Below are 57,671 nucleotides of genomic sequence, written 5' to 3' on the forward strand. Positions count from 1 at the left end.
CAGTGCGCCGTTCGGAATCGGCAACGCCCTGCCGCTGCCGCCGGAAACATAATCCCAGTAATCGCCGGGATTTTTGGCCATGATGGCGATCGCCTTGGCCGAGTCGATGGAACTGCCGCCGCCGAGACCGATGACGAAATCGCAATTCTCCCGGCGGGCGAGCGCCGCCCCTTCCATGACGTGCGACAGAATCGGATTGGGCAGGATTTTGTCGAAGACGGCATGGCCGCAATGATTTTCGGTCAGCAGCGCCTGGACCCGTTCCAGGTAACCGTTGGCTTTCATCGATTTGCCGGCGGTGATGACGATCAGGGCCTTCCGGCCGGGCAGCGGCGTGGAGGCCAGCTCGTTGAGTTTGCCGGCGCCGAAAAGAACCTTGGTCGGGATGAAATAAGTAAACGAATCCATTTTTAACTTCTCCTTACTGTGAGATTGGTGTGTTGTTGCATGAATTGCAGCCAGCCTTCCACCGTTTCCGCTTCGGCGAATTCGGTGAGCGGCAGCCGGCTGGTTTTGCCCAGCCGGGCGTTCTTGCCGATGCCGAGCGGGTGATAGGGTTCGAGATGGATCTCCCGGACATTCCGCAGCGAATCGGCCAGCCGGGTGATTGCCAGCAGATGAGCCGCTTCATCGTTGACGCCGGGAATCAGCGGGCAGCGCAGAATGCTTTGTCCGCCGGCCGCGTCGATCTTTCGCAGGTTGTCGAGGATCAGCGTATTGGGCGCTCCGGTGAATTCCCGGTGCCGGTCGCTGTCGGTTGCCTTGATGTCATAGAGAAACAGGTCGATGTACGGCAGCATCCGTTCGAACTGTCGCCACGGCGCATAGCCGCAGGTTTCCAGGCAGATATGCAGTCCGGCCGTCTTGGCTTTCGGCAGCAGGTCGCAGAGAAAATCGAATTGCGCCAGCGGTTCGCCGCCCGACAGCGTCAGGCCGCCACCGGAATTGTCGTAAAAAATTTTGTCTTTCAACACCTCCTGCAATACCTCGTCGGCGGTCATCTCCCGGCCGACCAGCTCCAGCGCGCCGGCATGGCACTGCTCCGTGCATTTGCCGCAGCGGCTGCAGCCGGTCCGGTCGAATCGGTGACCGTCGGCCGTCAGTTGATGGCAATGATTCGGACAAGCCTGGAAACACCAGCCGCAGCCGATGCATTTTTCCGGTGTGAAAAAGATTTCCCTGGCCCGGTGTTGCGACTCCGGATTGTGACACCAGAGGCAGCGCAGCGGACAGCCTTTCAAAAAAACCGTGGTCCGGATGCCGGGACCATCGTGAATGGCGAATTTTTCAATGTCGAAAATCGTTCCGGTGATCATTGTTTCCCTCGATTCAGTCATAAACCGGCGTATTCGCTGCGCTGCAGCACTTCCTGCTGCATGCCGGGCGACAACCGGGTGAAGTAATCGGTATAGCCGCCGATCCGGACGACCAGGTCGGCGTACTCCTCCGGCCGTTCGATCGCCCGGCGCAGGGTAGCGTCGTCCACCGCGTTGATCTGGGTCTGGAAGCCGCCGCCTTCGAGAAAGACATCGATCAGCGCCAGCAGTTTGTTTCTTTCCGCCCTGCCGGCCAGCAGCGAACGGGGAAATTTCAGATTGAAGGCGGAACCGCCGAGCAGAAAACGGTGGTCCCAGCTGCAGACCGAATGCACTGCGGCGGTCGGCCCGGACTTCTCCCGCCCCTGGGCCGGACCGGCACCGTCGGCGAACGGGGCGCCGGTTGGCCGGCCATCCGGCGTGGCGCCGGTGACCGCGCCGAGCCGCTGGTGCATTTCCCAGCAGAACAGGCCGGGAAGATAAGGCGAATCGTCGGGCGACATGCGCTGACCGGCACATTCCCGGCGGAGAAAATCGATCAACGGCGGAATCAGCGCATCGGCCTCCGGATCATTCCAGCCGTATTTCGGATAATGGTTCAAAAATTTCAACCGCAGATTTTCCCGTCCGGCAAAATTCCGTTCCAGCAGCGCGGTCAGTTCGGACAGCGACAAGTTGCGGCGCCGGAATACCTCCTCCCGGATGACGACCATCGAATCCACCCAGTTGGCGAGTCCGACGAAGGAACACTCTACCCAGTTGTAGCGGGCCCCGCCGCATTCGATATCCAGGCCGCGCGTTAGGCAGTCGCGGGTGAAAACGCTTTGCAGGGGACGGCGCCAATGCTCCCGGCGATATTGCCGGAGACGGTTCTGTTCGGCGGCGCCGTCACGGATGGCCCGGCCGAGCAGGCGGTAGAATTGCCGCTCCAGCGCTTCGAAACTGTCGCAGGGGTGTTTCAGCGCTTCGAGCAGAATGCCGCAGAGGTTGTAATAAGGCGAGGCGACCCAGACATTCGACGCGCCGCACGGCGTGATTTCGACACAGGTGGAGTTGATGTATTCGCCGGTTTCGGCCTCCGGCACGCCGTAATACGCCATGCTTTCCCGGAGAAGCCGGTCGTTGAAAAACGCGGGATTGGGCAATCCTTCGGCGATGAGGTCGACGGCCAGTTGTTTGAGGTCTGGCGGGGTTGCGTCGGTGACGCAGAGCCCCACCGATGGATAGACCAGCCGGGAAAGCCGCAGCGCCTCCAGCGCCGCATACGAAAGCGGGTTGACCGTCCCGCCGTCGATCATCACCGCATAAGCCAGGCCGGCCGGACAGGTGGCGTTGATATAAAGATAGAGCAGGGCGAAATACTCGACGGCATGCGAATAAGTGAGAAGACCATTTTTCACGTCGTTTTCGTAAAATTGCGCCAGCCGCCGGTCGAGCCGGCCGGGACCGAGCAAACTGGCGCTGTCGCCGAGCTGAACGGCGAACATGACGAACCAGATCAGTTGGAGCGCCTCCTGAAAGGTTTCCGGCGGCTGGCGGGCGATTTTTCGGCAGAGGGCGGCAACCGGCCGGTTTCCGCCGGTTTCCGCGGTGTCGGCGGCGCGGGAGATCATCGCGCCGAACGCTTCCAGGACCAGGGTGAAACTGCCGCAGGTTTCCCGGACGGCGCCGTCCGACGCGGCGATTTTGCCCCGAAGCTCCGCCAGCAGCCCGGCGATGCCCTTTTGAAAAAGCCCGGTGTAATCCGGCTCGGCGTGTCCGGTTTGGCCGGCGCTGCGGCAATCGCGCAGCGGGCTGTGTTCTTTCAGGAAGGTTCGAGCCGCCTCCAGTTCGTCCGGCGAACGGTTCGGCCTGATCGGCCGGCCGATCAGCAATTCGTCCGGTTCGACCGTGAACCGGACGCTTTGCAGCCGGGCGGCGCACCGTTTGGCCCACAATGCCGCCGGCGGCTCGGACGCTTTGCACTCCTTCAGCGCTTCCATTTCGGCGCAGGGATCGAATTCATCCCAGAGACAGCAGAGCGTCCGCTGTTGCCGGGCGATAAGGCGGCGCAACGCTTCGAAATCCATTTTTATGATTCCTTTCCACTTTCCCGGGCGGCGAGCGGCAAGCTGGCTTCCGGCTCGTACCCGAGGCTGGCTGAAATGGCGGACGCGCACTCCAGCACCCAGTGTTTCATCGTTTCCTCCTCCTGCGGTTTCATCCGGCTGGAAAGAGCGGAAATGCCGATACCGGCGATTACCCGGCCGGTGGCGTCGAAGACTGGGCTGCCGATGCAGAAGGAGCCGTTGACGTATTCGTTGTGCTCGGTGGCGATCCGGGTCTTCCGGATGACGGCCAATTCCTCTCTGATCGCGCTCGGCGACGTGACGGTAAACGGCGTCAATTGCTTCAACGGCGCTTTCAGCAGTTTTTTCAGCGTCTCCTTGTCGAGGAAGGCCATGACGGCTTTGCCGAATGCATTGGCGTGGTAAAAGAGACGGGCGCCGGGATTGACCATCAAATAATAGTCGCTCGGCGGCGAAATGACATCGACCGACAGCATCCGGTTGCCGTCCGGAATCTGCAGTTGACAGGTTTCGCCGGTCTGTTCGGCGAGCCGGCGCAGGAACGGGCGGGCTTTGAAACGCAGTTCGAACCGGTTGTGCAGCTTCATTCCCAGCGAAAACAGTTTGGCGCCCAGTTCGTATTTGCCGGACTCGTTTTTTATCGCATAGCCGTTTTCGGCCAACACGTTCAGGACGCGGAAGACGATGTTTTTGCCGTCGCGGATAGCCGAACTCAATTCGGAAACCCCCCAACTGCCGGGGTGGTCCGCCATGAATTCGAGCAATTTCAACATCGTTTCCGCCGCCGGGGCCTGGTATTTCTTTTCTTGCTGCATATTGTGATTTTCTGTTTTTTATATAAATCTTTGTTTTATGCAAAATATCGTCAAAATGCCGGAAAAGCAAGAACGGATTCCAACAAAAATTACTTTTTCGGGGCGCGAACCATCCCTTGATTGAAGAATGTGACGGTGACGAATGGAAAAATCACGACGTCCGGGCGAAGCGGCCGTTCGCGATGAACCCGCCGGACAGAGCATAACCGGCGCCGATTTTGTTTTCAGCACTTTGGGGCGATTGTCACAAAACGGCCGCCATGAATTCAATGATATTGCCGTACGGCTGCCGCAGCCGGCTGTACACCTGGTATCCGGAGAAGCTGGAAGAACCGGTACCGTCCGTTGCGGGGAGCTGCCAGGAACCGCTCCGGTAGAAAAGCGGCCGGTCGTCCGCCGGGTCCAGCGGCACTTCCGGCAGGTAATCGGGCGACAGTTCTTCCAGCGTTGCCGGCAGCCGGCCCTGTTGCCGGCGGAACAACTCGGCCGCGAACGCGGCGCGGGCGGTCTGCAGCCAACCGCGGGCCGATAACCAGGTTTCCTGCAGGCGGAATCTCGACAGACCGAGCGGCTCCAGACCCTCCCGGGGACGGCGCAGCAGCGGCTGGCGGAATTGGCTCCAGTTCTCCTGTTCCGCCGCTTGCAGCAATTCGGCCAGGGTGTGGAACGCCTGGCCCCAGGCCGGCTTGCGCCCGGCGGCGAAGGGCGAATAGGGCGAGAAAGGCAACGTTTGCTGCGCCTGGAGCCCGGCCTGCTGCAATGCCGCGGCCAGCAGTCGCCGGCTGGCCTGTTCGCTGCGGGTCAGCCGGTCCAGGCAATCCGTCAGTTGTTCCTCCGTCCAGCCGTTGAATGCATGGGTCCGAATGTCGTCGGCGAGCAATGGCAAGGTATGATTCAACAGTTCCCAGCCGGCCAGCAGATTTTCCAGCGTCGGGTTGGCCTGCAAATGATCCAGCAGCCGCCAGCGTTCGTCCAGCAATTCCTGCCACTGCTGCCGGTTGCCGCCGGCGCCGGCCCGCAGCAGCAGAAAACGGTTCCAGCGTTCGAAGGTCCGGACCAGGTCGGCAATTTGTCCGGTCGCAAACGACCATTCCCCGCCGAGCAGGAAATGCTGCAATTCCGCCAGCTCGCCGGCATTCAACCGCCCGTATGTTTCATAATTCCGTACCGCTTCCGCCGTCAGCGACACATTGGCCAACAGGTAAGGCAGTTTGGCAGCGGCGGTCTGCCAGGCGGGATCTTCCTGTTGCCGCCGGATGGTTTCGAGTTCTTCGGCCGGAACTGTCGGCAGCGTTTGATAACGTTCCTGCCATTCCGCCAGGGAGAACGGCACGGCTTGCCGGAAACGGTTCAAGCCGGCATTCAACTGCCAGGTGCCGTAGCCGTAGACGGCCAGCAGCGCCAGCAGCGCGGGAACCAGCAGGATGCCGGCAATCCACCGCCAGGCCCGTTTCAGGCGGTGGCGGGAGTGGAAGCGCAACTGCCGCAGCAAGGCCGCATCGGCCTCCGGCAGGTTGCCGAGGCTTCTGGTGCTTTGGTTAAGGCTTTCCCGCAGTCTTTTGACGGCCAGCCGGGCCGGCAAATCGACCGCCAGCGGCCACAGGGCGGTCGCGACCGGCAGAAAGAGCAATGCCACCAGCCGGAGTCCGAGTTGATCGTGAAAACTCCAGTGGCGGTAGAATTCCAGGTACAACGATACATAAGCCGCGTAACAGCCGAGCAGGTCGCAGGCGCAATAGCACAGATTGGTCACCGCCGACACCTCGGGACCCAGGCTTTTGAGCGGACTGACCAGAATTTTAAAGTTCCAGAGGTTGCGCCAGACCGGAATCTGCCAGATGGCGATGCGCCAGAATGGCGACAGCCGCCAGCGTTCCGGAGGCAGCATCTGCCAGATGCGGTAGAACAGCATCGCGACGAAATACCAGCAGGCCAGCAGCGCTGCCGCCGCGCCGCCGCCGAGCAGAAACCGGGGGGCAAGCCAGGTGCTCAGAGCATTGATCGGAAGCGTTCTCACCGTCTGGAGCAACAACAGCGAAATCAACAGCAGGGCGAAGGCGATCAGGAAGCCCCAGCGGTTGATTTGGATCTGGCTGAACATGCGATATTGCCAACGGTTCAATTCCGGCAGCAGGGTGCCGCCGAGCCGGCTTTGCGTCAACGGGATGGCCCGGTCGGAACCTTCTTCGCGGAGCGACGCGTCCGGAGGCAATTCTCCGGTGCAGAGCCGTTCGAAAATTTCCGCTTCCGTCCAGGGACCGTTTCCATTGCAAAAATAGCGCATCGCTCAATTCTCCGTCGGCACGTTTACCGAGAAAGTGATTTCTCCGAAATTCCGGTTGCTGAAGTCGTCGTCGTCGCCGACGCTGGAGATTTCGAAGCCTTTGATTTTATTCAGTTCCGTCGTATAGTTGTAAGCCGCTTCGGCGTAACCCTGGCTGGTCGCGGTCGATTTGACGACCAGCCGTTCATATTCGGTCATTTCCTCGAACGGTTTGTCGATGACCGGAGGCGCTTCCCGCCGGGCGATGACCGGTATTTCGATTTCCAGCACGCCGGTCTTGTACCGCAGCGGCCGGCCGTTGAAAGGATCCAGCGGGACGGACTCGAGATAGTTCGGCACCAGCTTGTTCAGCCCGGAAGGCAGGTTGCCGTTTTGCCGCCGGAACAGTTCCACCGCCAGCGCCGTCTGGGCGCAACGCTCCAGCGCCGTCGCCTTGGCCGCCTGTTTGATCACTTTGATCAACCGGGTGTAGAGCTGCGAATTGCTGTGGGAACGGTATTTGAGCATGATTTCATCGAGCAGCGGTTTCGCCTGGTAATATTCCAGTCCGGATGCTTCGACCAGCTTGATCATCATATTGATTTCTTCGGCCTGTTTCAATTTGCCCAGCGGGGTGCCGAAGAACAGCACGTATTGGACGATGTCGTAGCGGAACATCCGGTATAAGTCCTGAAACGGCATATCCGGCAGCAGGATGAGGTTGAGCAGTTCCGTTTCCATCACTTTGCCGATCTCCCGGCGCTGGGCGTTTTCATTGGCGGCGATCGTCTTGCTCCAATTGCGCAGCATTTCATCGGGGAAGGCGGCCAATCCCTGGTTGGCCTGAAGTTCCAGCAAGCCGACGCCAGCCGAATCGAGTTCGATTCCCGCTTGAAAACGCGTCGCCACCGGTTCGGCATAACACCAACTGCTCAGCCACATTGCCGTCTGCCAGACATTGGACGCCAGTTCCGGCATTTGATTGTTGAAGGCGATCGCCGCCCAACTGAAATAAAAATAGACCAGCGTCTGGAAGCCCGGCAGATCTTTGGAAGCCATGAAGCGCCCGTGTTCCCAGGCCCGTTCCGCCGGATAACCTTCCGTCGTGAGCAACTGCTTGGGATCGAGCCAATATTGTTGGAATTCATTGAAGAAATTATTCCATTCCTGGGCGATTTCCGCCGGATAGACGGCGGCGTTGTAAATCCGGTAACGGGGGATTGCGCCCGGCAATTGCTGCAGGCGGTTGCAGACATAATTGACATCCGCCTGGTTGAAGGCCGGATAGCGGTTGTACATCTCTTCGCTGGTAACCGCGTAACCCGCCGAACGGGCATTTTCAAGTGCACGCTGATATTGCCGGGAGGCGTGCAGCCAGAAGAGGCTCAGGATGGCCAGCGGCAGAACCACCCCGAACAGGATACAGTAGGTCAATTGGTGGCGCAACCGTTTTTGCAGCCGCTTCTGGCAGTCGAATACCGAGAACAGCCCGTGGCGCGGCACCGAAGCCAGCGCCCCGATCAGTTGGAGATTGCGGTTGCACAAGGCATCCATCGCCAGTTCGTAGAGCAGGAACATCACCAGCCACCAGCTCAGCAGAACGCCGATGCCCAGCAACAGCAGTACCAGCAAATAGGCATTGGCGGTAAAGTTGTCGAGAAAACCGAACGCTTTGAGCACGATCCAACCGATAAACGCCAGGTGCCAGAGACAATAGCCCCATGCCGTGATCCGTGAAGTGTGCGGCGAAAGCGCTTTGATCGGTTTGATCATCACTTTGAAATTCCAGAGTGCTCCCCAGATGGGAATGTACCAGATGATCATATTCCAGAATGGCGAAAGTCTGGAATTGCGCCGCGGCACCAGTTGCCAGATTCTGCCCAGCATCATCGGCTGGAAATACAGCGCGCCGACCGCATAGGCCAGCGTCACCGCCAGCAGAAAGATTTCGCCCGGCGACAGTGCCTGGAAGGAATAATAGCTCCACAGGCCCGACTCGATTACCGGCACGGTCAGAAAGACCGCCAGAATCATCGTGCTGATCGCCCAGCCGACGAAGTTGAAATGAATTTTCTGTTTCAACTGGTTTTGCGCCAGATTGACTTCAAATAACAAAGTGCCCAGTTCACAGCTGTGCAGCGGCACGGCATTTTGGCTGTTTTCCCGGCGCACCATGGATTGAGCGGAAAGGTCGCCGGCCAGCAGCCGGTCAAAGATTTCCAGTTCCGTCCAGGGGCCGCGCTCATCGCAATAATAATGCATAGATCATCTACTCCGCAATCGTAAAAGTTATCACAATATCGAGCCGCCGTTTCGGGCGGCCGTCGATTGTCGTTCTGTTTTCTGGTCGCTTGTGGTCCCGGCCGTGGTCGCCACGGCGAAAACCCGGTAATCTTCTATTTTGACCGGCGACAGGCCGCCGGTGTTGCCGCCTGAACCGCCGCTGAACAAATAAAATCCATCGATCGGCTTGATTTGGTCGTCCAGTTGCCATCGTGACGGCGGCAGCCGTCTGGCCGGCGCCTTGCCGTTTTCGGCAAAACGACGGAAGCGCCGGTGTAAATTGGCCCGCTGCAAGACGACTTTGAATTGACCGGCATAATATTGCAGCGGCTGGCCGCTGAACGGGTCGAGCGGGACGGCCGGCAGAAATTCCGGGACCAGAACATCCAGCGTTGCCGGCAAGCGATGGACTTTCCGCCGGTAACGTTCGACGGCCAGCGACGTGGCGGCCAGCCGGAGGCGGGTGCTCTCCTGGGCGCGTTCCGCCAGCAGGCGCATCATCGATTTTCCCAGGTACTGGGAATGAGGGAAATATATTTTTTCGATCATTGCGGTGTAATTCTGCCGGGCGGCAGTACCGGCGAAATAATCCGCTTCGGCATAAGGGGCCAACTGCAAATGGGCTTCCAGCAGATTGGCGAAGTCGAAATCGGTCCAGCAAATCAGCCGGTCGGCGGGGTAATGCAGCCGCATCCAGCGCGGCAGCTGTTCGCGGTTCATCGCCGTCGGCGAAGTGTTGCATTGGATCGCGTAAAAAATTTCTCCCTGTTGGGCCAGGCCGCAACCGCGCTGCCGTTGCCGGTCCCGCGTTTCCAGGAGTTGCTGCCAGGCGAACAGCGTGGAATCGGAAAAGCGGGCCAGCCAGCCGCCGGCGCCCAGCGCGTGCAGTTGGTTCAACGTTATATTTTCGATTTCCATGCCGATCAACTGAGGCGCCATCCACCAGTCCTCCGTGCCGAAATTGCCCGCCTGCAAAACGGCGGTGAAATCTTGCGCCGCCGACTCGCTGTCACCCTGTTCCAGGGCCAGTCTGGCACGATGATTCAGAATTCCGATCCAGGATTTCAAAATATTTCCATATTCCGTCGCCGAATCGTTGTCGGCCGCCAGCCAGTCACGCCGCACCGGCAGCGGTTCTTCGGCGATCCGGCGGGATACCTGCTGCAGCAAAGTTTCGTGGTCCGCCAGGTAAGTTTCCCATTGTTTTTGCAGTTCCCCGGGAATTTCCGACAGCTTCAGCAGCGGCAGCGGTTGCTGCGACAGCGCCTGGCTGTTCGGCGGCAACTGCCGATACGCTTCCGCGTAAGAGGGATGCTGGCCGGAAGCCTCATAAATCATCTGTTCCAATTCCGGTTCGGTCACCGGACAGGGCAGCGCCCGGCAACGGCGTACCGCCTCCGAAAAATGATGCCGGGAATAGCCCCAACTGCCGGCCAGCAGCAACAGCGGCAGCAGCAGAGCCAGCGCCAGGGCGCCGTAACCTCTTCCGCGCTTGTTCCGGCGCTGCCACGCTTCCCATTGGCGGCATATCTGTCCGCCGGCGGACAGAGGTTTCAGGCCTTCCGGTGCCAGGCGGTTATTGCGCTGCAGCAATGTCCGGCGGGCGAATTGCGAGGTCCGGCCCATCAGCCACAGCAGCAGCAGTTGCTGCAGCGTCGGCAGGCTCAGCAGGATCAGCAATCGGCTGTCCTGCCACTTGAAGCAGGACAGGATGATCAGCGCATACTGCCCGAGTTGCAGCAGCGCGCCGAAACAGTAGCTCCAACTTAAGACGAGCGCCCAACGGCGTGCTTTGGCATCCTGCGGCGGCGCCAGAATCCGCACCGGCTTGATGACTACCCGGAAATTCCAGAAGAAGTTCCAGCCGGGGATGCACCACAGCGCCAGGCGCCAGAACGGCGGAAGAACGCCGGCATCCGGCGGCAGCATTTGCCAGATAATCTGGTAGAAAGCCAGCTTGAAGTACCACCAGCCGATGAAAACCCCGCCTTCGACCAGAACGAACAGCAGCCACCAGCTGCCCGGGTGGAACATGACGGCGATGCCGCGGGCGAAATGGAACAGGATATAGAAATTGAGCGGCCAGAGAATCAGGAAGGCCAGGCCGAATGCCCAGCTCCAGAAATAAGTGCCGAGCCTGCGGAACCAAACCCACTGCAATTGATTGACTGCCGGCAGCAATTCGGCGAGCGCGCCGTCGGCGAGCGGCCGCTCCTCCGGGGCATTTTCGGCCCGGAGCAAACTACGACCGTTCAGGACGCCGCTTTGCAGCAGTCGAAAGATGTCGTGCAATTTCAAATACTGTCGATTCCAGTAATAGCCCATCTGTTACCTGTCGTGCTGTCCGTTCCTGATCATATTAGTATCATGCCGCCGTCAGTTGTCAATCCCTTTTTCCGGTATGACGCTAAAATAAGACGGATTCTTGGTGAAAATTAGGGAGAAGAGCGCCGTTGAAACCCGAATTTATTGCCGATTTCGCCGAATGGCTTCCTCCAGTGCGGCGCGCATCGCCTCAACCGGCGCCGGCTTCCCGGTCCACAGTTCAAATGATCTGGCTCCCTGGTGCAGCAGCATGCCGCGGCCGTCGGCGACCGGAATGCCCCGCCCGGCGGCCGCCCGCTGAAAGGCGGTCGGATGATAAATCGTATCGAAGCAGCGTTTGGCTTCGGCCAGAACCGTTTCGGATAACGGCGGCGGATCGTCCGGCCGCAACCCCAGGCTGGTGGCCTGGATGACCACCTCGGCGGCCGCAACGGCCCGGCGGACCGCCGGCAGATCCGATGCGGCGACGGCATGACAGCGGCAGGAGGGACAGAGGCCGTTCAGGCGTTCGGCCAGATCGGCCGCTCTGGCGATGGAACGGTTGACGATGAAGAGCTCTTTTGCCCGGTGCGTGGCGAAGTAACCGGCCGCCGCCTGGGCCGCTCCGCCGGCGCCGAGAAAGCAGAAGGCATGGCCGGCCACCGGCAACGCAAAGGCGTCCTGCAGCGCCATCGCCAAACCGTATCCGTCGGTGCTGTCGCCGTACAACCGTCCGGAGCGCACGCTGACGGTGTTGACGCTCTGCACTGTTTCCGCCTCCGGCGTGATTTCATCCAGGGCGGCGATGATTTGCCGTTTGTGCGGCACGGTGACGTTGAAGCCGGCCAGGCGGGTTCTGGCATTGGCGGCAAAGTCATTCAATTCTTCCGGCGGGACCGCGCATTTGCCGTACGGCGCGCCAAGTCGGTAATATTCGAACGCGGCATTCTGGAGCTGCGGCGACAACGAGTGCGCCACCGGCCAGCCGATGACCGCATAGTGACATTGCCAAAGGGATGGATCGGGAATCATCTGAACTACCTGTATTTTTTTCGTTAATATATCGTTAAAAAGAGCGGTTGCCAAAAAAAAATGTAAAAAAGTCGTCAAAATTGACGGCTAAATGCCGCCTGTCGGAGACTGTAACATGGAAAAAACTTTGCCGGATGAATCCCGGCCGCTTTCACGCGGCGGAAACGGGTGGAATCAGGCCTGGCTGGAGTTCATATCGACGGCACGCGGATAACTGCCGAGAATTTTGAACACGGAACAGCGCTGCTCCAGTTCCCGGCAGGCCGCCTGAATGGTGCGTTCTGCCCGGTGACCCAGCAGATCGATAAAGAAGCAGTACTCCCAGTTGTTGCTTTTGGCCGGCCGGCTTTCGATCATCGTCAGGGTCAGGCCGGCGGTTTTGAACGGCGCCAGCGAGTCGTATAACGCGCCCGGCCGGTCTTTGACGATGAAACAGAGCGAGGTTTTGTCGTTGCCGGTCGGAGCCGGCTGCTGGCGGCCGAGCATGAGGAAACGGGTCGTGTTGTTGCTGATGTCCTCGATGTTCTCATCCAGAATGCCGACATTGAAAAGCGCCGCCGCCATCGCGCTGGCCAGCGCTGCGGTTCCCGGCGTTTCGGCGACCAGTCGGGCGGAAGCGGTCGTACTGCTCAACGCCATCTGTTCGGCCTGTGGAAAATGCTGCAGCAGATACTGACGGCATTGCCCCAGCACCTGCGGATGGCTGTAGATGGTCTTGATTTCCGAGGGGGCCGAATTGCTCAGGAGGCAGTGATGGATCGGCAGATTGCTTTCGCCGCAGATGTTCAGGTTGGTGCGCATCAGCGTATCGAGGGTATAGTTGACCGCGCCTTCGGTGGAGTTTTCCACCGGTACGCAGCCGTAGTCGGCCCGTTCGCATTCGATGGCATGGAACACTTCGGCGATGCTGCCGGTGACGCAATATTTGACCCCGTGGCCGAACTGATTGATGGCCGCCTGATGGGAAAATGTGCCTTCCGGGCCGAGAAAGGCGACCCGCAACGGCTGTTCCAGCGCCCGGGCGCCGGAAATGATTTCGCGATAAATGGCGTGCAGCGTCGCCGCCGGCAGCGGCCCCGCATTGCATTCGTCGAGTTTGGCCAACAGGGCTTTTTCCCGTTCCGGCACATAAATCGGCAGATTGTGTTCCTGTTTAAGCCGGCCGACCGCTTTGACGAAAGTGTAGCGTTCGTTCAGCAATTCGAGAATCCGGCGGTCAACCCGGTCGATTTCGTTGCGCAACTGACCGAGCGCCTGATCGAGGTTGTCGTTCATAAATTTTATCATCCGTAAAAAAAAAGTTCCTTAAAAATAGACCGGAAGGCGTGGATAATCAAGCGCCGAATTGTGGAAAAAACCGGTCCGTTTCGGTTGAGGGGGTTGAAATTGAGCATTTTTAAGGTAATTTTAAATACGATAAATTCATGGAAAGTCGAAGGGAGACGAACCGGTATGAAGTTGAAGTGGGTTCGGCATCTGGGTATGGTCGGCGCGGTGGCTCTGGGCATCGGCGGTTGCCGGAGTGCGGCGGTGGCCGACCGTCAGGGCCTGTTGCGTCCGCTGGAACAGGTGGATTTCGATCGGGCCAGGCAGTTGAAAGACATACTGGAAGTCTGTTTGGAGCGCGGTTGTTTTATCGACCGGGAGACATTTGAGTTTTATGGCGGGATGCCGGACGAATTGATGGTCAGGGCGTCCCGGCTGGGATTGACGCGGCTGCATCTGCGGTTGGATATGGCGCGGCTCGGCAGTGATTCTTATTTTGCCGAACTGGCGGCGATGGCGGCGGCGGCCCACCGGCATGACCTGAAAATCAATCTGCTGCTGCGGGAAAGCGCTTTTGATTACCGCCGCAGCGGCAATTGGGCCTGGCGGGAATGGTTCGACTCGCCGGAACAGCAGACCGCCCGGCAGTTGGACCGGCTGCTGGCCTGGCTGCCGGATGGCCGGAGCGGGGAGCGCCTGCCGCTTGACGGACTGACGCTGGAGTTGAGCGCCCACGAATCCGGCCGGCCGGGGGCTTTGTTCAACTGGTATCCGAATGGTTACGGCATCGGCCGGGATAACGACGAACTGATGAAGGCCTCTTTCCAATTTGCCGAACGTCTCCACGATTTGAGCGGCGGCGCTTTGCCGATGACCGTGGTAGTGCCGTACGATTATCACCTGCAGGCCGCATCCGGCAATTTGAGCTGCGGTTCGATTAACGATTTCTGGAAATTCGCCGACCAGGTCATCGTTCTGGCTTTTGCCAACACCAGCACTCAGGTTGAAGCGCAGACGGCGGCGGTTTTGGCCGCGGCGGACAAGCCGGAAGCGGTATTGATCGGGTTGCAGGTGGCCCGGCATCCGGTGGGCGACCGCGACAGCGTGCGCCGCCGGACATTCGGGCAATTTCTCAATGTGCTGGCCGGCGTCACCGATGAGGCGAAAATGCGGCAGTCGTTCGGCGGTGTCAATTTCAGTGACTTTTACAGTCTTGAAAATATCTGGGAATGGTAAAAACGGGGGTTTTATGCGGTGTCCGGAATGCGGATGTCAGGATGATAAAGTGGTGGATTCCCGGGCGGTCAAGGAAGGCGCCGGGGTGCGCCGCCGCCGGGAGTGTCTGAAGTGCGGCCATCGTTTCACTACTTACGAAGGAATTATCCAGGCCGAATTGAAGGTGGTCAAGAAGAATAATATTCTGGAGGATTTCGACCGCGACAAATTGCGGCGCGGCATCGAGAATGCCTGCTACAAACGGGCGGTGCGCATTGAGGACATCGACCGGCTGGTCGATGAGATTTCGACCGGGCTGCAGCGGGATTTCGACAAGGAAGTGACCAGCGCGGAAGTCGGACGCCGGGTAATGGCGGCGTTGAAGGCGCTGGACCAGGTTGCCTATGTGCGGTTCGCTTCCGTCTATCGTAAATTCAAGGACGTCGAGGAGTTCATCGATGAGATTCGCTCCCTGTCCGATCAACCGAAAAGCTGAAAAGTGATCAAACCGGCCGACAATTCCATCATGCTGCTCGGTGTCAACGGCATCGGCACGGTGTTCGAAGTGGATAAGCTGCAGGCGCAGATCATCCATTGTTTTCTGACCGCCGGCTTGCGGGAGAGCTATCTGGCTGAAGATATCGCTCTGGCGGTGGAGCATGCGTTGTCCGCCAGTTCGCGGCCGGAGAAGGTCTTTGCCGAAACCGAGATCAATGCGGCGGTGGTGAAAATTCTTGAGGATGTCGGTTTCCCCGAGGTGGCGGCCATCTTCCGCAGCCTGAACAGTTGTATCGGCGTGACGTTGAGCAGCGAAGGGCAGACGATTGCCGAGCTGATCCGGCGGCATCTGGATGTCGATGAAATGCATCTGAATTATTTGACCGGCCAGGTGCTCAACGCGGCCAAAACGTTGAAAATTTCCACCGCGCCGCCGGCGCTTTATCTCGAACTGGCCAAGTATTACAAATCGCTGATGACTACGGTGCCGTTGGAACTGCATGTCAATGTGACGCGCAGCGGCGGCCGCCGGATGAGCGGCAGTTCGTCGTTGTTGCTGACGCCGGAAATGGTGTACGGCGCTTTGGGACCGCAGGGCAGGCGGCTGATCGACGAGGGAATCGTCCGGCTGCTCGGCGTCGGCAAATTGTTTCCGAGCATCCGGCTGTTTTTCATGATGACCGATTATGTGCGCCATTGCAACTTGGCGGTGCCGGTGGCGGAAATGCTGTTGATTCCGCATTTGTATGAAGCGGCGGAGGTCCTGCGCGACTGCTGCCGGGCGGCCAATACGCTGTACGGGGCCGAGGTGAAGGAACATGCCGGTTCGCTGCCGGTTTATTTGACGGTGCCGGATCTGTCGCGGTTCGCCATCGAGCAGTTGCAGGGAAGCTGGCCGGAGTCGAAGGGAACTTGCCTGGAATTGCTGGAGCCGTTGCGGCAGAGCATCGGCGGGGCGGTTTTTAAGCTGAAAGTGAATTGAAAAACCGCCGACGGCGATCCGGCGGGCGGGGGGGTTCGTGTGAAAACGGCGGAGCTGGTGGGGGGCAACTTTTGAGGAGCTCGATATGATAATTGGATTGATCGACTACAGCATCGGCAATTTGCTCAGTGTGTTCAAGGCGGTGGAGCAGGTCGCCGGGGCCGGCGCGGTCCGGATTTTCGACCGGGCGGCGGAACTGGAACGGTTCGACGCGTTGATCCTGCCGGGAGTCGGCAATTTCGGCGACGGCATGGAGCAGTTGAACCGGAGCGGTTTTGCCGGGCCGTTGCGGGAATGGGCGCGCCGCCGGAAGCCGCTGCTGGGAATTTGCCTCGGGATGCAGTTGCTGCTGGAAAGCAGCGAAGAAGCGCCCGGCGTAGTCGGGCTGGGAGTAGTGCCGGGCAAAGTGGTACGTTTCCCGGAAGGCGGCGAGAAGGTGCCGCACATGGGCTGGAATCAATTGCGGATCCGGCGGCATCATCCGTTGCTGGCCGGTTTGTCCGATTTGAGTTATTTCTATTTCGTCCACTCGTATTATGTGGCGCCGGCCGATCCGGAGTGGACGCTGGGCAGTTGTGAATATATTCTGGATTTCCCGGCGGTCATCGGCCGGGGCAGAGTCGGCGCGACGCAGTTTCATCCCGAAAAAAGTCAGACGGCCGGTTTGACGCTGCTGAAGAATTTTGTCCGTCTGGCCGGACAGGACGGCGAAGCATGACTGGCGCGCAGCGAAAACGGTTGTTGCAGGTTCGGGAGCGGCTGGAAGCGCAATACGGAGTGCGGGAGTGCCCGCTGGAGCACCGTTCGCCGTTTCAACTGCTGGTCGCGGTGGTGTTGTCGGCGCAATGCAAGGATGACCGGGTGAATCTGGTCACCAAAGAGTTGTTCCGGGTGGCGCCGGATGCCGAACGGTTTGCCGAACTGCCGGTCGAAGAACTGGAGCGGCTGATCCATTCGGTCGGCCTGTACCGGGCCAAAGCGGCCAACCTGCATGCCGCCAGCGTAAAATTGGTGCGGGAGTTCCATGGCGAAGTGCCGCGGACGATGGCGGAATTGACAGCTTTGCCGGGTGTCGGGCGCAAAAGCGCCAATGTTATCCTGGGCAACGCTTTCGGGCTGCCCGGTTTTCCGGTGGATACCCATGTGAAACGGGTGTTGAACCGGTTGGGCGTGGTTGCCTGCGACGTGCCGGAAAAGATCGAGGCGGAGGTCAATGCGGTGGTGCCGCCGGAATACTGGAAAGATTTTTCCCATCAATTGATTACCCTGGGACGGCAGATCTGCGATGCGCGCAAACCGAAGTGCGCCGACTGTTTTCTGAATGATCTGTGTCCGGCGCGGAGAACCGGAGCTTGATTGCCGGACAGGCAACGCGTATCGCCCTGGGGTGGGACCGGCCGTGGCTGGAATCCGCGGTCGACCGGCTGGCGGAGCTGAACCGTTGCCGGTTTCCGGCCGACCTGGGGGATTGCTGGGTGGTGATGCCGACGGCGGAAGCCGGCCGGTTGCTGCGGGAGGCGCTGGCGCTCCGTTTTGCCGATCTCGGCGGGGTGACTTCCCTGCGTGTGACGCTGCCGGAAATGCTGTTGCAGCCGGAAGGAGCAGTGGCCGACTCGGCTACGGTGCTGATCCGCTGGGTGGAGCTTTTGCGCTCCCTGCCGTCGGGGGCCTGCCCGAATCTTTTCAAGAACGATTTACTGCGCCGCTATGGCCGGGAAGATGGCTGGCTGCTCGGCATCGCCCGGCAATTTCAACAGTGCCGGCTGGAGTTGGCCGGCGAAGCGCTGAATCTGGAAGAGGTCTGTCGCCGTTTTGACCGCTATTGCCGGGAGCGTCCTTCCGAAGGCAGTTTGGATTGCCTGGCCCGGTTTCAGGAGCTGTGGGAGCTGGAGCGGCAATTGCTCGCCGGTTTCGAGCGGGTGGCGGAGCCGGCGGCGGCCCGCCTGGAAGCGATCCGGCGGCCGGTAGTGCCGGAAGGCGTTCGAAAAGTGATTTTCATCGGTTGTCCGGATTTGCCGGCCGGCGTTTTGCAGGCGGCGGCGCATTTGCCGGTGCCGGTGGAGGTTTGGATCGGGGCGCCGGCGGCGGAGCTGAGTCGTTTCGACGACTGGGGGCGGCCGCGGCAGGAGTGGCTGGCGCAGCCGCTCGAATTGGATTGCCGGACGCGGGTGCGCCGTTTCGGCCGGCCGGAAGAACAGGCGGCCAAGCTGGCCGATCTGCTGGCCAATCCGGAATACCGGCCGTCGGCCATTGGCGTGCTGGATGAGGAAGTGGCCGAGTCACTGGTGGAAAAATTGCAGTACCAGCAGCCGGAGCTGCCGGTTTATGCGCCGCAAAGCCGCAAGTTGTCGGCATTGCCGTGGACCCGGCTGCTGCTGGATTTGCTGGCATTGGCGGAGGACCCGGTGCGTTTCGAGTTGATCGCCCGGCTGGCGCGCAACGCGCTGGTGCAGGATTTCGCGCTGACCGTCGGGTTGGTCGATGATTGGCCGGGCGTGTTGATCAGGCTGGATCAATTGGAGAGCGAACACCTCCTGGCCGACTGGGCGGAATTGCGGGACATTGTGCAGTATGAAACCGCCCGGACGGCGCCGCCGCCGGCCCTGGCGGAGCTGGCCGATTGGCTGGAGCGGTTGGCCGTCTGGCGGCGGCGGTTGCGTCAAACGCCGGACTTGTTGCGCAACGCCTTTGAAATTCTGGCTGAAATCGGCCGCAACAACTCTTATGCGGAACTGGATCTGGAATTGAGCGCCGTCGAATTGGCGCAGTTGCAGCGTTTGGTGGTGGAAGCGGCCAATGCCGCCAGGGAGCGGCCGCAAATGGCGAAAACACTGTTGACTGACGAATGCAATCACACTGAAATTTCCATTCGGGCGGATGTCGAAGCGGCGATTGATCTGGTGGGCTTTCTGGAGCTGCCGTGGCGGCCGGACCGGGAACTGGTGGTTGCCGGCTTCAATGAGGAAAACTTTCATTACCGCCGGGCGTCGGACGCTTTGCTGCCGGAACGGACCCGGGAACTGCTGGGGATGACGACGGATAAAATGCGTTATGCGGCCGACGTGTTCCGGCTGAAAGCGCTGCTGGAAAGCCGCCGGCTGACGATCCTGTATGGCAAGGCGTCGTTGAACGGCGATGTCCTGCGGCCCGGCCGGCTGCTGATGCAGTGCGGTCCCGCTTTGCTGCCGGACCGGATCCGGCTGTTGTTTTCCGGTGCGCTGGACGAATCACCGGTCCAGCCGGTGCGGTTGGCCGGCGCCGGCGGTTTTCCGCCCTATATGCCGCGGCGGGTCGGCTTGTTGAACCGGCATTTGAGCGTCACGGCGTTTCAGTCGTATTTGAATTGTCCGTTCCAGTTTTATTTGAACAATGTGTTGCGCATCCGTGAGTTGAACGACCGCAGCATCGAACTGGACCACATGCAGTTCGGCAACCTGCTGCATGAAGTGCTGCGGCGGCTGGGCGACGGTCTGGAACCGAGCGGCGATCCGGCGGTGGTGGATGCCTTTTGCCAGCGGGAGCTGGAGAAGGTGGTCCGGCACCGGCTCAACGGCGGCCGGCGGGGCATCGTTCGCCTGCAATGCGGCATCATGGCACAGAATCTGCACTATTTTGCCGCCGTTCAAGCGCAGGAATATGACGCCGGCTGGCGGATTCGGGCGGTGGAGCTGCCGTTCAGTTTCCGTTGGGATCAACTGTACAGCCGGGTCTTTCCGGCGGCCGGGAAATCGGCATGGCGGTCGGCGATCACGCTGGATGGCCGGCTGGACCGGTTGGACTGGCGGCGGTCGGAGCAGGGAATCGAGGAATGGCGGCTCATCGATTACAAGACCGGCAGCGCCGGCAGCAGTCCGGCTGAGAAGCATGTGATTTCAGCGGCGGCCGCCTGGGGAGACGAGGAGAAGGAAGCGCGTTACGCTTTCGAGAAAAGCAGCGGCAGCCGGAGCGCGGCCGGTTATTGGGCCGATCTGCAACTGCCGCTCTATCTGCTGATCGCCAAATACATTCTGGCCGATGAGTTTGCCATGGCGCCGGATGCGGTCTTTTCGGCCGCTTATTTCAATTTGCCGCTGGCTTTTACCGATACCCGGCTGGCGGTTTTCGATGAGCTGGAACGACCGGAGGTGTTGCAGAATGCGGTACGGTGCGCCGATTGGGTGTTGCGGCGGATTTTCGTCGAAGCGGTATTCTGGCCGCCGCGGCAGCTCAACGGCCGTTTTGACCGGCGTTGCGAATTGATCGGCAGCACGTCGGAAGCCGATTACATCGCTTTGGAACAAATTCCGTGGCATCCGGAGGAGGCGGCCGATGAACCAGCCCTTTAAAGAATTCCGTTCGCTGGCGATCGACGCTTCGGCCGGTTGCGGCAAGACGGAGATGCTCGGTGTCCGGTTGGTCGGCATGCTGCTGGCCGATCCGGAACAGTTGCCGTCGATCGTGACGATGACCTTCACCCGGGCGGCGGCGGCGGAAATTCTCGAACGTCTGCTGGAACTGCTGTACGGCGCGGCGTTGGACGAAAAGCGGTTGTTGCAGTTGAAGCGGCAACTGGCGGCGATGGATGGCGGCGCTTCCCGGGATGAGCTGACTGCGGAAATGGCCCGCTTGCTGCTGCAGAAGGTGGTCGGCGCCCTGAATGAATTGAAAATCAGCACCCTGGACAGCTTTATGGCCGGTATCGTTCAGGTGTTTCCGATGGAATTGGGCTTGCCCGGCGAAGTCTCGATGCTCAGTGAAGCCGAAAGCCGGAGCATTCAGGAGCAGTTGTTGCGGCGGCTGTTCAACGACGAAGTGGACCTGGACAGCGATGACGACTTCATCGAATTGTGCAAAGAGGCTTCGTTCGGCAACGAGGACAAGGTGATTTTCGCCAGCTGCAATGAACTGGTCGGTCGCACGATGAAATTCTTCGGCCGGCGCGACGAGGATTCGGTCTGGCGTCATTGGAGCCGTTTCGAGCCGACTTCGGCTGAAGCGTTGGAGCAGGCCTGGCGGACTTGCCGGGATTTTGCCGACTGGCCGCCGCGTTATTTTGGCGGCCCGCTGGAAGCGGCTTTGCTGGCCTGCCGCCGGGCCGGCCGGGAAACCAAATTTTCCCGGGAAACCAAAACTGTCATGCGCGCTTTTTTCCGGGTCTGGGACGATTTTTTAACCGGCGGGGCCAAGCCGGAAGGCTTCGCCCAGAAATATCTCTATCCGCCGGAATTGCGCCAGGCGATTGAAGCGTTGTTCGGACATGGCCGTGACATTCTGCTCTATCAGGCCGGCCGGCGGACGGAGGGCATGCAGAAGTTGCTGCAGCGCTATACCCGGCTTTATCGCCGGGAGGTGCTGGAAAAAGGCCGGATGGCTTTCGAGGACCTGCCGCGGCTGCTGACCGACGACGGCAACGAATGGCGTTATGATATCGATTACCGTCTGAACGCCCGTTTGAAACACTATCTGGTCGATGAATTTCAGGATACCAGCCGGGAACAGTGGCAGGTGTTGCAGTCGATCATCGACGATGTTCACGACGGGGAACACAGCCTGTTTCTGGTTGGCGATGTCAAGCAGGCCATCTACGGTTGGCGCTCCGGAGACAGCAGGTTGATGAATGAGGTGATCGCCGCATTGCAGTTGGAACAGGATGAGTTGCGTCGCTCCTTCCGTTACGGTCCGGAAATTTGCCGGGCGTTGAATCTGTTGTTCGGCCCGGAGAGCATCGGCCGATCGGCGTTGCCGCCGGAGACGGCGGAGCGCTGGCGACGCGGCTGGAAAATGCATGAGGCGGCCAATCCGGACCGGGCGGGGGAGTTTCAGGCCATTCTGGTTTGTGAAGGCGCCGCCAACGCTTCACCGGTCGGGAATTACGCGGCGGTCATCCTGGCCAAATTGCGGGAGATCGGCTGGTCGGCCGGCGAATTTTCCTGCGGCATCCTGGTTCGCAGCAAGGCCGACGGCATCGAGCTGAAAGAGGCGCTTGTCGAGCGGGAGCCGGCCATGAAGGAACAGGTGATCTGGGAAGGCGATGAGAGCATCGGCAGCGACCGGCTGGTAACGGCCCTGCTGGCTTTGCTGGTCTATCTGCAGCATCCCGGCGACCGTTTGAGCCGGGAGGTGGTGGCGATGAGCCAGCCGGTCCGGCATCTGCTGCCGTCGGGCCCGGAAGCGCTGCAGCGGCTGGCGGCCCGGCTGCACCACAATGGCTTCCAGCCGGTCCTGCGGGAGTGGCTGCAGCAATTGGAGTTGAAAAGCCTGGTCTGGAACGAACCGGAAATCGAGCGTTACGATTACCGGAGCAACGGCAATGTCGAAACGCTGCTGACTGCCGCCGCCGCCTTCGACGGCAGCGGCCAGCCGCCGGACAGTCTGGATTTCCGCGATTTCGTTTCACGCTACAAAATAAGCGACACCGCCCTCGGCAACAAGATTCGGATCATGACCATCCACAACAGCAAGGGACTCGGTTTCGATGTGGTGTTTTACCCGATGGTCAACGGCCGGCATGACAATTTGCGGTCGGTGCCGCTGGACGGTTTCGCGGCCGCGGCGGACGGCCGCTGGCTGCTCTATCAGCCGAGGGAAGAGGGGGGGACGGTGCCGGAAATCCGCCGGGCGCTGGAGCGGCGTCACGCCGATGAATCGTTCGAGGATTTGTGCGTCATGTATGTGGCGATGACCAGGGCGAAGTACGGCATGTACGTGTTGCTGCCGCCGCGTTCCGGCGAAAAAGCCGCCAATTTCCACCCCGGGCTGACGCCGGAAAAAGAGACGAAAAACGGCAAAGCGAAAAAATTTGTCCGGAAGTGGAGCGCCGAATTGAAAAAAGGCTCCTATTATCCGTCGGATTATGTTTTCGAGAGTTTGTTCTTCCCGCAGTATCCGGTGGAAATTCCTCTGTCCTTTCAACCGCTGGGCGGGGTCAGGACGCTGCTTTATGTTTCCGGCCGTCCGTGGTCCCGGCCGGCTGCCGGGACGGAACTGCGGCAGTTGCCGCCGCCGTTGATGGTCGCCGGGGAGAAGCGGCTGCCGCGGCTGCGTCGGACGACGCCGTCGCGGTTGGAGGATTCCGGCACGGAACGGCTCTATTTCGCCTTGCCGGAACCGGGGAAGGGGACCGATTTCGGCAACCGGATCCATCGCTTCTTTGAAAAGATCGAATATCTGGAGGATTTTGTCGTGCCGGCCGATACGCCGCCGGAAGTGCTGGCGCATTTCGATTCCTGCCGCCGCAATCCGGAGGTGGTTGAACTGCTGAGCCGGCAATGGGGCGAGCCCTGGCGGGAACGGACGTTCGAGACGGTCGTTGAAGGCCGCTGGGTCAGCGGCTGCTTTGACCGGGTCGGTTTTCAGTACGACGAACACGGCGCTCTTTGCCGGGCGGTCATCGTCGATTACAAAAGCAACGACTTCCAGTTGGAGGAGTTGCCGGAACTGGCCGCCCATTATCACGGTCAAATGAGCATTTATTGCAGGGTGCTGGCCAAATTGCTGAATTTGCCGGCCGCCGCGATCGGCTGCCGGCTGCTCTTCACCAAATGGGGGCTCGTCCAGCCGGTCCGGTGAGTTTCGTTGCCGGCGGTTTCGACGCTTTCAACGCTGGTCCGGCAAGGCGATCTTCAATGTTTCCCGGCAGGCGGAAGCGGCGATGTCTTTCCAGTTGATCAACTCGAACTGCAGGATGACCGCTTCGGCCGGCCGCAGGCATTCGACCGGCTGGCAGCTCAGAAAATTGATCAGATCAAGCAGCGCCGGATTGTGGCCGACGAGAAACACGGTTTCGGCGCTGGCCGGCAGTGTTTGGAGCAGCATCAGCAGGTCGTTGCCGCTGCCGTTGTAGATCGCGGCTTCCCGGACGATCAATTCCTTGTTAAATTGAAAAGTCTTGGCGACGATTTTTGCCGTCTTTTTCGCCCGCTTGGCCGGGCTGGCGAGGATCAGGTCCGGGTGCAGCGATCTGGCGTGCAGCAAATTGGCGACGATGGCGGCTTCGTCTTTGCCGCCGTCGGTCAGTTTGCGGTCGAAGTCCGAACGGGCGCTTTTTTCGGCGCGGGCGTGACGCTGGATTACCAGGGTTTTCATCATCTGTCTCCTCTTTGAAACTTTTCTTGCGGCATTCTTCAATAAATATAATATGGATTCCGGGGTTGACAAATGAAGAATTTTTAATATTGTGTAAGATTTTCAGGATCGGAAATCACAATATTGAAATTCGGTGGCAATTCGATGGCAGACGCCGAAACGGCAAGCTGCCGGAACCTGGCCGGCCTGATTTGCTTTTCGATTGCCGGGCCGGTATATTAAGCGGATTGACTGTCGGGAAGAATGGAAAGGGATGGCGATGGGATTGCAGACTCGTTTTCAAGCTATTTTTCTGCCGCGCTCCGGCGCTTTGGCTTTTTTTGTCAGTATCCTGATCTGGGGAATCGGCATCGGCTGCTTTGCCGCGACCTTGAACAATTATCTGGTGGAAATCCATTCGGTCGATGAATTTCAGCGCGGCCTGATCGAATTTTTTCGGGAAATTCCCGGTCTGCTGCTGGTGATATTGCTGGCGTTCATGCACCGGATCAGCGACTGGCGAATCATGCGGATCGGCACGCTGATTTCGATGGTCGGCATCAGCGCGCTGCTGATTCCGGTCGACAAAGTGGTCGTGACCCTGCTGATCATGATCTGGAGCACCGGCGAACATCTGGTCATGCCGGTACGCAGTTCGATTGCCATGCAGGTGGCGGCGCCCGGCAAAGCCGGCCAGTCGCTCGGATTCGTCACCGGGGCGATGAACGGCGGCACCGTCGCCGGCAGCATCCTGGTGGCGTTGATCTTCTGGATTGGCGTGCATTGGCTGCATTGGGAACGGGCGGAGCTGTACAACATCGTCTGGGGAATGATTTTTGTTTTGATGCTGATCAGTTTGATCTGTACCTTCACCAGAAACGCCCCCAATTATCCGTCGCACCGGCCCCGGCTCTATTTCAATTGGAAATTCAAAAAATTTTACATGCTGGAACTGTTCTACGGCGCCCGCAAACAGATTTTCCTGACTTTCGCTCCGTATGTGCTGATCATCAATTATCACTTGACGACCGCCGATATGGCGCTGCTGCTGGGCATCTGTGCGGCGATCAATATCTTCGGCAGTCCGTTGATCGGCCGGCTGACCGACCGGATCGGCTACCGCAATGTGATGATTTACGATACGGTCATTTTGTTTTTCGTCTGTTTGGCTTACGGCTATGCCGGCGAGCTCTTCCGTGCCGAAGTGGCCTTCTGGGTGGTGTGCGTCAACTTCATCTTCGATGCGGTGATCAGTACGACGTCGCTGGCGACCAATCTGTACGTGCGGGAAATTGCCGGCAGCCAGGATGAACTCACGTCGACATTGTCGACCGGGATTTCGATCAACCATTTGATTTCGATACTGTCCGCTCCGCTGGGCGGCTGGATCTGGCAGCGTTACGGCGTCGGCGTGCTGTTCAGCTTCGCCGCAGTGATGGCGGTGGCCAATTCGCTGTTTGCCTGGACGCTGCCGAAGCCGGGAACCGCCGAATAATTGCCGGAAAAGTATCCGGTGCGGTTGACAGTCCGGCGTCGGCGTGCTATACTGGAAACATGGTGTCTTCAGGGCCGGGTGCAATTCCCGACCGGCGGTGACAGTCCGCGAACCCGGAGTTTTTCCGGGCCGAACCGGTGAAAGTCCGGTACCGACAGTAAAGTCTGGATGGAAGAAGATCATCGGAATGGCGACGATGGAAGCACGCGGAAGGCTTCCGGGGTCGCCGCACCGTTTTTATGAATTTGCCGACTTGGCCCTGAATACGTTGGTTTTCAAGGTTTGGGTTGAGGTAAAGTTCGAGGTGCGGAAATGTGTTTTGATCCATTGGAAGCGGTGATTGCGGCGTTCGGCGGTGGCGAAGTGGTGATTTTGACCGATGATGCCGGGCGCGAAAACGAAGGGGATTTGATCGTTGCCGGTTGTCATGCGACGCCGGAAGCGGTCAATTGCCTGATTACCCACGGCCGCGGCCTGCTCTGTGTGCCGATGGCGGCTGCCTGGGCGGCCAGGTTGAATTTGGTTGAGCCGGTATCGAAGCACGATCTTTTCAATACGGCGTTTACCCAGAGTGTCGATGTGATCGCCGGCAATACCACCGGCATCTCCGCTTTCGACCGGGCAAGAACGATCAAAGCATTGAGTGATCCGGCCAGTACGCTGGAAGATTTTTACTCGCCGGGTCATGTTTTTCCGTTGATTGCCAGGCCCGGCGGCGTGTTGGAGCGCGACGGTCATACCGAGGGGGTCGTCGAACTGGCGACGCTGGCCGGTTTGCCGCCGGTGGGGGTGCTCTGTGAAATTCTCAATCCGGACGGCTCGATGGCCAGGTTGCCGGATTTGGAACTGCTGAAGCAACGGCTCGGCCTGAAGATGACTTCCATCGCCGATTTGATCGCCTGCCGCCGCCGGCATTCGGAATCGGCTTGAGCGGATAAAAGAACATTTTTTGATAAAAAATCGGGAATTTTTCAGGACAGCTATTGACTTTTTGCCCGGAATATAGTATAACTTAATATTGTAAATACGTATTAGCAGGAGCGATGGCAGGAAGTGATAGGAAGTAAACAAATTACCCAGAAAGAATTGGCCAAGCTGGCGAATGTCTCGCAGAGTGTCATTTCGCTGGTATTGAATAATTCGCCGTTGAAAGCGCGCATTCCGCAGCAGACCAGAAACCGGGTGCTTGAGATTGCCCGGCAGCACAATTACCGGGTGAATCCGGTCGCCCGACAGCTGCGTTCCGGCCAGAGCAGGTTGATCAACGTCGTTTCACCGGTGGTCTTTTCCCATCAACTGGTCAATATGATTCCGTTGATCGAGACGGAACTGTCCCGGGCCGGTTACCATATTATGATTTCCCGGTTAGATTCCGAAGTGAAAAATATCGTGGAGACGCTCCGGACCATCATGACCTTCGGATTTGCCGGAACAATTGCGCTGGATTTGTTCGAAGAGTACGTCCCGCCGAAAGGCCAGCCTTCCGTCTGTCAGGTGCTCAGTGAATATAACAATGTCATTTTTCTGCAATGTCCGGCCGATGTGGAGGATTTCACCGCCGTGGAGGTGGATTACGCTGCCGGGGTGACCGAGGCAGTCCGTGAATTGGTGGCCCGCGGCCGGCGCCGGATCGCGCTGGCGTTGAACGATGACTACCGGCCGTCGATGATCGGCCGTTTGCAGGGGTACCGGCGCGGTTTGGAATCCTGCGGACTGCCTTACGACCCGCAATTGTGCTGGGTGGCCGAATCGGCTGGCATGATCGGGCTGGATGGTTCCCGCCCGGAGCATATTGCCGAACAAATCGACCGGCAGTTGCTGATCGGCCGGAATGCCGATGCGATCATCACCTCCAACGACGAATGGGCGGTGGCGGTCATTCATGTCGTGCGGCGCCGCGGGGTCAGCGTGCCGGAGGAGTTGTCGGTGGTCGGCTATGGCGACAATCCGGATTTATGCTGGGCGTGCGAGCCGGAATTGACCAGCATCAGCCACGGCAATATCGAGCTGGCCGTGAAGCTGGCCGGCCGCCTTTTGTCCTCGCTGGCCGGAGAAACGGTAGTCGGCAGTGAAGTGGTGAAATCCTATCTGGTGGTCCGCAATTCGCTCTGAATTAGGGAGCGCCAGAAGAACAATCGCCGGGAGTAGCCGGCGAACAGAGTTGGAATTTATTCGCACTGATTGAGTTGCTTTGTGTTGTGCAGAATAGTTGCATATAAATATAATTTTATTTTATGGTGAAAGGATCGATGATGAGAAAACTCCTGGTTGCTTTCTTGATTTTAACCGTCCTGGTGACTGCCGGGTTTGCCGCCGGCAACGAGCGGTCATTGCAGGGGGCGTTGCAGCATTGGACCGGCGTGGCCGGCGACAATATGCCGATTGAGGTGACTGCAGCGCCGGACCGGACATTGGTGGTGAAAGCGCAGCCGGATGGCGGCAGTGAAAGTTTCCCGCATCTGAATCTGGCGCTGAAGCAGCCGGAAGACTGGCGGCGCTATCACAAGCTGGTGGGAGAGGTGAAGCTGACCAGCGGCAATCCGGATATTGCCGCCAACGGCAAGGAGATCAATTTCTGCTTGTACGATGAAAACTTGCGGCATGAGAATCTGGCCGGCAACCCGGCGGTACAGCAGTCGTTCGGAAAGCCGAAAATTGCCGCCGGCGACTGGCAACCCCTGGAACTGGATCTTTCCACGGCGGAGCGCGGCAAAGTGCGCGGGCTGGATATTTATTTGTATGAGATGCCCTATTCCTATCCGCACGAATACCAGTTCGAATTCCGCAATCTCCGGCTGGTCGGGGAGGATTTGTCCAAAGTGGTGTTTGACGGCGTCAGCTTCGATCCGGCGATTTTGAAAGGCGAAGCCGGCAGGGCGGTCGGAGAACTCGCTACCGCCGGAGAGGGGCTCCGGCTGGCGCTGGGCGACCGTGGCGGCATCGTCCGGTTGACCGAACCGGCCGGCACGCTCGGCCGGCGGGAGAATGGCGTTTCCGGCATTTTGCTGCGGGATGCGGCGCAGAACGGCGTGCCGGTGATGGCCGGCGGCGAAATTACCGCTCAGGATGGCGTTATCCGGCAGGCTGCGGTTTTGCCGGAATTGAAACTGTCGCTGGAGGCGGAATACCTGACCAGGGGAGAATCGCTGATCATTCGCGGCGCGGTGGAAACGCTGGAGGCGGCGGACCGGGCGGTGACGGTTTATGTGACTTTGCCGGTCGACAGCGGGTCTTATGAATTTTTTCAGAGCTTGAGCCGCAGCGCCGAACCGTTCCGGGAATTCCGGTCGCTGCCGCACTATGAAGTGAAACTGACCGGCTATCCGTTTACCGCGCTGGCGGACTCCGGGGCCGACCTGGCGCTGGGGATCGGTGTCGATCTGGGCAAACCCTGTACCTATCGGCTGGGATTCAATCCGGCTTTGAAGGTGTTGTACGTCGCTTTCGACCTGGCGCTGACCGATATTGAAACGGTGCATGGCGAGTCGTTGAAGGTCGGTAATTTCGAGGCGGTCGTCTACCCGACTGACGCCGCTTGGGGGATGCGTTCGGCGGCAGAACGGTATTATCAATTGTATCCGGAATATTTCGTCGACCGGGTGCAGTGCGGCGGCGGCTGGGAAGTGCCGTGGCATCGCCGCCAGTCCGGCCAGACGCCGGAGGAGATCGTCGCTGGCGGTTATCGGTTTGTCTGGGGGGCGGATGAGTTGTCGGCGGAAGAATGGAACTGGAACGCCGACCACGATATTCTGAATCTGATTTATATCGAACCGGAATTCTTCCAGTTCAGCATGGGGGATTATCAATCGCCGACCACCGAAGAGACGATGGCCCGCTTGAAGCGGCTCAGCGAAAACGACGAGACGGAATGGCGGAAATTTCTGCCGTTGCACTATTCCACTGCCTACAACTGCAATCCGCATGCCAAATCGGCCGACCGGCGGGCATTTCTGCACTCGTTGATGAAGGCGACGCTGGCCAGCGGCATGCAGGACAAAAATGGCGAGCTGGTGCTGGGACTCGGCAACCGGGTCGCCTGGATCGGCGACAGCGGTTTCGGCGCCATGGTGCCGTGCAATTTGAATCCGGCCATTCCGGACGGCCGCGGGATGGCGGCATTCGAAACGATGCTGGAACCGATGATGGCGGAGTTTGCCGCCGAACAGCGCCGCGCGCCGCGGGGCTTCGGCTTGGACTGCTTCATGGATGTGCCGCCGGATTACCGCCGGGAGAACTTCCGTTATGCCGCTTTGCCGCTGGCGTTCGACCCGGAGACCAAGCAGCCGATGGTGCAGCGCGGTTTCGGTTCGCTGGAGTGGCTGAAAGCGTTGACCGAACGCTGCCGGCCGCGGAATATGGTGGTGATGGCCAATGCCTTCGGTCCGATGACCTTCGCTTCGCCCTATCTGGATATTTTCGGCATTGAAGGCACGATGGTTTCCGACCCGGAATTTCTGCGGACGATCGCCGGTCCGAAACGGCCGATTACCTATCTGCCCTATGATCCGCAACCGAAGCCGGGGATCGAATATCATCTGTTCTGGGGAATTTATCCGGGCCGCAACGTGACGGTCGACATTCTGCGGCCGATGATTCCGGTGCTGGATGCACTCTACGAAGCGTCCTGGCAGCCGGTGACCCGCCTGGAGGCCGACCAGGGGGTCCGGGTGGAACGCTATGGCGTTTCCGGCGCCGGAAAAATCTATTTTACCGTCCACAATCCCGGCCGTTCGGCGGTGAAAACGACGCTGCGCCCGGCGTTGTCGGAACTTGGCCTGGTCGACGGCGACCGTTTCCGGCAGATTTATCCGGAGGAACGCGAGTTGTCCGGAACGCGCCGCGTCAATTTGACGCTGAAAGCCGGTGAAACCGTTGTTCTGGCAGTGGAACCTTCCGGCCGGCCGGCTGCGGCGGCTGCCGAAACATCAAACAACAGCAAGGAGGAGCCGATGCTGAAAGTGGTTCGCGATAAGGATTCATTGACGTTGTATCATGGCGCCGATCGGGTGGAGGTCGGTCTTGACCGCGCGCGGTTGACGTTCACGACGCCGGCCGGCCGCCGGGTGCTGCAGGCATACACTTCCAATTATCTGGACTGGGGGGTCTACTGGCCGCAGCCGGCCGCTTCACAGAAGGAGCCGGAAATCGTTGAAACCGGCGACCGTATCGAGGTGAAATTGTGTTATCCGGTTGAATTGCAGCGGGAATTTCAATTGAAGTTGACTGTCGACCGGCAGTTGCCGGGCATTCAGGTGGAAGCGGACTTGATCAACCGTTCGGCGGCGTTGCGCTGTGAATTGTGGAATTGGGGCTGGGAGGAGGAGGCGACCGAATACGCCACCCGGGATGAAATTGACGGCATCTGGCGCGGCAAAGCTTCCAGCAACGCGGCTTATCTGCCGGCGGTCGAAGGCGATTTCGACGTCTACGGCTGGGCGGCCTGGCCGGGCAACGGCAATTGGCAGTGGGCGATCGTCGCCCAGTGCAACATGTCGTTGTGCCGGACCCATGCCGATTATATCCAGTCCAATGCGATGCTGCACGCCTCGCCGCGCGAACAGTTGCTCGGTCCCGGCGACGGCATGAACATCTCCTTTTTGTTGACGGCGGTCGACAGTCTGGCGCAACTGGAGGCGTTGTATCAACAGGCCCAGGCCGCCGGCTGCCCGGCGGCGCTGGGGGTGGAGGCCGGCTGTCCGTTCGAACTCATCGAGTACGGCCAACCGGCGCCGGAATGGCTGCGGCACGGTGACAAATACAGCAATTGCCCGGCGGTGACTTCCGTGAATTTGCCGGATCTGCGTTACCTGACGCCGGAACAGCGTAAAGAATATTGGTTCAATACGTTGTTTTTCACCCATGCGGTCGGCGACAAGGCAGTGCGGCAGGCGTTGCGCGAAGCGGGAATGCCCTGCACCCTGTATTACAACTGGATGGAAATTTATCCGAAGGAGTCGGACGATTACCCGGCCGGTTATCATCTGCTCGAACATCCGGAATGGATCAATATCGATGAAAAGGGTGAAAAACGCATTTCCGGTTGGGGGCAGGCACACAATCTGGAGCTGTATTCGACCTGTATGCATCAATTGTCGCTGCACGAGCGGGCGGCGGCCCAGATGCGTGAATTGTTTACCGGGGACGGTCAGGTCAACGGCATTTTCATCGACAACTGCTCGAACCTGCCGGAATGCTTCGGCGATAAATTCGGCGTCCATAGCCACCAGCCCGGCAAAGACAACCACGCGATGTATATGGAACTGCTGAAAGCGGTCTATGCGGCGGTCAAAGCGTGCGGTAAAGACAATATCGTCATGCAGAACAACAACAACAATCCGGCTCACTGGAGCTTCTGCGACACATCGATGGCCGAGGAGACGGTGATCTTCACCGATTGGGAAACGCTGGAATACAAAGGCCGTCTGGCGGCCGAAGCGTACCGGCACGGCAAGGTGCCGTCCATCTTGAATTACCTGCAGTTCAGCTATAACCGCGATACCCGCGAATACTATTCGACCGACGAATTCGAGGCGATCGAATACAATTGTACGTTCAGTTACGTTTATGCCAGATTGTTCGATATGCTGTGGAGCGCCTGGAATTACCTCTACGAGCAGGAGCATCTGATGCCGCTGGCGCAACGTTACTTCCGGTTGGATTTGTCGAATCCGACGTCGCCGCTGCAGCAGACCGGGAAGGTGTTTCACCGCGATTTCGGCCGCTATAAGCTGTTGCTTAACTCCGACCGCCGCCATCCGGCCGCCCTGACCGTCGATGGTAAATGGCGTAATATCAATGACGATCAAGTCTATGCCGGGGAGATTGAATTGGAACCGTACGGGGCAATAATTCTGGAAAAAGTGGATTGACAAAAGCTTTTCGGCGTGTTATTTATCTTTGGTGGTTAAAATTTGAGGCGTTTGCTTCCGGCCGGTTCCGTCTCGCCGGGAGCAAAAATCAATGGCGCAGAAAAAGGAGCTGAAGATGAATGGTGCGGAAAAGAGGAGACGTTGGAGCCGGCTGGCCGGGATGGTGTTGACGGCTTTGGCTTTGGTGCATGGTTTGGACGCACAGGCGAAGCCGTTGCCGGGCAATGCCGAATTGTCGCGCCGGATTGCCGCCGACGGCATGGTGCTGTTGAAAAATGACCGGGCGGCATTGCCGTTGCCGAACGGGGCGAAGGTCGCCGTATTCGGTCCCGGTCAGATTGAATTTATCAAAGGCGGCTGGGGGTCGGGAGATGTGACCGTCGACCATGTCGTCAACCTGCTGCAGGGGCTGGAAGCCAAGCAGGAAGCCGGGATGATTTCGCTGGCCGGCGGGCTGGCGGCGGCCTATCGTCAGAATCCGCAATTGACGTTGACGCCGGCGCTGGTGGCGGATGCCCGCCGGGCGGCCGACCGGGCGGTTATGGTGATCAGCCGCAATTCCGGCGAGGGGAGCGACCGTTCTCCGGGGGCCGGAGATTATTGCCTGAGCGAAGCTGAAGAGCAGATGCTGAAAATGGTGACAGACGCCGGTTTCGAGCGGGTGATCGTCGTTTTGAATGTCGGCGGCATCGTCGATACCGCCTGGCTGGAACGCTATCCGGTCGATGCGCTGCTGGTCGCCTGGCAGCCGGGAATGGAGGGCGGACTGGCGGTGGCGGATGTGCTGACCGGCGAGGTCAATCCTTCCGGTAAATTGACCGACAGTTGGGCGAAGTCTTTTGACGATTATCCGTCGAGCCGCCACTTTTTCGAATCGGATGCCTATGTGTTGTACGAGGAGGATATCTTTGTCGGCTACCGTTATTTCGAGACGTTCGACCCGGCCGGCGAACGGGTGAATTTTCCGTTCGGCTTCGGGCTTTCTTATACGACTTTTGCGATTTCGGATGTGCAGAGCGCCATTCGGGACGGGGTCATTGAAGTGACCGCCGAAGTGACCAACACCGGCAAGGCCGCCGGCCGGGAGGTAGTCCAGCTTTATTACAGTGCGCCGCAGGGAAAATTGGGCCGGCCGGCCAAAGAATTGGGCGCGTTTGCCAAAACGGAACGATTGGAGCCGGGGGCTTCGGAGACGGTTTCGCTGCGTCTGCCCGTCGCGGCGATGGCGGCCTACGACGATACCGGCAAAACCGGGAAACGCTCCTGCTGGGTGCTTGAGCCCGGCGAATACCGGCTGTTGATCGGCAATTCGGTGCGGAACCTGCTGCCGGAGCCGGCGGCGGTTTATCCGGTCGATGTCTTGACGGTGACTGAAAAAGCGGCGGCGCATATGGTGCCGAAGCAGTTGCCGCGCCGGTTGCTGGCTGACGGGACTTACGAGAAACTCAGCGATTGGACTGCCGGGGCGGATACGCCGGCTGGTCAACGCGAGCATGAGGTCGAACCGGGCCGGGTGACCAGAATTGAAGCGGAAGATTTTGCTGCGTCCGGCGGCAGCATTGCGGTGGAAAGGTTTCAGGAAGCCGCCGGGCTGGGAAAATGTACGGCAGTCATGGACGGCGGCAGTTGGGCGGCCTACCGGCTCCGGGTGGAGGAACCGGGCAAATACGCGTTGCGTTTCCGGATGTCCAACGGCCGGGAGGAGATCGACGATTTGATGGAGTTGTATGTCAACGGACAACCGGCCGGCGTCCAAGTCGGCGTGCCGCAGACCGGTAAAGGTTTTGAACGGGGAGAGTGGTATAATTTTGTCGATCTGAAGCCGGTAATCGTTGAATTGCCGGCCGGTGAAGTGCAGTTGAAAATCGCCCCGAAAGGTGTTTTCGGCAATGTCGATTATTTCCTGGTTGCTCCGGAGGCGGAGAGTGCGGAGTTATTCGCCGCAGTCGACCGCGCGCAGCAAAAGCAGTACGAGCAGCACGTACATATGAGACAGGCGCGGGAAAAACGTCGGGTCCGTCCTGAGTCCGCCGAACGGCTGATGTTGGCGGACGTGGCGGCCGAACCGGCGTTGCTGGATCAATTTATCGACCAGCTTTCTGACGCCGAGTTGGCGGTGTTGTCCAGCGGATTTTTGTCTACCAAGGGCGGCGCGACCGGCCGGATCGGCGTGCTGGAGGAGTTCGGCAGCCCCGGGGTCGAAACCTTTGATGGACCGGCCGGCGTCCGCTTGAGCGAACCGACGACCGCCTGGCCCTGTTCGACGTTGTTGGCTTCGACCTGGGATCCCGCCCTGGCCGGACAGCTTGGCGCGGCGGTAGCTGAGGAAGCGAAACTCAACGGCGTGGATATCTGGCTGGCGCCCGGCATGAACATTCACCGCAACCCGATGTGCGGCCGGAATTTTGAATATTATTCTGAAGATCCGCTGGTCAGTGGCAAAATAGCGGCCGGATTGACCAGAGGGACTCAGGACAATGGGGTCGGCGTTACGCTCAAGCATTTTGTCCTGAACAACAAGGAAGGGAATCGCAGTCTCAGCGACAGCCGGGTTTCCGAGCGGGCGTTGCGCGAAATTTATCTCAAAGGATTTGAAATCGCGATCAAGGAGGCGGCGCCGTGGTGCGTGATGTCGTCCTACAATCTGGCCAACGGCGTCGAAACGGCCGAGAGCGGCGAACTGCTGACCGACATCCTGCGGGGTGAATGGGGCTTTGAGGGACTGGTGATGACCGACTGGGGCAACAACAGTGTCCATTTTCTGGAAGCGAAAGCCGGCAATGATGTCAAAATGCCGAGCGGCCTGCCCGACAGTCTGCTGTTGGCGCTGGAACACGGCGATTTGACGCGCGCCGAACTGGAACGCAATGTCAAGCGCGTTTTTGAACTGATACTGAAATCCGGGGTGTTGGACCGGAAAAATAACAACTAACCGCAGGCAGTCCAGCGGTGGCGGCCTCCGGAAAAACAAGGAATCGTTGAGGCATTATGAACAGTTATGAGAATTACCGTCGTGCGGTACATTGGGAAGAACCGGATTATATTCCGATGACCTTCGCGATCAATCCGGCCTGCTACCGGTTTTATGAACCGGCGGCGCTGTTCGATTTGCAGGAAGCGCATCCGCGGCTTTTCCCGAATTTCCGGCGGCCCGCTCTGCCGTTTCAACCGGAATATGCCTTGAATGCCCGCGCCGCGGCGCCTTACACCGATCCGTGGGGGTGCGTCTGGGAGACCGACACCGACGGCATCATCGGCGTGGTGCGCAGCCATCCGCTGGCCGATTGGCGGAATCTGGCGGATTTTCATCAGCCGGATCCGGACGTGTGCGACGGCACTTATCCGCTGGACTGGGATCGATTGCGGGACGAGCTGGAAGGGTGCCGGCAGCGCGGCGAAGTGGCCGCCGTCGGACTGCCGCACGGCCATACTTTCCTGCGGCTGCTGGATATCCGCGGTTATGAAGACACGCTGTGCGACCTGATGGAGGCGGAACCGAATATTTTGAAGGTGCTCGGCATGGTCGAGGATTTCAATTGCCGCGTGCTGGCTAAAATGCTGGCATTGCGTCCCGAACTGGTCGCCCTGGCCGAGGACCTGGGGATGCAGCATGGGCCGATGCTCAGTCCGGCGCTGTTCCGGCAGTACATCAAACCGGTTTATCGGCGGATGATGACGATGTGTCGCGAAGCCGGCTGCATGATCCATATGCACTCCGACGGCGACTTGCATGAATTGGTCGACGATCTGATCGACAGCGGCGTTGAAATTCTCAATTTACAGGATCAGGTCAATGGTATCGATTGGATTGCCGGCCGGTTGCGCGGCCGGGTCTGTATCGAACTGGATATCGACCGGCAGGGCGTGACGCGTTTCGGCACACCGCGGGAAGTGGATGAACTGATCCGCCATGAAGTGGAAACGCTCGGCAGTCGCCGGGGCGGCTTGATGATGATTTTCGGGCTTTATCCGGGCATGCCGCTGGAAAATGTCGGCGCTTTGATGGATGCGATGGAGCGTTACAGCACTTATTTCAATTGAGCGGTTGAAAAAAAGATTGCCGGCCGCTCTCTGCCGAATCGGCGGAGAGCGGCCGACCGGAATGGCTCAGTGTCGGTAAAGCGGCGAATTCAAGCCGAACATCTTCTGTTTCAAGTCGAGGTAATAGAGGTAATCGTCCGGAGAAACGTTCGGCGGGCAGCGATGGTCGCAGAACGGGATGTAGCCGCCGCGTTCCACATAGGGCACCAGTGTTTCAAGGTATTGCCGGATTGCTTGCCGGCCGGCGGAGAGCTGCAGCTTGTCGACGCCGCCGAAGATGCGCAATTCGCCCGGATACTGATCCAGCAATTCGCCCGGATGCGAGCAGCCCTGCACTTCAAACGGAAAGAGCGCGTTGATGCCGCCTTCGAGGAAGTAAGGCAGAATCGGCCGGACGTCGCCGTCGCAGTCGGTATACCAGACGTCGATGCCGTACTGCTGCAGCTTGGCATGAATCCGCTGATAACGCGGCATGACCACCGAACGGAAAAAATCGACGGTGACGATCGGGCCGTTCTTGAAGCAGATGTCTTCCCAGCCGGCGGCGTAGTCGAATTGAAAATGCGGCAGCACCGCATCGAGAAAATCCTCGACCAGCACGCAGCAGGTTTCCACCATGTCCTCCAGCATTTCCGGATAATCGTACATCGTATAAGCCAGTCCTTCGAAGGTCAGCAGGTCGCGGATTTTGCCGATCATCGAACCGGTGTTGACGCCGAGCGGGTATTGGCGATCGGCCGGATGCCGCGCTTTCAATGCGGCGATGTCCGGCCGGCGGGAAGGATCATCGCGCCGGAAACGTTCCTCTTTACAGCGTTTCCAGTCATCCGGCGTGACGATCGACGATTTCAAGTAATGCGGGATGGTGTCGTGGCCGTCCAGCGGCACCTCGGCGAGCAGTCCGTCCGCATTGATGACGATGCGGACGTTGTCGCGTTCTTCGAGGACTTGGGCTTCGAACGGCGGCGAGAGCCAGACGTTGCCGCCGATCTGCTGGATGACGTCGAAACTGAAGAAGAGGTCCGCTTCGTCATTATTGGTGATGCCGTGGTCACGGAACAACGGCCACTGGGTGAAATTTTCGTCCCAGTAGCCGAACTCCATGTTGAAGCAGCGGTCGACGTGCTGGAAGTGCATCTGGCGGCGGAAACGTTCCCGGCCGGTCATCGTGCCGGGCCAGGGGGGCAGAAAAGGTTGAATTTCCATCATTCCCTCGATTGGATTTTTATTGTTGCATGATACAATATTATACGACAAGTTGCCGGGAATCGGAATATGCAATTATCACTTTTTCATATACAATTGTAAGATGTCACACGATTATTCCAGTTGTGAAGTGCAGCCGCAGGTCAATTTCATCAATTATCAGTCATTGGCCGGCATGCTGCCGGTATGGAGCCGGCGGCGGCTGAATGATTTCGAACTCATTCTGGTCCGCCGCGGCCGTTTTCGCTTCCGCAACCATGAAACGCAGGAAGAAGTCATTCAGCGGGAGAATCAGGTATTGACCATCCTGCCGGGCGAGTTGCATACGTATGAGTTGTTGTCCGGCAGGGAGGAAGCCTTTTTCAGTTGCATCCATTTGGAGTTGATGCCGGGCGGCTCCTGGTTGAATGGCGATTACGGTTTGACGGAATTGCCGGCCAGGTTGACCGCTTTTGAGCGGGAGGAGGAGATCGGTTCGCTGTTTTTGCGGGCCAGCCGGCTGAAACGGCGTTACGGCCGTTATTCCCGGGAGCTGCTGTGCTGTGTGGTCAAGGAAATCTGGCTGTGCCTGGTCGAGCGCCGCATTGCAGTGCCGCAGCGGACGGAACGGTTCAAAGCGATGCTGCAATTCCTGCATGAAAATTTGTTGTCGCACCCGGGCCGGGAAGAACTGGCCCGGCACTTCCGGCTGTCGCCGCAGCAGGTCAACATGTTGTTCAAGCGGGAACTTGGCCTTTCGCCGGGGGAATATGTGCGCCGGGAGTTGATGGAGCAGGGCTACCAACTGCTCCATTATGAACAGTTGAGCGTCAAGGAGACGGCGGAGCGGCTGAACTTCGGCAACCAGTTCTATTTTTCCAAGGTGTTCAAAAAGATCTTCGGCGTGCCGCCGTCGAAATCCTGATGCCGGTCAGCAGTAACGCCGCATTGCCTCGGTGAAATCGGCCGGCGGGGGGGCGGCCAGGTCCAGGCGACAGCCGGTGTGCGGATGGAAAAAGGACAGCGCGGCGGCATGCAGCGCCTGGCGGGACATTTTCAAACGTTCGTAATCGTTTGGGGTCAATTGATCGCCTTTGATTTTCAGGTAAAAGCGTTCATCCGGACCGTAAAGTTTGTCGCCGAGCAGCGGATAGCCGAGCGACTGGCAGCTTGCCCGGATTTGATGCAGCCGGCCGGTACGGGGTTCCGCTTGGATCAGTGAAACTTCCGCGCCGTGCCGCAGCGCGGTAAAAAGGGTGGCGGCCGGTTGATATTTGCCGCCGCCGGCCGGCGGTTCGGCATAAAAGCGTTGCTTTTTGCGGATGGGGCTGGCTGGATCATGGCCCAGGAAACCGGTCGCCTCCAGCCGTTCCGGGAAACGGCCGAACACCAGCGCCAGATAGCGCTTCCGCATCTGCGGCAGCTGCCGGGACAATTGGGCGGCGGCGGCGGCGTTTTTGGCCGCCAGCAGCAGGCCGCTGGTTTCGCGGTCCAGCCGGTTTACCGGGTAAATGTCACCGTAACGCTCTTTCAGCAGATACCATAAGGTATGTTTGAAAAATGGCCCGGCCGGGTGGCACGGCAGGTCGCCGGATTTGTCGATCGCCAGCAGCCAATCGTCTTCGTAAGCGATCCGGTAGCTCGGGTCCACCGGCGGTTCCGGCAACTCGCCGGGCAAATAAGCCAGCCGGTCGCCGGCTTGCAGGAGGCAACCGGCGGCCGCCGGCTGTCCGTTGACGTGCAGTTGACCGGCGGCAATCAGCTCCAGCCAACGCGTCGGGGAGTGGTAAGTGAAACGGCCGGCCAGAAATTCCGCCAGCGGTTTTCCGGCATCGGCCGTTCGGATGGTGCACTCGATGATGCGCTGCATGGTTCAGTCGTCGCTTTTCAGCATCACCGCCAGTTCGTCGCAGCACTCTTTTTTGGGACAATTCAGGCAGTCGCTCCAGATTTTTTCCGGAAACAGCTCTTTGCCGACGACCCGGAAACCGAGACGGACGAAAAAGTCCGCTTTCAGCGTCAGCGCGAACAGGCGGAAGCGCTGGCGGCTATTCCGCAGTTTTCGAATGCAGTATTCCACCAGGGCACGGCCGACGCCGGTATTCTGCAGCTCCGGCGCGACCACCAGCGAACGGATTTCCAGCAAATCGTTGCCGAAGTCGCGCATCGCGACGCAGCCGACCAGTTCGCCCTCCCGTTCCGCCACCGAAAAATTGGCCAAATAATAGCGGATATCCGCTTCACTGCGCTGCAGGACGATTTTTTTGGCTGCATAGAGTTCCAGCAATGCGAAGATCGCTTTGACGTCCGCTTCAGTTGCCGGCCGGACAGTCAGCGCTGTCGAGTTGCTCATCGGCGGCCTCATTCGTTTCGGGTTCGTCTGTTTCGGCTTCCGGTTCGGCGAAACGCCCCATCGCCCGGAATTTTTCATAACGCTGATTGCGCAGTTCATCGGCGCTGCAGGTGCCCAGTTCGTCCAATTGACGGATCAACGCCTCCTTCAGCGTACCGGCCATCTTGTCGCTGTCGCAGTGCGCGCCGCCGAGCGGCTCCGGAACGATTGCATCGGCGATGCCGAGTTCCAGCAGCTTCTGGGCCGTCAGATTCAGCGCTTCGGCCGCCTGCGGCGCAAAGCGGCGGTCTTTCCACAGGATGGCGGCACAGCCTTCCGGCGTGATGACCGAATAATAGGCATTTTCCAGAATCAAAATGCGATTGCCGACGCCGATGCCGATCGCGCCGCCGGAACCTCCTTCGCCGATGATCACGGCGATGACCGGAACGGTCAACGTGAACATGTCGCGCATGCTTACCGCAATCGCTTCACCGATATGGCGCTCCTCGGAGGCGATGCCCGGAAAGGCCCCGGGAGTGTCGATGAAGGTGATGATCGGCACCTGGGCCAGTTCGGCCATTTTCATCAGCCGGGTCGCTTTGCGGTAACCTTCCGGATGGGGCCAGCCGAAATTGCGCATGACGTTGGATTTCATGTCGCGCCCTTTCTGGGTGCCGATCACCATCACTTTCCGGCCGTCGAGTCTGGCGAAACCGCCGACGACCGCTTTGTCGTCGCTGAAACGGCGGTCACCGTGCAGTTCGACGAAATCACTGCACATCAGATTGATGTAATCCAGCGTATAGGGCCGTTCCGGGTGGCGGGCGAGCTGGACGCGCTGCCACGCAGTGAGTTTGCTGTAGATCTCTTTCAGCGTGGAGTCCAGTTTACGCTCCAGGGCGCTGATCGTATCGGCAATATCGATATCCGGATTCGAACTGCTCAGCTCGATCAGTCCTTGAATCTGCTTTTTGATTTCGATGATCGGTTTTTCGAATTCCAGGTGAAATTCCGCCATATGATGCTTTCCCCAAGTTCCTTGCAGTCTATTTACTCTTCTATTTTTACCGGTACCTGATGCGGCAGGATGTTGAACAGTTCTTCGACATCCTGGTTGCGCATCCTGATACAGCCGTTGCTCAACGGCTTGGTAATTTCCGAATCTTTTTCCCAGGTGCCGTGAATGCCGTACCCGGTCAGCGTCGCATCGGTTTCGCCGGTCGGCTTCAAATCCAGCCAGCGGGTGCCGAGAATATTTTCCGGATCGCCGAACGGGATGACGCGGCCGTCCGGCGCATACCAGGGCGGTTCCTTGATTTTGGCCGTCACCCGAAAATCACCGGTCGGAGTGCGGTTCTGGCGGCCGACGCCGATGTCGTAAATTTTGAACAGCTCGTCGCCGTCGTAGACATAGAGCAGGCTTTTCGATTTGCTGACCAGCAGCCGCCAGGCGCCCTGGTAGATTCTGAATTTCTGGCCGATGCGGATGTGCGAACTGTTCAAGTCCAGTTTGTTGGCAATCTGGATGGCTTCGATGGTGGTTTGGAATTGCCGGGCGATTTTGTCCAGACTGTCGTTGGGTTCGACGATATAAACCGCTTTCTTCGCCGGGAAAGGCACGTCGGTAAAAAGAATTTTCGTGTTGGCCGCACTCAGCAGTTCGACACACTCCCGCCAGGCCGGATCCGCTTCGGTAATCCGCCTGTCCTGCAATAATGCAGTGATTTTCTCCCGCACCTGGACGTATTCGCCCTGTTCCAGCAACGACCGGACGGCGGCCAATTCTGCGGCGACTTCCGGCGGTATGGCCGGCGGTCCCGGCATCGGCTGTTCCGGCTCGGAGTCCGGTGTTTCTCCGGCCGGCGGCGCTTCAACGGTCCCCGTCTCCGCGGCGGGATTGGTGGCGACTTTCGGCGGCGTTTCTTCGCCGGAATTGCGCTTCAGCAGGTAAACGGCCAGTGCCGCGATGATCAGGAGAAGCACAAAGAGGAACAGCCGCCGCTTCGACCCGGCTTGGGAATCCGACGCCGGACCCGGCTGTTTGCCGCCGTAATTGTATCGTAGTTTTGCCATCTGCGCATCCGTCCGTTATTGATTCCGGATAATATACATTGAAAAATAATATTTTACCAATCGTTGAGGAAAAAAGTTGATTATCTGTCGAAAGACAGTATATTTCCAAAATGTCTATCATGATGAAACGCTAATTTTGCGGGGTGGAATATGGCTTTGCACAATACTTCGTCCGGGGCAGGGCGTTGCAACTGCTTCAGCGACGTTAATTTCCAGCAGCAGGACACCTGGCGGATCTTTCGGATCATGGCCGAATTCGTCGATGCGTTCGAGGCGATGGCCGAGCGCGGTCCGATGATCACCGTGTTCGGTTCGGCCCGGATCGGCGCCGATGCGACCGCTTATCAGGAAGCGGAAAAATTAGGGAGCCTGCTGGTGAAGAATGGTTACGGCGTCATCACCGGCGGCGGCGGCGGCATCATGGAAGCCGCCAACAAAGGCGCCTTTGAAGCCAAAGGAGTGTCGATCGGCCTGAATATCGAACTGCCGAAGGAGCAGCAGCCGAACCAGTATCAGACCGACAGTCTGTTTTTCCGGTATTTTTTCATCCGGAAGGTCTGTTTTCTCAAATATTCGATGGGAGCGGTGATCTTTCCCGGCGGATTCGGCACGCTGGATGAATTTTTCGAATCGGTGACGCTGGTGCAGACCAATAAAGTCAATCCGGTGCCGATCGTCGTCGTCGGCCGGGATTTCTGGCACGACGGCATCAGTTGGATCGAGAAAAGCCTGCTGCGCGAAAAAATGATCGACCAGGAGGACCTGAAATTTTTCGAAGTGGTCGATACGGCCGAAGAGGCGATGCAATACCTGCTGGACTGCCACCGTTTCGGCATTCAGAATACCGTAAAACTGTAATGTGCTTCCCATGAAGATTCATGTGAAGAAATCCCGCCTGGCCGGCGCGATTGCGGTGCCGGGGTCCAAATCCCATACCATCCGGGCGATTGCCGCCGCCCTGATGGCGGAAGGCGAATCGATCATCCGCGCTCCGCTGGTTTCGGCCGACACGCTGGCGACATTGCGCGCCGCCGGGCAGTTGGGCGCCGTGGTCCGCCGCGCCGATGGACTCTGGCGCATCACCGGTTGCGGCGGGCGTTTTACGCCGCCGCAACGGACGATCGATATGGAGAATTCCGGTACCGGACTGCGTTTGCTGTCGGCTTTGGCGGCGACCCAGTCCTTTCCGGTGGCGTTCGACGGCGACGCTTCACTGCGCAGCCGGCCGATGGGGCCGCTGCTGGCCGCGCTGGCTGAATTGGGCGTCGCAGTCGAGAGCGATGACGGGCGGTGTCCGTTGCGGGTAAGGGGCCCGTTGCGGGGTGGCCGGGCCTCGGTGGAGGCGGTCAGTTCGCAATTTTTAAGCGCGCTGTTGTTTGCCGCTCCGCTGGCGCTCGCTCCGACGGCGTTGGACTTGACGCTGCTCAATGAGCGGCCGTATGTTGAAATCACCCTGAAATGGCTGGACCGGCTCGGTGTGCGGGATCGCGCTTCCGCCGACCGGATGCATTACGAGTTGCCGGGCAATCAGAAGATCGGTGCGTTCGATGTCACCATCCCGGCCGATTTTTCGACGGCGGCTTTTCCGCTCGGCGCGGCGGCATTGGTCGGCGACGGCGTCGACATTCTGAATCTGGATTTTCAGGATGTCCAGGGGGATAAAGCGGTTTTCGACATGTTTGAAGCGATGGGAGCGAAGGTCGAACGCCGGGAGAAGGTCACCCGGGTGACGGCGGGCCGGCCGTTGAACGCGTTGACGCTGGATTTGAATGCGACTCCGGATGCGTTGCCGCTGCTGGCGGTGACGGCGGCATTGACGCCGGGAGAAACCCGGCTGGTCAATGTCCCGCAGGCGCGTCTTAAGGAGACCGACCGGATTTGCTGTATGTGCGCCGAGCTGAAAAAAATGGGCGGCGAGGTCGAGGAACTGCCGGACGGAATGATCATTCGCGGCGGCAAACTGACCGGAGCGGCGTTGAAGAGCTATGGCGACCACCGCATCGTCATGGCCCTGGCGGTTGCCGCGCTGGCGGCGGACGGGGAGAGCGTTATCGATGAGGCGGAGGCCGCGGCGGTCACTTATCCGGATTTCGTCGCGGATTTCCAGCGTCTTGGCGCGGACATCACCGTCATAAAGGATTGAAAAACAGTAAGGATTGTTATGGCTGAAAAAAATATGGCGACTGCCAAACGGCAGAAAAGCGCCTTTCGCATCTGGGTGGAATATATACCGGTCTGGCTTCTGTATCAATTCGTCCATCTGTTGCCGCTCAAGGTTGCCTACCGGCTGATTCGCGGCATCTTCGGCGTGATGTTTTATTTCGACAGGAAGCACCGGGTGCGGACTGTTCAGCACCTGATGCATGCCGGCGTGGCGCCCGATGAACGCTCGGCCCGGCGGATGGCGAAGCGGGTCTACAAGAATTTCGGCATGCTGTTTGCCGAAATTGTCAAAATGGATCAGTTATTTTCCGTCGATAAAATCCGGATGGTCGGCGACCCCGAATCGATTCGGCGCTTGACCGCCGGACCGGTGGAACAGCGGCAGAATGTCATCATCACGACCGGCCATTACGGCAACTGGGAGGTTGCCGGTACCGCTTTTGCCGCTTTCACCGGCTTGCCGATGACTTCGCTGATGCGGCCGTTCGGCAATCCGTTGATTGGTGAACTGATTCTGCACGGCCGACGCAGCAAGATTCACGAACTGGTCGACAAGTCGGGCGGTATCCGGCCGGTGCTTCGGGCCTTGAAAGCGCACCGGACGGTGGCGTTGCTGGTCGACCAGCATGCTTCCCGTGGCGAAGGGGTGGAAACGGTTTTTTTCGGCCAGCCGTGCCGGACGCACACTTCGCCGGCGCTGCTGCATTTGAAGACCGGTATTCCGATCCTGCCGCAGTTGACGCGGCGCTGCGGTGACAATTTCGAGTTCGAACTGGTGGTCGGCAAGATGATTGAATATCAGCCGACCGGAGATCGCGAGCATGATGTCCGGGTGATCGCGCAGCAGTATACCAGCGCTTTTGAAGAGATGGTCCGGCAGGACCCTGAACAATGGATGTGGGCGCATCGCCGCTGGCTGAACATCAATCGGAAAAGTACGGCGTCAGCGGCAGTCGAAAATGCGGATTCGGCGGTTGTAAAATAGCGATGTTTGAATTATATTAGGAAATTTTCGATATCCGATACAACTGATTCCACCGCCGGGAATCCGGAAATAATAACGAAGGTTGCGAGGCAGAAACGATGGCGATATTCGGCAGTTCAAAAACTTATACGACAGTCAAATCCAGCTCCAGAAAGATGGAAATTCCGGATGGCGCCTGGCTGAAATGCAAACGTTGCGGCCGTACGCTGTACAACGATCAACTGGAAGAAAACTTCAGCGTCTGTCCGCATTGCGCCTATCATTTCCCGATGAATGCGGTGCGGCGGATTGCGATGCTGACCGATGAGAACAGTTTTGTCGAGCTGGAAGCCGGCATGCGTTCCCTTGATCCGCTCGGTTTTGTCGATGCCCGCGCTTATGTCGAACGGTTGCGGGAGAGCGAGCAGAAAACCGGCCTGAACGAAGCGGTCATCTGCGGGTTCGCCAGTCTGGAGCATATTCCCTATGCGCTGGGGGTCATGGACTTCCGCTTTATGGGTGCGAGCATGGGATCGGTTGTCGGCGAGAAGATCACCCGCTTGATCGAACAGGCGACGGTGCGCAAGGTGCCGGCGGTGCTGGTGACCGCTTCCGGCGGCGCCCGGATGCAGGAGGGAATTCTGAGTTTGATGCAGATGCCGAAGACCTGTGCGGCGCTGGCCCGCCATGCGGAGGCCAAACTGCCTTACATCGTGCTGATCACCAATCCGACCTATGGCGGGGTTACCGCCAGTTTCGCTTCGCTCGGCGACGTGATTATTTCGGAGCCGGATGCGATGGTGGGCTTCGCCGGTCCGCGGGTCATCCAGGAAACTACCAACTCCAAATTGCCGGATGGTTTCCAGACGGCGGAGTTTCTGCTGGAGAAGGGATTGATCGATCTGGTGGTGGAGCGGAAAAATCTTCGCCGGGAATTGGGACTTTTCCTTGCATATTTCACAAAGTAGTGTATGGTAAAAAGGCAAGGCGGATGAAGTTGATTTAATTTTGTCGTCGGATCGGACCCTGTGCGCTGTCATTTGTGCCAACCGAGTCAGGTGGGGAACCAAGCAGCTCTACGCAACAATGCAGGTGCTGCAGGTCTTCTGGTCCGACGACTTTTTCATTTCAGGCGGTTGTTCCAACTGGCGTGGATGGCCGCGGCACACCAAAGACGGGTAGAATTTTATGAAACGGATTGATGGGCGGACAGCGGAACAATTGCGCTGGATCAGGGTGAACAAGGATTATCTGGCGCATCCTTTGGCATCGGTGATGATCGAAATGGGCCGGACCAAATTGATTTGTTCCGTCAGTTGTGAACCGAAAGTGCCGGCCTGGATGAAAGCGCAGCATGTGCCGGGCGGCTGGCTCACCTGCGAGTACGGCATGCTGCCGGCCTCTACCCACGACCGGGCCAAACGGGAGGCTTCCAGCGGCAAGCAGAGCGGCCGGACGATGGAAATCCAGCGGCTGATCGGCCGCAGCCTGCGTTCGGTGATCGATTTGGATGTGCTGGGATGCAATACGTTGTATATCGACTGTGATGTCGTCGATGCCGACGGCGGAACGCGTTGCGCCGGCATCACCGGCGCCGCGATGGCCTTGCAGTTGGCGATGCGGACCGGATTTGCCAAGCGCAATTTCTCCGCCAATCCGTTGAAGGAAAGCATCGCGGCGGTCAGCGTCGGCATCGTCAACGGCGAACCGATTCTCGACTTGTGTTACGAAGAGGATTCCCGGGCGGAAGTGGATATGAATGTGGTGATGACCGAATCCGGCCGTTTCGTTGAAATTCAGGGGACGGCGGAAAAACAGCCGTTTTCCCGTCAGCAGTTCTATCAGTTGCTGGATTTGGCGGAAAGCGGTTTGCAGAAAATTTTCGACATTCAGCGCAAGGTGCTCAACGGTCCCCAGGAGCGGACCGAATCGAATCAGAACCATGCTCCGCGTCCGAAAGCCGGAGAAGCGCTCGGCAGTCTCGGCGACGCCTTCGCCGACCTTAAACTATAAAATGACCAGACAGGAATTACGGCTTACCCCATGAGCGAATATCAGGTAATTGCCCGGAAGTGGCGGCCGCAGAAATTTGCCGATGTCGTCGGCCAGGAACATGTCGTCCGGACGTTGAAAAATGCGATCCGTCAGCAGCGGACCGCGCATGCGTATCTGTTCGTCGGTCCGCGCGGGGTCGGCAAAACTACCACCGCCCGCATTTTTGCCAAGGCGTTGAATTGCGAACACCCGGAAGACGGCGAGCCGTGCTGCCGGTGTCCTTCCTGCCTGGCGATTGCCGATGACAGCAGCATCGATGTCATCGAAGTGGACGCCGCCAGCCGCAATTCGGCGGAAAATATGCGTGACTTGAGTGAAGAGGTCATGCACATGCCGGTGGCCGGCCGTTACAAGATCTACATCATCGACGAAGTGCACATGCTCAGCAAACACGCCTGGAACGCTTTGCTCAAGACGGTGGAAGAGCCGCCGTCGCATGTCAAATTCATTTTTGCCACTACTGAAGCGCATATGGTGCTGCCGACCATCGTGTCGCGCTGCCAGCGCTTCGATCTGCAGCCGATTCCGACCCGGCTGATCCTGGAGCGCCTGGTGAAAATCGCCCGGGCCGAACAGGTGAAGGTTTCCAACGGCGCCTTGGAGGCGATCGCCCGGGCGGCGGACGGCGGCATGCGCGACGCCCAGTCGCTGCTGGACCAGATGATCGCCTTTTTCAGCGAGGGGGACAGGGAGATCGACGAAATGCAGATTCTTTCGCTGTTCGGCCTGACTGCGGCGGCGGAATTGGATGCTTTGCTTCAGGCGATGTTGACCAATGATCGGGCGGCGGCGGTTTCCCGGATTCACCAGTTGGCCAGCCGCGGCCGTAATCTCGAGACTTTGTTCGATGATATTCTGAATGTGCTGCGCGGAATTGAATTGGGTTATATTTTGCGCAATCCGGAGGAAATTCTGGAGACCGATGCCGAAACCGTGCAGCGTTACCGGCAGCTCGGTCAACTGGCCAAGCCGCAGATCGTCCGGATTTTGCTGGAGACGCTGGCGCCGGTCGGCCGGATTCTGCACGATGCGCTGAACAAGCAGATTTTTCTGGAGAGCATCATCCTGAAAGCGATGCGCGAAGCGCATGCGGTGAAGCTGGAAGATGTCCTGCAGCGTTTGAACCAGTTGCGTCAGGCCGGCGAATTGCAGTTTGTCGACCGGGTCCCTTCATTGGCGGCGCAGCCGTTGCCGGTCGCTTCGCATGCGGTGCCGGCGGCGGAACCGGTTGTTGCGGCGCCGTCGGTGAGCGGCGAAGCTCCGGCTGCGGTTGCCGTGCCGGAGCCGGAAGAACCGCCGGCTGCGGTCAACGTGCCGGAACCTCCCGGCGATTCGCGCCGGCAGACGGTTGCCCAATGGCAGCAGTTGCTGGGGGCGCTGGAGGGCAAAGTGCCGCCGGAATTGCTGGAAAGCCTGCGGGGTGGTAAAATGATCCAGGTGGTCGATAAAATTCTGACGGTGGATTTGGGGCGGCCGGCGGTCGACCCGGCGCCGGAGTCAGCCAAACTGCAGGCGCTCTGGCAGGAGATTACCGGCGATTGGGCGGCGCTTCTGGAGTTCAAATATGAGTTGGAAAATGTTGCGGTCGCCCGGCGGCTGCCGGAGCAGGAGCCGGCGGCTTTGGCGGTGGCGGCGGAGCATCCGTTGGAAGCTGCCGATTTGCGGGTGATTGAAGAACCGGATGAGGCGGCAGAAGATGCGGCGGAGCCGGAGGTGGAGTTGGCCGCACCGGCGGCTGCCGCGCCGGAACCGGTGGAAGAAGAGGCGTCCGGGATGCGCAGTGTCCTGGGAGAAGTGGAAATCGTCAATGAAATGCGCGATCGGCCGGTGATCAAGGACGTGCTGGATCTTTTCGGCGGTGAGATTGTGGATATTCATGGTTGAGTATAAATGGCAGGATTGATTGAAAGGTAGAGAAAAAGATGTTTGGTAATTTGGCTGAAATGATGAATGTGATGAAAAAGGCCAAAGAGATTCAAGGCAATATGAAGAACCTGAAGGCTGAACTGGCGGAAGCGGAATATGCCGGCAGTTCCGGCGGCGACCGGGTTCAGGTGGTGGTGAGCGGGGATTTGCGGGTGAAGCGGGTCGTGATTGCCGCCGACGCGATGAAGGATTTGGTATTGCTGGAAGATTTGACGACCGCGGCGGTGAATGCCGCTTTGGACAATGCGAAATGCGCCGCGCAGCAGAAGATGACCGAATTGACCGGCGGTATTGAAATTCCGGGTTTATTCTGACGCGGAAAGGGAAATGCCGATGGCCGATTATCCGGAAATTATGGATGAGTTGATCGCCGGGCTGAAAACCTTGCCCGGCATCGGCCGCCGCAGTGCCGAGCGCCTGGCGCTGGCGATGCTGAAATGGCCGTCGGATAAACTGGCGCATATCGGTTCGTTGATCCAGAAATTGCCGGAAAGCGTCACTTTTTGCCCGGTTTGCGGCAATCTGGCGGCCGAGGGGGCAATTTGTGCGGTTTGTGCCGATGCCGGCCGCAGGACATCGCAAATTTGCGTCGTCGAAGATTTTTCCCAGATCATCACCATCGAGAACAGCGGCAGTTACCGCGGCCTCTATCATGTGCTCGGCGGCCGCCTGTCGCCGCTGGAAAATCGTTCGGTGGCCGACTTGACGATAGAACCATTGTTGCGCCGCCTCGAAGCCGGCGCCGTCAAAGAGCTGATTCTGGCGTTGAGTCCGGACGTCGAGGGCAGGGCGACGGCGATTTACCTGGCCGGCCTCTGTGAAAAATTGGTGGAGCAAATTACCCGGCCGGCGCAGGGATTGCCGGCCGGGGCGGACATTACCTATGCCGATTCGGCGACGATTTCAGCGGCATTGGCCGGCCGGGTGAAATTGTAAGCCGGCCGCTGGCCTTCTTGCTCCGGAGAGCGAAGTCTCCGGCTGCCGGCCAAGCTCGCCTGTTTATCGTCCATCGCGATCAATGCCTCCCGGCTCCGGCGGATGCGGAGCAAGGCCGGAAGACATTGACTGGATGGATTTGCGCGGCGGCTGGACATTGCGATGAGTTCGCCTATTGGCGCAGCAGCCGTTCGGTGATGAAATTCTGGAAGCCGGATAGATCCAGCCAGTCGACCGCCACTTCGATTCGATTGCCGGCATTCTCGTCCGGCACCGTGAAGCCGTCGTCGGTTACCCGGATGCCGAGAGTTTCGAACTTCAGGAATTGCCGGGAGAAGGCCAGGAAGATCGCCACCGTATCGAACAGGATCGAACTTTTTTCTTCGAATTTCCAGGGCGCCTGCAGTGCCGTGTGCCACATTCGGTATTGGGTGAAGATGTCCCGCAGAAGCGGTTGCGGCGATTCGAACAGCCGCCGGTAATTTTCACCGTCAAGGCGAACGACGCCGCAGGTATCCAGCGGGGTGATGACCATCGATTTCCACGGCGCGGCGAATACCGCCTGGGAGGCGGCCAGATCCGCTTTGACGTTGCATTCAGCGATCGGCACCGGATCCCATTCCAGCCCGCGGTAGATGCTGCCGTGCATGCCGACGAAATGAATCCTGGCGGCCAGGTCCGGCCGCCGTTTCAGCAAGGCGCCGATGTTGCTCAGTCCGGCGATATTGATGATGGTGACCGGTTCCGGCGACTGATCGATCAGTTCGATCAGCGCCTCAAGTCCGTTGGTGTGGATGGTGCCCGGGTAATCGGCCAGGTTGTAATCCCGGACATAATCGACGACCGTTCGCCAGTCGCCTTTGACCAGCGTCGGCAGCCCGATGCCGACTGGAATATCGGTCCGGCCGGCTGCTTCCAGCAGTTTGGCGATGATGCGGGCGCGGTAAATGGTATCGGAACAGGCGGACAGCACCAGTTTGACCTCGACTTCCGGGCAGTGCAGCAGCAAAGCCAGCGCCCAGGCGTCGTCGATGTCGCCGCCGATATCGGTGTCCAGGACGACCGGAATAGGTTTGCGTTCAGACATGATGAATGGTTTACTCCGTTATGGTTGATTTCGGCGGTTCCGGCAAATTTTTGCCGACCGCCAGGATCTTGGTTTCTTTTTCCTGCATCGGCAACTGGAATTCGGTCAAGCGGCGCCCGATCAGGGTATCGCCGGTGACATCGTAGACATCCAGCGCTTCCGGCAGTTTGACGGTTTTGGTGCCGGCTTCCGGCGCGGTGATGCACAACCACGCCGCGTTGGCGGCCAGGTTGTCGTTGCTTTCCAGGTAGATGTGGACGCCGGCGTCGCGGAAGATTTCCCGCAGCACTTCGGCCGGAACCGGCGTCATCGGCACGTAAACGCTGGTCCAGTCGGCGAATTTCCGGCTGACCATCGCCGGATCGCCGGTATCGGCATAGCGGCCGATCACCATCGTGCCGGAAGCGTCCGCCGCCGGCACGAAACGCGGCGAAAGTTCCGTTTTCATGCAGTTTTCGACCAGATCGGCCTGTTCCAGCAGCCGTTCCGGCAAGCCGAAGCGCTGGAGGCCGCGGCCGGTCGGCTGTTCCAGATTGACGACGACTCCGCCGGAATCCTGGACGGTGAAGTCCAGGCCGGTCAGCTGCTTCATTCCATCCAATGACAGGCTGTGCTCGGTGACGAAGCCGGGCGCGTAATACCAGATCAGTGTCTTGCCGTCCCGTTTGAGCTGCTCAACCGCCCGGCGTTCGGCATCGGTCAGGAAAAAGCAATCCAGGAAAATATACACTTTGTGATCCGGAATCAGGCCGTCGGCCAGATCGTCGATCAGGAACTTGCTGAACGGTGCGCCGCTGCGGCACAAGTCCTCCAACTGGCCCTGTTCGGCTTCATACATATTGCTGGTCCAGTCGAGATGGCCGCCGAGGTAGAATTCGCTCTGCGGCTGGGAAATCACCGCCACTTCGGCGATTTCCCGCCGCGGCAGTTGCATGGAATAATCCGCCCAGCGGTTGATCCGCTTGAAATCTTCCCGCAGGGCCGGCGCATCATACCATTCGCCGGACGAGTGGTCCATGTACCACATGCCGCTGTTGGCGCAGACGACATTGCCGAACGAACGGCGCAGCACCTGCTGGGATTCCCAGAGGTTGTTGCAGAGCGTCGCCCAGTTCTTGGGGAAGCTCAAATGGGTGCGGTCGTCGGCTTCATCGATGAACAGCTTGCCGTGCAATGCCAGGCTGGCCGGATAATTGCGCAACGCGCCGTCTTTGCCGGGGCCGCGCCGATGGTAGGTGTGCGGGCCGGCGATGGCATCCAGCGAAGTCAACCGGTGGGCCGCGCCGGCGGCGCGGTGATGGATGTATTTCTCGTGCCAGTTCATATCCGGGCTGTAGCCGTACAGCGTCACCGTCAGCAGCCGGCCGTTGCTCTCGTCCTTGACGATCCGGCAGAAATGATCGATGGCGTCGACGGTCACCTGATGATAAGCTTCCCAATAATCCATGCAGCGCCGGCCGAGTGCCGGGTCTTTGAAAATGCCGTAATCTTCGGCATACAGTTCGCTTTCGTCCGGTGTCGTCGCGTTGTCGAACGTCACGGTATCGTCCTGCCAGGCTTCCCGCAGCGATTCGAGGTTGTTCCGGTAACGGTTGCGAAGGTAATTCCTGAAATAACGCTCCATCGCCGGCGTGTTGTCGACGCCGTACTGATGCCATTCGCCGCCCTGGGCGGTGCTCAATACCACGCCGATGACCTGATCGGCATACGGGGAATCTTCGATATAGCGGACCATGCGCCGCAGCGCCGCGCCGGCCTGCTCCAGCCACAGCTCGGAAGCGAAGGATTCATTGCGCTTATCGCTTTCGTCGTGACCGAAAAAAGCCTCTTCCGGATGTTTTTCCAGCCACCAGTCCGGCGCCCACAGATGGATGCGCGGCAGGAAATAACCGTTCGGACAGCGCTGGGCCGTCGTCGACAGCACCCGCTCCATGATCGAATAATCGGTCGTGTAGTCATCGGTCCACCCCAGGTCGAGGAAGGAGGTTTTTTCGATGAAGGAGTACAGTTTGACGCCGGCTTCCTGGAAGGTCCTGGCGTCCTTCGGAGCAATTTCCTGTTCGAACAGAATCATCGGAAACAAAGGCTGTTCATTGATAAACAGCCCGGGGCTGCCGTGGTAATTCTGGATGGTCGCTTGGGGCATGGTGTGGTCCTCGGTATGGCGTGGTTCGGCGTCGGCGGCGTGCAACATTCCGCCGGTCAGCATCAACGACAAAGTCGCTCTGCGGATGGTTTGCGGTAAACTTGGCATAACGATTGCATTCCCTGTGGGTTGAAATATCCGGTGTACCAATCCATGATATAATCCGGATTGGCCCAAAAATCCAATCGATTGATCGGGATTTCAAACTTTTTTTTGAAGTATTCAGAAAAAGAGCCGGAGAAAATCATCCGGCTCGTCGGAGAGATTATTTTGTCATCACTTAAATTATGTGATTGATTGTTTAATAATCACTTCCAGAACGGAATTCCAACGCTCCGCCTGTACCCCAGGAGGCCGGCATCCAATATTTGTAGCCAAGCGTGAATTGTGCTCCCAACAAAGATTCGACATGACCGTCCAACATGCAGACATTGGTGCGATTGGAGTGCCGCAATGCCAGCGGATAATACCAGCCCCTTCTGAAATTCGGTTCGCCGCCGCCGTCGGAATTGATGATATTGCCATCACCGCCGTAGCGATTGGTGTCATCATGATCTCCTTCATCCGAAAAACTGTCGCCTGCATAAATTAATGTTGAATTGCGACCGAACTGATCGTATTCCGACATTTTATGTGGCCGCCACTGATCATTGCCCATAAAATGATAGGTCGGCCAACTGCCGAAACTGGCGCTGCTGATACCATAATCACTTTTACGAGAATAGGCAATATCATCGTATTTAGTAGCAGTGGATCTGCCGGCCGGGCATTTGAAGCTTTCGTAACCCATCCCGTAATTGTCCATGAATTCCCGTGGATAAGAAATCCAGACCTCCGATTCGTCAACACCTGGGTAAGTGCCCGGAACCCAGTCGTCGTAATCGTTGGTATACATGAACATCACCAAACCGATCTGTTTCAGATTGCCGACGCATTTGATCGCCTGCGCCTTGGCTTTGGCTTTGCCCAGCGCCGGCAGCAGCATACTGGCGAGAATGGCGATGATCGCGATTACGACCAGCAATTCGATCAAAGTAAAACTCTTTTTCTGTTTCATTTTTTCCTCCTGGTTGTTCTTTAAGGTTTCAATGCGATTGACTTATTAAATCATTGATACAACTTTACACTGTTTCTGATCAGGATTTCACCGCGGCCGGCAATCATTTCGCCGTTGGCGTTCGGATTGGCGATCGCCTTGAGCATCAGTTCCATCGCCAATTCTCCGGCATAGGTTCCGGAAAATTCGAAGGTGGTCAACGGAACCGGACAGGTGGCCGCTTCCGCCAGGTTGTCACAGCCCATCAGATTCAAATCGTCCGGGATGCGGATGTTATTTTCCAGCAGGAATTCCATGACGCCGAACGCCTGCCAGTCGGTCGAGCAGAAAATGGTGTCGAATTTCCGCAATTTGGCGATATCGCCCGCGCAATACTGTTGAATGCCGGCATAAGCGTTCTTGCGGTTGGCGTCTTCGATATTGAGCAGTTCATAGTCGAAGTGATAGAGCTCCGCCGCCCGGGACAGCGCCTGGAGCCTGGGATTGCCCTTCAGAAAGCAGGGGCCGACGTAAAGCAGACTCTTCATCCGGTTTTCGGCCAGGAAGCGGTAGGCGTTGAAAAACTCCAGTTCGAGATTGTCGACCAGCCACCATTTGGCGGTAAGCTCGAAATAATAGTCGGAAATGACGACGTAGGGAATCCGGTTGCCGTCCAGTTGCCGCGCGATGCTCCGGAAGGGTTCCGGCTCGAAGAGTTCCGCCCAGCGGATGATGATCAAGCCGTCGAATTCCTCATAACCGCATTGATCGCCGAGGTCGTGCATCAGGACGGTGACGTTGTGGCGGGCCGCGGCGGCGAAAATTCCCTTCAGGCGGCGCAAATACAATTGCCAGTGGCGGTAGTCGCCCTCCGGCAGAACCACGCTGACATCCGGAATCAGCACCGCGACTTTCAGCGCCGTTTGGGCTGGCGCGACCGGCAGATCCGGAAAATTCACCGATTCCGCTGGCGCCGCCTTGTCCTGCGGACAACCGATGACGAAGGTGCCGACCGGCCGCCGTTTGCACAACAACCCCTCATCGCAGAGCAGCTGCACCGCTTTGCGGATGGTGGAAGTGGAAGTCTCGTAATGCCTGGTCAGTTCATTCTCCGGGGAAATCCGGCAGCCGACCGGCAGTTCCCCGGATTGAATTTTGCGCCGCAAGTCATTGTAGACTTCCTGATACAGCATCGGTTGTTGTTTTACCATCAACATGAGGTTTGTCATCCTTTGTTATCATTGCATTATAATTATATCAAAATTTTTTCCAAAAGTCAATACCCCAATCGCATTTTTTTTGATATTTTATGCAAAATTTTTTCATTCGGCCGGCGGCAACCCATCCTGGGAGGTGAAAAACTCCTCCTGTGCGTTGATTTTCCGGCGGATTCTGGCGAAATTGTGCCGGATGATGAATTTGCCGAAGGACGGATAGCTGTCCGGCTCCGGCAGACGCAACTGCGGAATGAGCCGGTCCGGCACGGTGACGATGCGCTCGCCGGCACGGTAACGGACCGGGCCGGGCTCGAAGGTGAATATGTCGTTCAACGACCGGCCGGTTGAACGGTCGAACTGCTGAAGCAGGTCCGGATAGCTGCCGTCGAGGATCGTGAAAAACGGCACGCTCCACAGATTGCGGGTTGCCGCCAGAAAATCGGCCTGTTCCGCCGGTGTCCAGCGATAGGTTTCGTAGGGGTCGGTCTGCTGGTAAAAGCGGTAAATGTACCACCGGAACAAGGCATCGTCGGTCCGTTCGAAGAGTTCGCTGTGCCTGGCGGTGAAATAGGCACTGTGCGGGCCGCTGCTCCACAAGCCGCATTCGAAGCACGGCACCTGCCAGACTGGCAGCGGAGAAGAAAGAATGCGCCGGTAAGCCGATGCGTCCAGCGCGACATTCCACTCCTGATAGCTGACGGCCGCGTCGCCGGCGACGACCAGGACGCGTTCAATTTTATCTTGCAGCAGTGCCGGGTTGCGGTTGTAGGCCGCCGCCAGGGTCCGCAGGCTGCTGACGACGGTGACGGTGACCGGGCCGGGGACCGTTTCCAGCCAGTCCAGAATTTTTTCCACATTGCGTTGCAGCTCCGGCGGCGAGTCGCTGCCGGGATCGTCCGGGGAACGCAGCGGACGGTTCAGGCCGATGAAAAATGGGTCGCGCCGGCCGATCAGCCGCTGGAAACGCCGGAGGGCGGCACTGCCGCCGCGCGGTCCGGTTTGCTGGTCGCCGTCGCCGTCCAGGACGATGGCGGCGGATTCCAGGCGGTCCAGCGCATAAATGCCGGCCAGGTCGAAATAATCGTCGAAATCGCCGTCGGTGAATAAATCGGTGAAGTGCAATACGTGCATCGTTTGATGAACTCCTTATTCCGTGTTGTCGAAAATGACTGGGATATTTTATCATGATAACGCGGTTTGTCAATTCGCGGTCGGAGTTTTGACGCGCCGGGCAGGGAAGGGGCGGAAAGATTTCCGGTTTTTATGCTTGGCGCGCTTGCTTTCCGTCATATTTTAGATATAATTAAAACAGGCACGTGATGATGGTTTAATGATAAGAAAATGATGAAAGTAAGCGCTTCCCGCCAAAAGTGTTCGGATCTCGGGATCGGCGGAAGGCGCTGCTGGAAAAATGACGGGAAAGGTCTTTTTGATGCCTCCAGTGAAAATTGCGATTGTCGGAGCCGGCTCACGCGGGTTGGACTGCTACGGCGGATATGCCGAAAAACATCCGGAAGAATTTCAGGTGGTGGCGGCGGCGGAGCCGCGCCAGAATTTCCGCCGTGAAATTGCCGAGCGGCATCATATTCCCGCCGAACGGCAATTCAAGGATTGGCGCGAACTGGCCGCGTTGCCGAAACTGGCCGACGCGGTGATCATCGCCACCAATGACGATATGCACCGTGAACCGGCGATCGCCTTCATGGAAAAAGGGTATCATATTCTGCTGGAAAAGCCGATGGCGCCGAGTGCCGCCGATTGCCGGGCGATCAACGAAGCCGCCCACAAGTACGGCGTCCTCTTCGCGGTCTGCCATGTGTTGCGCTATTCGCCGTATTTTGTCCGGCTGCGCAATATTGTTCAGAGCGGTGCGATCGGTGAAATCGTCACCGTGCGGCATCTCGAAAAGGTGTGCTACTGGCATCAGGCGCACTCCTTCGTGCGCGGCAACTGGCGCAATTCCGAGACGACTTCGCCGATGATTCTGGCCAAGAGCTGTCATGATATGGATATCATGCTTTTCCTGCTCGGCAGAAAATGCCGCAAGGTTTCCAGTT

General features: G+C 58.8%; 42 protein-coding genes, 1 other RNA gene, 1 pseudogene and 1 riboswitch (2 of these 45 running past the window's edge). Of the genes and pseudogenes, 24 read left to right on the forward strand and 20 right to left on the reverse strand.

Going from position 1 to position 57,671, the window contains the following annotated elements; all coding sequences use genetic code 11:
* The 9 genes from HWX74_RS16995 to pheA form a co-directional block, all read right to left on the reverse strand.
* Positions 1 to 408 carry the start of an iron-containing alcohol dehydrogenase gene (locus HWX74_RS16995; protein ID WP_176014782.1) on the reverse strand. It extends 756 nt beyond the left edge of the window, so 408 of the gene's 1,164 nt are visible here — the first part of the coding sequence; the start codon lies at positions 406 to 408; its stop codon lies beyond the left edge, outside the window.
* Positions 409 to 410: 2 nt separating this feature from the next.
* Positions 411 to 1,337, reverse strand: coding sequence for a glycyl-radical enzyme activating protein (locus tag HWX74_RS17000; protein WP_176014783.1), 927 nt, complete (start codon positions 1,335 to 1,337; stop codon positions 411 to 413).
* Entirely contained in the window at positions 1,334 to 3,385 is a 2,052-nt protein-coding gene (locus HWX74_RS17005; RefSeq protein ID WP_176014784.1) for a pyruvate formate lyase family protein, read from the reverse strand. The genes HWX74_RS17000 and HWX74_RS17005 overlap by 4 nt, the downstream gene beginning before the upstream one ends.
* A 2-nt stretch (positions 3,386 to 3,387) precedes the next feature.
* A complete protein-coding gene (locus HWX74_RS17010) occupies positions 3,388 to 4,200 on the reverse strand; it encodes an IclR family transcriptional regulator (protein WP_176014785.1) in 813 nt (270 codons plus the stop codon).
* A gap of 244 nt (positions 4,201 to 4,444) precedes the next feature.
* Entirely contained in the window at positions 4,445 to 6,484 is a 2,040-nt protein-coding gene (locus tag HWX74_RS17015; protein ID WP_176014786.1) for a hypothetical protein, read from the reverse strand.
* A 3-nt stretch (positions 6,485 to 6,487) separates the two neighbouring features.
* The gene (locus HWX74_RS17020; protein WP_176014787.1) at positions 6,488 to 8,725 is read right to left on the reverse strand and encodes a hypothetical protein; all 2,238 of its coding nucleotides are present in this window, start codon (positions 8,723 to 8,725) and stop codon (positions 6,488 to 6,490) included.
* A 30-nt stretch (positions 8,726 to 8,755) separates the two neighbouring features.
* The gene (locus HWX74_RS17025) at positions 8,756 to 11,071 is read right to left on the reverse strand and encodes a hypothetical protein (protein ID WP_176014788.1); all 2,316 of its coding nucleotides are present in this window, start codon (positions 11,069 to 11,071) and stop codon (positions 8,756 to 8,758) included.
* Positions 11,072 to 11,212: 141 nt separating this feature from the next.
* Complete coding sequence (gene aroE / locus HWX74_RS17030) at positions 11,213 to 12,082, reverse strand: shikimate dehydrogenase (protein ID WP_176014789.1); 870 nt, start codon at positions 12,080 to 12,082, stop codon at positions 11,213 to 11,215.
* A 174-nt stretch (positions 12,083 to 12,256) separates the two neighbouring features.
* Positions 12,257 to 13,357, reverse strand: coding sequence for a prephenate dehydratase (gene pheA / locus HWX74_RS17035; RefSeq protein WP_176014790.1), 1,101 nt, complete (start codon positions 13,355 to 13,357; stop codon positions 12,257 to 12,259).
* A gap of 177 nt (positions 13,358 to 13,534) precedes the next feature.
* On the opposite strand from pheA, the gene HWX74_RS17040 reads away from it, so the two are divergent.
* The 7 genes from HWX74_RS17040 to HWX74_RS17070 all read left to right on the forward strand — a co-directional run bounded on the left by HWX74_RS17040 (position 13,535) and on the right by HWX74_RS17070 (position 23,591).
* Entirely contained in the window at positions 13,535 to 14,584 is a 1,050-nt protein-coding gene (locus HWX74_RS17040) for a hypothetical protein (RefSeq protein WP_176014791.1), read from the forward strand.
* A gap of 13 nt (positions 14,585 to 14,597) precedes the next feature.
* Positions 14,598 to 15,059 (forward strand): transcriptional regulator NrdR, encoded by a 462-nt coding sequence (gene nrdR, locus HWX74_RS17045; RefSeq protein WP_176014792.1) that lies wholly within the window; start codon positions 14,598 to 14,600, stop codon positions 15,057 to 15,059.
* A 3-nt stretch (positions 15,060 to 15,062) separates the two neighbouring features.
* Positions 15,063 to 16,043 (forward strand): hypothetical protein, encoded by a 981-nt coding sequence (locus tag HWX74_RS17050; protein WP_176014793.1) that lies wholly within the window; start codon positions 15,063 to 15,065, stop codon positions 16,041 to 16,043.
* 85 nt (positions 16,044 to 16,128) lie between these two features.
* A complete protein-coding gene (gene hisH / locus HWX74_RS17055) occupies positions 16,129 to 16,761 on the forward strand; it encodes an imidazole glycerol phosphate synthase subunit HisH (RefSeq protein ID WP_176014794.1) in 633 nt (210 codons plus the stop codon).
* The gene (gene nth, locus HWX74_RS17060; protein ID WP_176014795.1) at positions 16,758 to 17,399 is read left to right on the forward strand and encodes an endonuclease III; all 642 of its coding nucleotides are present in this window, start codon (positions 16,758 to 16,760) and stop codon (positions 17,397 to 17,399) included. Before hisH ends, nth begins: the two co-directional genes overlap by 4 nt.
* On the forward strand, positions 17,396 to 20,368 hold the full coding sequence (locus HWX74_RS17065; protein ID WP_176014796.1) for a PD-(D/E)XK nuclease family protein: 2,973 nt from the start codon (positions 17,396 to 17,398) through the stop codon (positions 20,366 to 20,368). Before nth ends, HWX74_RS17065 begins: the two co-directional genes overlap by 4 nt.
* Positions 20,352 to 23,591, forward strand: a complete 3,240-nt coding sequence (locus HWX74_RS17070; RefSeq protein WP_176014797.1) for an exodeoxyribonuclease V subunit beta — start codon at positions 20,352 to 20,354, stop codon at positions 23,589 to 23,591. The genes HWX74_RS17065 and HWX74_RS17070 overlap by 17 nt, the downstream gene beginning before the upstream one ends.
* Before the next feature lie 27 nt (positions 23,592 to 23,618).
* Here HWX74_RS17070 and HWX74_RS17075 read toward each other — a convergent pair whose 3' ends face one another.
* The gene (locus tag HWX74_RS17075) at positions 23,619 to 24,110 is read right to left on the reverse strand and encodes a histidine phosphatase family protein (protein WP_176014798.1); all 492 of its coding nucleotides are present in this window, start codon (positions 24,108 to 24,110) and stop codon (positions 23,619 to 23,621) included.
* Positions 24,111 to 24,366: 256 nt separating this feature from the next.
* Between HWX74_RS17075 and HWX74_RS17080 the strand changes: the two genes are divergently transcribed.
* The 6 genes from HWX74_RS17080 to HWX74_RS17105 all read left to right on the forward strand — a co-directional run bounded on the left by HWX74_RS17080 (position 24,367) and on the right by HWX74_RS17105 (position 36,491).
* On the forward strand, positions 24,367 to 25,581 hold the full coding sequence (locus HWX74_RS17080) for an MFS transporter (protein ID WP_176014799.1): 1,215 nt from the start codon (positions 24,367 to 24,369) through the stop codon (positions 25,579 to 25,581).
* Between the two features lie 60 nt (positions 25,582 to 25,641).
* Positions 25,642 to 25,765, forward strand: a riboswitch (FMN riboswitch).
* Between the two features lie 128 nt (positions 25,766 to 25,893).
* Positions 25,894 to 26,511, forward strand: a complete 618-nt coding sequence (gene ribB, locus HWX74_RS17085) for a 3,4-dihydroxy-2-butanone-4-phosphate synthase (RefSeq protein ID WP_176014800.1) — start codon at positions 25,894 to 25,896, stop codon at positions 26,509 to 26,511.
* Between the two features lie 123 nt (positions 26,512 to 26,634).
* Positions 26,635 to 27,693 (forward strand): LacI family DNA-binding transcriptional regulator, encoded by a 1,059-nt coding sequence (locus tag HWX74_RS17090; protein ID WP_176014801.1) that lies wholly within the window; start codon positions 26,635 to 26,637, stop codon positions 27,691 to 27,693.
* Positions 27,694 to 27,830: 137 nt separating this feature from the next.
* On the forward strand, positions 27,831 to 32,450 hold the full coding sequence (locus HWX74_RS17095; RefSeq protein WP_176014802.1) for a hypothetical protein: 4,620 nt from the start codon (positions 27,831 to 27,833) through the stop codon (positions 32,448 to 32,450).
* Positions 32,451 to 32,541: 91 nt separating this feature from the next.
* Positions 32,542 to 35,382: a glycoside hydrolase family 3 C-terminal domain-containing protein gene (locus tag HWX74_RS17100; protein WP_176014803.1), complete on the forward strand. Its 2,841-nt coding sequence runs from the start codon at positions 32,542 to 32,544 to the stop codon at positions 35,380 to 35,382.
* 56 nt (positions 35,383 to 35,438) lie between these two features.
* Positions 35,439 to 36,491 carry a uroporphyrinogen decarboxylase family protein gene (locus tag HWX74_RS17105; protein ID WP_176014804.1) on the forward strand — a complete coding sequence of 351 codons (1,053 nt, stop codon included), beginning with the start codon at positions 35,439 to 35,441 and terminating at the stop codon, positions 36,489 to 36,491.
* Between the two features lie 66 nt (positions 36,492 to 36,557).
* Here HWX74_RS17105 and HWX74_RS17110 read toward each other — a convergent pair whose 3' ends face one another.
* A complete protein-coding gene (locus tag HWX74_RS17110; RefSeq protein WP_176014805.1) occupies positions 36,558 to 37,697 on the reverse strand; it encodes a uroporphyrinogen decarboxylase family protein in 1,140 nt (379 codons plus the stop codon).
* Positions 37,698 to 37,800: 103 nt separating this feature from the next.
* Between HWX74_RS17110 and HWX74_RS17115 the strand changes: the two genes are divergently transcribed.
* On the forward strand, positions 37,801 to 38,601 hold the full coding sequence (locus HWX74_RS17115; protein ID WP_176014806.1) for an AraC family transcriptional regulator: 801 nt from the start codon (positions 37,801 to 37,803) through the stop codon (positions 38,599 to 38,601).
* A 6-nt stretch (positions 38,602 to 38,607) separates the two neighbouring features.
* Here HWX74_RS17115 and HWX74_RS17120 read toward each other — a convergent pair whose 3' ends face one another.
* Genes HWX74_RS17120 through HWX74_RS20070 form a run of 4 tightly spaced genes read right to left on the reverse strand, consistent with a single transcriptional unit; the run spans position 38,608 to position 42,084 of the window.
* The gene (locus HWX74_RS17120; RefSeq protein ID WP_176014807.1) at positions 38,608 to 39,546 is read right to left on the reverse strand and encodes a pseudouridine synthase; all 939 of its coding nucleotides are present in this window, start codon (positions 39,544 to 39,546) and stop codon (positions 38,608 to 38,610) included.
* A gap of 3 nt (positions 39,547 to 39,549) precedes the next feature.
* Positions 39,550 to 40,029: a GNAT family N-acetyltransferase gene (locus HWX74_RS17125; RefSeq protein WP_176014808.1), complete on the reverse strand. Its 480-nt coding sequence runs from the start codon at positions 40,027 to 40,029 to the stop codon at positions 39,550 to 39,552.
* Entirely contained in the window at positions 39,989 to 41,029 is a 1,041-nt protein-coding gene (locus HWX74_RS17130) for an acetyl-CoA carboxylase carboxyltransferase subunit alpha (protein WP_176014809.1), read from the reverse strand. The genes HWX74_RS17125 and HWX74_RS17130 overlap by 41 nt, the downstream gene beginning before the upstream one ends.
* A gap of 32 nt (positions 41,030 to 41,061) precedes the next feature.
* Positions 41,062 to 42,084 (reverse strand): L,D-transpeptidase family protein, encoded by a 1,023-nt coding sequence (locus tag HWX74_RS20070; RefSeq protein WP_217705000.1) that lies wholly within the window; start codon positions 42,082 to 42,084, stop codon positions 41,062 to 41,064.
* A gap of 150 nt (positions 42,085 to 42,234) precedes the next feature.
* On the opposite strand from HWX74_RS20070, the gene HWX74_RS17145 reads away from it, so the two are divergent.
* From HWX74_RS17145 to recR, 9 genes and pseudogenes are all read left to right on the forward strand, one after another.
* Complete coding sequence (locus tag HWX74_RS17145; protein WP_176014810.1) at positions 42,235 to 42,942, forward strand: TIGR00730 family Rossman fold protein; 708 nt, start codon at positions 42,235 to 42,237, stop codon at positions 42,940 to 42,942.
* Between the two features lie 22 nt (positions 42,943 to 42,964).
* On the forward strand, positions 42,965 to 44,227 hold the full coding sequence (gene aroA / locus HWX74_RS17150; RefSeq protein ID WP_176014811.1) for a 3-phosphoshikimate 1-carboxyvinyltransferase: 1,263 nt from the start codon (positions 42,965 to 42,967) through the stop codon (positions 44,225 to 44,227).
* Between the two features lie 18 nt (positions 44,228 to 44,245).
* Positions 44,246 to 45,232, forward strand: coding sequence for a lysophospholipid acyltransferase family protein (locus HWX74_RS17155; protein WP_176014812.1), 987 nt, complete (start codon positions 44,246 to 44,248; stop codon positions 45,230 to 45,232).
* A gap of 98 nt (positions 45,233 to 45,330) precedes the next feature.
* Positions 45,331 to 46,179, forward strand: a complete 849-nt coding sequence (gene accD / locus HWX74_RS17160; protein WP_176014813.1) for an acetyl-CoA carboxylase, carboxyltransferase subunit beta — start codon at positions 45,331 to 45,333, stop codon at positions 46,177 to 46,179.
* Positions 46,180 to 46,228: 49 nt separating this feature from the next.
* Positions 46,229 to 46,326: signal recognition particle sRNA small type (gene ffs / locus HWX74_RS17165), an RNA gene on the forward strand.
* 73 nt (positions 46,327 to 46,399) lie between these two features.
* A pseudogene (rph, locus tag HWX74_RS17170) lies at positions 46,400 to 47,116 on the forward strand (ribonuclease PH); the annotation flags it as partial.
* Positions 47,117 to 47,254: 138 nt separating this feature from the next.
* Positions 47,255 to 49,150, forward strand: a complete 1,896-nt coding sequence (gene dnaX, locus HWX74_RS20075; RefSeq protein ID WP_217705001.1) for a DNA polymerase III subunit gamma/tau — start codon at positions 47,255 to 47,257, stop codon at positions 49,148 to 49,150.
* A 38-nt stretch (positions 49,151 to 49,188) separates the two neighbouring features.
* Positions 49,189 to 49,506, forward strand: coding sequence for a YbaB/EbfC family nucleoid-associated protein (locus tag HWX74_RS17180; RefSeq protein WP_176014815.1), 318 nt, complete (start codon positions 49,189 to 49,191; stop codon positions 49,504 to 49,506).
* Between the two features lie 13 nt (positions 49,507 to 49,519).
* Positions 49,520 to 50,128 (forward strand): recombination mediator RecR, encoded by a 609-nt coding sequence (gene recR / locus HWX74_RS17185; protein WP_176014816.1) that lies wholly within the window; start codon positions 49,520 to 49,522, stop codon positions 50,126 to 50,128.
* Between the two features lie 172 nt (positions 50,129 to 50,300).
* On the opposite strand, the gene HWX74_RS17190 is transcribed toward recR, so the two are convergent.
* The 5 genes from HWX74_RS17190 to HWX74_RS17210 all read right to left on the reverse strand — a co-directional run bounded on the left by HWX74_RS17190 (position 50,301) and on the right by HWX74_RS17210 (position 56,745).
* Complete coding sequence (locus HWX74_RS17190; RefSeq protein WP_176014817.1) at positions 50,301 to 51,215, reverse strand: nucleoside hydrolase; 915 nt, start codon at positions 51,213 to 51,215, stop codon at positions 50,301 to 50,303.
* Between the two features lie 10 nt (positions 51,216 to 51,225).
* Positions 51,226 to 53,469: a hypothetical protein gene (locus HWX74_RS17195; RefSeq protein ID WP_176014818.1), complete on the reverse strand. Its 2,244-nt coding sequence runs from the start codon at positions 53,467 to 53,469 to the stop codon at positions 51,226 to 51,228.
* A 193-nt stretch (positions 53,470 to 53,662) separates the two neighbouring features.
* Complete coding sequence (locus HWX74_RS17200) at positions 53,663 to 54,418, reverse strand: prepilin-type N-terminal cleavage/methylation domain-containing protein (protein WP_176014819.1); 756 nt, start codon at positions 54,416 to 54,418, stop codon at positions 53,663 to 53,665.
* Between the two features lie 50 nt (positions 54,419 to 54,468).
* Positions 54,469 to 55,614, reverse strand: coding sequence for a substrate-binding domain-containing protein (locus tag HWX74_RS17205; protein ID WP_176014820.1), 1,146 nt, complete (start codon positions 55,612 to 55,614; stop codon positions 54,469 to 54,471).
* A 105-nt stretch (positions 55,615 to 55,719) separates the two neighbouring features.
* Positions 55,720 to 56,745, reverse strand: coding sequence for a nucleoside hydrolase (locus HWX74_RS17210; protein WP_176014821.1), 1,026 nt, complete (start codon positions 56,743 to 56,745; stop codon positions 55,720 to 55,722).
* Between the two features lie 301 nt (positions 56,746 to 57,046).
* On the opposite strand from HWX74_RS17210, the gene HWX74_RS17215 reads away from it, so the two are divergent.
* Positions 57,047 to 57,671 carry the beginning of a Gfo/Idh/MocA family protein gene (locus HWX74_RS17215; RefSeq protein ID WP_176014822.1) on the forward strand. 626 nt of this gene lie beyond the right edge of the window, so only the first 625 of its 1,251 coding nucleotides appear in the window; its start codon is at positions 57,047 to 57,049; its stop codon lies off the right edge, out of view.

The organism is Victivallis sp. Marseille-Q1083, from assembly GCF_903645315.1.
GTDB lineage: Bacteria > Verrucomicrobiota > Lentisphaeria > Victivallales > Victivallaceae > UMGS1518.

Excerpts from the sequence above, each read along its gene's own strand:
- HWX74_RS17000 (WP_176014783.1), bottom strand. The coding sequence starts at position 1,337 with ATGACTGAATCGAGGGAAACAATGATCACCGGAACGATTTTCGACATT.
- HWX74_RS17005 (WP_176014784.1), bottom strand. The coding sequence starts at position 3,385 with ATGGATTTCGAAGCGTTGCGCCGCCTTATCGCCCGGCAACAGCGGACG.
- HWX74_RS17010 (WP_176014785.1), bottom strand. The coding sequence starts at position 4,200 with ATGCAGCAAGAAAAGAAATACCAGGCCCCGGCGGCGGAAACGATGTTG.
- HWX74_RS17015 (WP_176014786.1), bottom strand. The coding sequence starts at position 6,484 with ATGCGCTATTTTTGCAATGGAAACGGTCCCTGGACGGAAGCGGAAATT.
- HWX74_RS17020 (WP_176014787.1), bottom strand. The coding sequence starts at position 8,725 with ATGCATTATTATTGCGATGAGCGCGGCCCCTGGACGGAACTGGAAATC.
- HWX74_RS17025 (WP_176014788.1), bottom strand. The coding sequence starts at position 11,071 with ATGGGCTATTACTGGAATCGACAGTATTTGAAATTGCACGACATCTTT.
- aroE (WP_176014789.1), bottom strand. The coding sequence starts at position 12,082 with ATGATTCCCGATCCATCCCTTTGGCAATGTCACTATGCGGTCATCGGC.
- pheA (WP_176014790.1), bottom strand. The coding sequence starts at position 13,357 with ATGAACGACAACCTCGATCAGGCGCTCGGTCAGTTGCGCAACGAAATC.
- HWX74_RS17040 (WP_176014791.1), top strand. The coding sequence starts at position 13,535 with ATGAAGTTGAAGTGGGTTCGGCATCTGGGTATGGTCGGCGCGGTGGCT.
- nrdR (WP_176014792.1), top strand. The coding sequence starts at position 14,598 with ATGCGGTGTCCGGAATGCGGATGTCAGGATGATAAAGTGGTGGATTCC.
- hisH (WP_176014794.1), top strand. The coding sequence starts at position 16,129 with ATGATAATTGGATTGATCGACTACAGCATCGGCAATTTGCTCAGTGTG.
- nth (WP_176014795.1), top strand. The coding sequence starts at position 16,758 with ATGACTGGCGCGCAGCGAAAACGGTTGTTGCAGGTTCGGGAGCGGCTG.
- HWX74_RS17070 (WP_176014797.1), top strand. The coding sequence starts at position 20,352 with ATGAACCAGCCCTTTAAAGAATTCCGTTCGCTGGCGATCGACGCTTCG.
- HWX74_RS17075 (WP_176014798.1), bottom strand. The coding sequence starts at position 24,110 with ATGATGAAAACCCTGGTAATCCAGCGTCACGCCCGCGCCGAAAAAAGC.
- HWX74_RS17080 (WP_176014799.1), top strand. The coding sequence starts at position 24,367 with ATGGGATTGCAGACTCGTTTTCAAGCTATTTTTCTGCCGCGCTCCGGC.
- ribB (WP_176014800.1), top strand. The coding sequence starts at position 25,894 with ATGTGTTTTGATCCATTGGAAGCGGTGATTGCGGCGTTCGGCGGTGGC.
- HWX74_RS17095 (WP_176014802.1), top strand. The coding sequence starts at position 27,831 with ATGATGAGAAAACTCCTGGTTGCTTTCTTGATTTTAACCGTCCTGGTG.
- HWX74_RS17100 (WP_176014803.1), top strand. The coding sequence starts at position 32,542 with ATGGCGCAGAAAAAGGAGCTGAAGATGAATGGTGCGGAAAAGAGGAGA.
- HWX74_RS17105 (WP_176014804.1), top strand. The coding sequence starts at position 35,439 with ATGAACAGTTATGAGAATTACCGTCGTGCGGTACATTGGGAAGAACCG.
- HWX74_RS17110 (WP_176014805.1), bottom strand. The coding sequence starts at position 37,697 with ATGGAAATTCAACCTTTTCTGCCCCCCTGGCCCGGCACGATGACCGGC.
- HWX74_RS17115 (WP_176014806.1), top strand. The coding sequence starts at position 37,801 with ATGTCACACGATTATTCCAGTTGTGAAGTGCAGCCGCAGGTCAATTTC.
- HWX74_RS17120 (WP_176014807.1), bottom strand. The coding sequence starts at position 39,546 with ATGCAGCGCATCATCGAGTGCACCATCCGAACGGCCGATGCCGGAAAA.
- HWX74_RS17125 (WP_176014808.1), bottom strand. The coding sequence starts at position 40,029 with ATGAGCAACTCGACAGCGCTGACTGTCCGGCCGGCAACTGAAGCGGAC.
- HWX74_RS17130 (WP_176014809.1), bottom strand. The coding sequence starts at position 41,029 with ATGGCGGAATTTCACCTGGAATTCGAAAAACCGATCATCGAAATCAAA.
- HWX74_RS20070 (WP_217705000.1), bottom strand. The coding sequence starts at position 42,084 with ATGGCAAAACTACGATACAATTACGGCGGCAAACAGCCGGGTCCGGCG.
- HWX74_RS17145 (WP_176014810.1), top strand. The coding sequence starts at position 42,235 with ATGGCTTTGCACAATACTTCGTCCGGGGCAGGGCGTTGCAACTGCTTC.
- HWX74_RS17155 (WP_176014812.1), top strand. The coding sequence starts at position 44,246 with ATGGCTGAAAAAAATATGGCGACTGCCAAACGGCAGAAAAGCGCCTTT.
- accD (WP_176014813.1), top strand. The coding sequence starts at position 45,331 with ATGGCGATATTCGGCAGTTCAAAAACTTATACGACAGTCAAATCCAGC.
- dnaX (WP_217705001.1), top strand. The coding sequence starts at position 47,255 with ATGAGCGAATATCAGGTAATTGCCCGGAAGTGGCGGCCGCAGAAATTT.
- HWX74_RS17180 (WP_176014815.1), top strand. The coding sequence starts at position 49,189 with ATGTTTGGTAATTTGGCTGAAATGATGAATGTGATGAAAAAGGCCAAA.
- recR (WP_176014816.1), top strand. The coding sequence starts at position 49,520 with ATGCCGATGGCCGATTATCCGGAAATTATGGATGAGTTGATCGCCGGG.
- HWX74_RS17190 (WP_176014817.1), bottom strand. The coding sequence starts at position 51,215 with ATGTCTGAACGCAAACCTATTCCGGTCGTCCTGGACACCGATATCGGC.
- HWX74_RS17195 (WP_176014818.1), bottom strand. The coding sequence starts at position 53,469 with ATGCCAAGTTTACCGCAAACCATCCGCAGAGCGACTTTGTCGTTGATG.
- HWX74_RS17200 (WP_176014819.1), bottom strand. The coding sequence starts at position 54,418 with ATGAAACAGAAAAAGAGTTTTACTTTGATCGAATTGCTGGTCGTAATC.
- HWX74_RS17205 (WP_176014820.1), bottom strand. The coding sequence starts at position 55,614 with ATGTTGATGGTAAAACAACAACCGATGCTGTATCAGGAAGTCTACAAT.
- HWX74_RS17210 (WP_176014821.1), bottom strand. The coding sequence starts at position 56,745 with ATGCACGTATTGCACTTCACCGATTTATTCACCGACGGCGATTTCGAC.